Source organism: Bisbaumannia pacifica (genome assembly GCF_007989625.1).
Taxonomy (GTDB): Bacteria; Pseudomonadota; Gammaproteobacteria; order Pseudomonadales; family Halomonadaceae; genus Bisbaumannia; species Bisbaumannia pacifica.
This window is the reverse complement of record NZ_BJUK01000017.1, coordinates 1-56,617: the sequence shown is the minus strand read 5'-3', so window position 1 is coordinate 56,617 and position 56,617 is coordinate 1. Positions and strand designations below refer to the sequence as shown.

General features: G+C 66.9%; 51 protein-coding genes. 17 read left to right on the top strand and 34 right to left on the bottom strand.

All coding sequences use genetic code 11. The features are described 5' to 3' along the window. Positions 1 to 30: 30 nt before the first annotated feature. The 4 genes from HPA02_RS09150 to HPA02_RS09135 all read right to left on the bottom strand — a co-directional run bounded on the left by HPA02_RS09150 (position 31) and on the right by HPA02_RS09135 (position 4,797). Complete coding sequence (locus HPA02_RS09150; RefSeq protein WP_146802876.1) at positions 31 to 534, bottom strand: AAA family ATPase; 504 nt, start codon at positions 532 to 534, stop codon at positions 31 to 33. A 185-nt stretch (positions 535 to 719) separates the two neighbouring features. Next, complete coding sequence (locus HPA02_RS09145; RefSeq protein ID WP_146802875.1) at positions 720 to 2,888, bottom strand: AAA family ATPase; 2,169 nt, start codon at positions 2,886 to 2,888, stop codon at positions 720 to 722. Positions 2,889 to 3,324: 436 nt separating this feature from the next. Further along, entirely contained in the window at positions 3,325 to 3,720 is a 396-nt protein-coding gene (locus HPA02_RS09140) for a GFA family protein (protein WP_146802874.1), read from the bottom strand. A gap of 78 nt (positions 3,721 to 3,798) precedes the next feature. Continuing rightward, entirely contained in the window at positions 3,799 to 4,797 is a 999-nt protein-coding gene (locus tag HPA02_RS09135; RefSeq protein WP_146802873.1) for a GlxA family transcriptional regulator, read from the bottom strand. 123 nt (positions 4,798 to 4,920) lie between these two features. Here HPA02_RS09135 and HPA02_RS09130 point away from each other — a divergent pair, with 123 nt between their 5' ends. After that, positions 4,921 to 5,715 (top strand): HD domain-containing protein, encoded by a 795-nt coding sequence (locus HPA02_RS09130; protein ID WP_186809960.1) that lies wholly within the window; start codon positions 4,921 to 4,923, stop codon positions 5,713 to 5,715. Between the two features lie 53 nt (positions 5,716 to 5,768). Here HPA02_RS09130 and HPA02_RS09125 read toward each other — a convergent pair whose 3' ends face one another. From HPA02_RS09125 to HPA02_RS09060, 14 genes are all read right to left on the bottom strand, one after another. Then, positions 5,769 to 6,902, bottom strand: a complete 1,134-nt coding sequence (locus HPA02_RS09125; protein WP_146802871.1) for a DUF418 domain-containing protein — start codon at positions 6,900 to 6,902, stop codon at positions 5,769 to 5,771. Positions 6,903 to 6,989: 87 nt separating this feature from the next. After that, on the bottom strand, positions 6,990 to 7,343 hold the full coding sequence (locus HPA02_RS09120) for a VOC family protein (RefSeq protein WP_146802870.1): 354 nt from the start codon (positions 7,341 to 7,343) through the stop codon (positions 6,990 to 6,992). A gap of 98 nt (positions 7,344 to 7,441) precedes the next feature. Then, on the bottom strand, positions 7,442 to 7,747 hold the full coding sequence (locus HPA02_RS09115) for a cupin domain-containing protein (RefSeq protein WP_146802869.1): 306 nt from the start codon (positions 7,745 to 7,747) through the stop codon (positions 7,442 to 7,444). A 411-nt stretch (positions 7,748 to 8,158) separates the two neighbouring features. Beyond that, positions 8,159 to 9,514 (bottom strand): NAD-dependent succinate-semialdehyde dehydrogenase, encoded by a 1,356-nt coding sequence (locus HPA02_RS09110; RefSeq protein ID WP_146802868.1) that lies wholly within the window; start codon positions 9,512 to 9,514, stop codon positions 8,159 to 8,161. Positions 9,515 to 9,790: 276 nt separating this feature from the next. Then, complete coding sequence (locus HPA02_RS09105) at positions 9,791 to 10,495, bottom strand: type 1 glutamine amidotransferase (RefSeq protein WP_146802867.1); 705 nt, start codon at positions 10,493 to 10,495, stop codon at positions 9,791 to 9,793. A gap of 61 nt (positions 10,496 to 10,556) precedes the next feature. Then, on the bottom strand, positions 10,557 to 11,264 hold the full coding sequence (locus HPA02_RS09100) for a substrate-binding periplasmic protein (RefSeq protein ID WP_222593987.1): 708 nt from the start codon (positions 11,262 to 11,264) through the stop codon (positions 10,557 to 10,559). Next, on the bottom strand, positions 11,261 to 12,703 hold the full coding sequence (locus HPA02_RS09095) for a glutamine synthetase family protein (RefSeq protein ID WP_146802865.1): 1,443 nt from the start codon (positions 12,701 to 12,703) through the stop codon (positions 11,261 to 11,263). Before HPA02_RS09095 ends, HPA02_RS09100 begins: the two co-directional genes overlap by 4 nt. A gap of 107 nt (positions 12,704 to 12,810) precedes the next feature. Continuing rightward, positions 12,811 to 13,575, bottom strand: a complete 765-nt coding sequence (locus HPA02_RS09090) for a type 1 glutamine amidotransferase (RefSeq protein ID WP_222593986.1) — start codon at positions 13,573 to 13,575, stop codon at positions 12,811 to 12,813. Beyond that, positions 13,572 to 14,057 (bottom strand): flavodoxin domain-containing protein, encoded by a 486-nt coding sequence (locus HPA02_RS09085; protein ID WP_146802864.1) that lies wholly within the window; start codon positions 14,055 to 14,057, stop codon positions 13,572 to 13,574. The genes HPA02_RS09090 and HPA02_RS09085 overlap by 4 nt, the downstream gene beginning before the upstream one ends. Before the next feature lies 1 nt (position 14,058). Further along, complete coding sequence (locus HPA02_RS09080; protein WP_146802863.1) at positions 14,059 to 15,357, bottom strand: FAD-dependent oxidoreductase; 1,299 nt, start codon at positions 15,355 to 15,357, stop codon at positions 14,059 to 14,061. Then, positions 15,354 to 16,574, bottom strand: coding sequence for a cytochrome P450 (locus HPA02_RS09075; RefSeq protein WP_222593985.1), 1,221 nt, complete (start codon positions 16,572 to 16,574; stop codon positions 15,354 to 15,356). Before HPA02_RS09075 ends, HPA02_RS09080 begins: the two co-directional genes overlap by 4 nt. Positions 16,575 to 16,805: 231 nt before the next feature. After that, positions 16,806 to 18,014, bottom strand: a complete 1,209-nt coding sequence (locus HPA02_RS09070; protein ID WP_146802862.1) for an MFS transporter — start codon at positions 18,012 to 18,014, stop codon at positions 16,806 to 16,808. Positions 18,015 to 18,383: 369 nt separating this feature from the next. Next, positions 18,384 to 19,142 (bottom strand): cache domain-containing protein, encoded by a 759-nt coding sequence (locus HPA02_RS09065; RefSeq protein WP_146802861.1) that lies wholly within the window; start codon positions 19,140 to 19,142, stop codon positions 18,384 to 18,386. After that, positions 19,132 to 19,896: a FadR/GntR family transcriptional regulator gene (locus tag HPA02_RS09060; protein ID WP_146802860.1), complete on the bottom strand. Its 765-nt coding sequence runs from the start codon at positions 19,894 to 19,896 to the stop codon at positions 19,132 to 19,134. Before HPA02_RS09060 ends, HPA02_RS09065 begins: the two co-directional genes overlap by 11 nt. Before the next feature lie 306 nt (positions 19,897 to 20,202). On the opposite strand from HPA02_RS09060, the gene HPA02_RS09055 reads away from it, so the two are divergent. The 3 genes from HPA02_RS09055 to HPA02_RS09045 all read left to right on the top strand — a co-directional run bounded on the left by HPA02_RS09055 (position 20,203) and on the right by HPA02_RS09045 (position 23,224). Continuing rightward, on the top strand, positions 20,203 to 21,570 hold the full coding sequence (locus tag HPA02_RS09055) for a GGDEF domain-containing protein (RefSeq protein ID WP_146802859.1): 1,368 nt from the start codon (positions 20,203 to 20,205) through the stop codon (positions 21,568 to 21,570). 18 nt (positions 21,571 to 21,588) lie between these two features. Further along, positions 21,589 to 22,053 carry a flavodoxin family protein gene (locus HPA02_RS09050; RefSeq protein ID WP_146802858.1) on the top strand — a complete coding sequence of 155 codons (465 nt, stop codon included), beginning with the start codon at positions 21,589 to 21,591 and terminating at the stop codon, positions 22,051 to 22,053. Positions 22,054 to 22,246: 193 nt separating this feature from the next. Continuing rightward, entirely contained in the window at positions 22,247 to 23,224 is a 978-nt protein-coding gene (locus HPA02_RS09045) for a TAXI family TRAP transporter solute-binding subunit (RefSeq protein ID WP_146802857.1), read from the top strand. 4 nt (positions 23,225 to 23,228) lie between these two features. Here HPA02_RS09045 and HPA02_RS09040 read toward each other — a convergent pair whose 3' ends face one another. Continuing rightward, entirely contained in the window at positions 23,229 to 25,196 is a 1,968-nt protein-coding gene (locus HPA02_RS09040) for a sigma-54-dependent Fis family transcriptional regulator (RefSeq protein WP_146802856.1), read from the bottom strand. A gap of 224 nt (positions 25,197 to 25,420) precedes the next feature. Here HPA02_RS09040 and HPA02_RS09035 point away from each other — a divergent pair, with 224 nt between their 5' ends. The 3 genes from HPA02_RS09035 to qhpG are packed head-to-tail and all read left to right on the top strand — an operon-like array spanning position 25,421 to position 29,651. Next, on the top strand, positions 25,421 to 26,905 hold the full coding sequence (locus HPA02_RS09035; RefSeq protein ID WP_146802855.1) for an aldehyde dehydrogenase family protein: 1,485 nt from the start codon (positions 25,421 to 25,423) through the stop codon (positions 26,903 to 26,905). 53 nt (positions 26,906 to 26,958) lie between these two features. Further along, complete coding sequence (locus tag HPA02_RS09030) at positions 26,959 to 28,266, top strand: hypothetical protein (RefSeq protein WP_222593984.1); 1,308 nt, start codon at positions 26,959 to 26,961, stop codon at positions 28,264 to 28,266. Further along, on the top strand, positions 28,266 to 29,651 hold the full coding sequence (gene qhpG / locus HPA02_RS09025; protein WP_146802854.1) for a flavin-dependent monooxygenase QhpG: 1,386 nt from the start codon (positions 28,266 to 28,268) through the stop codon (positions 29,649 to 29,651). Before HPA02_RS09030 ends, qhpG begins: the two co-directional genes overlap by 1 nt. Here qhpG and HPA02_RS09020 read toward each other — a convergent pair. The 8 genes from HPA02_RS09020 to fadB all read right to left on the bottom strand — a co-directional run bounded on the left by HPA02_RS09020 (position 29,646) and on the right by fadB (position 40,365). Next, the gene (locus HPA02_RS09020) at positions 29,646 to 30,395 is read right to left on the bottom strand and encodes a S8/S53 family peptidase (protein ID WP_146802853.1); all 750 of its coding nucleotides are present in this window, start codon (positions 30,393 to 30,395) and stop codon (positions 29,646 to 29,648) included. The two genes, qhpG and HPA02_RS09020, sit on opposite strands and share 6 nt — an antisense overlap. Beyond that, complete coding sequence (locus HPA02_RS09015) at positions 30,386 to 32,095, bottom strand: ATP-binding cassette domain-containing protein (RefSeq protein ID WP_186809959.1); 1,710 nt, start codon at positions 32,093 to 32,095, stop codon at positions 30,386 to 30,388. Before HPA02_RS09015 ends, HPA02_RS09020 begins: the two co-directional genes overlap by 10 nt. A gap of 117 nt (positions 32,096 to 32,212) precedes the next feature. Beyond that, positions 32,213 to 33,313, bottom strand: coding sequence for a quinohemoprotein amine dehydrogenase subunit beta (gene peaD / locus HPA02_RS09010; RefSeq protein ID WP_244945896.1), 1,101 nt, complete (start codon positions 33,311 to 33,313; stop codon positions 32,213 to 32,215). A gap of 14 nt (positions 33,314 to 33,327) precedes the next feature. Next, positions 33,328 to 33,690, bottom strand: a complete 363-nt coding sequence (gene qhpC / locus HPA02_RS09005; RefSeq protein ID WP_222593983.1) for a quinohemoprotein amine dehydrogenase subunit gamma — start codon at positions 33,688 to 33,690, stop codon at positions 33,328 to 33,330. Continuing rightward, the gene (gene peaB / locus HPA02_RS09000; RefSeq protein ID WP_146802851.1) at positions 33,687 to 35,114 is read right to left on the bottom strand and encodes a quinohemoprotein amine dehydrogenase maturation protein; all 1,428 of its coding nucleotides are present in this window, start codon (positions 35,112 to 35,114) and stop codon (positions 33,687 to 33,689) included. Before peaB ends, qhpC begins: the two co-directional genes overlap by 4 nt. A 21-nt stretch (positions 35,115 to 35,135) precedes the next feature. Further along, a complete protein-coding gene (gene peaA, locus HPA02_RS08995; RefSeq protein WP_146802850.1) occupies positions 35,136 to 36,701 on the bottom strand; it encodes a quinohemoprotein amine dehydrogenase subunit alpha in 1,566 nt (521 codons plus the stop codon). A 289-nt stretch (positions 36,702 to 36,990) separates the two neighbouring features. Further along, a complete protein-coding gene (gene fadA, locus HPA02_RS08990) occupies positions 36,991 to 38,169 on the bottom strand; it encodes an acetyl-CoA C-acyltransferase FadA (RefSeq protein WP_146802849.1) in 1,179 nt (392 codons plus the stop codon). A gap of 24 nt (positions 38,170 to 38,193) precedes the next feature. Next, positions 38,194 to 40,365 carry a fatty acid oxidation complex subunit alpha FadB gene (gene fadB / locus HPA02_RS08985; RefSeq protein WP_146802848.1) on the bottom strand — a complete coding sequence of 724 codons (2,172 nt, stop codon included), beginning with the start codon at positions 40,363 to 40,365 and terminating at the stop codon, positions 38,194 to 38,196. A gap of 228 nt (positions 40,366 to 40,593) precedes the next feature. Between fadB and HPA02_RS08980 the strand changes: the two genes are divergently transcribed. Next, a complete protein-coding gene (locus HPA02_RS08980; protein ID WP_146802847.1) occupies positions 40,594 to 41,742 on the top strand; it encodes a DUF5924 family protein in 1,149 nt (382 codons plus the stop codon). 111 nt (positions 41,743 to 41,853) lie between these two features. Next, positions 41,854 to 42,297: a transcriptional regulator SlyA gene (slyA, locus tag HPA02_RS08975; RefSeq protein ID WP_146802846.1), complete on the top strand. Its 444-nt coding sequence runs from the start codon at positions 41,854 to 41,856 to the stop codon at positions 42,295 to 42,297. A 70-nt stretch (positions 42,298 to 42,367) separates the two neighbouring features. Here the strand turns inward: slyA and HPA02_RS08970 are convergent, their stop codons facing one another. Next, complete coding sequence (locus HPA02_RS08970; RefSeq protein WP_146802845.1) at positions 42,368 to 42,883, bottom strand: preprotein translocase subunit YajC; 516 nt, start codon at positions 42,881 to 42,883, stop codon at positions 42,368 to 42,370. Between the two features lie 106 nt (positions 42,884 to 42,989). On the opposite strand from HPA02_RS08970, the gene HPA02_RS08965 reads away from it, so the two are divergent. Continuing rightward, positions 42,990 to 43,448, top strand: coding sequence for a universal stress protein (locus HPA02_RS08965; protein WP_146802844.1), 459 nt, complete (start codon positions 42,990 to 42,992; stop codon positions 43,446 to 43,448). A 146-nt stretch (positions 43,449 to 43,594) separates the two neighbouring features. Here HPA02_RS08965 and HPA02_RS08960 read toward each other — a convergent pair whose 3' ends face one another. Continuing rightward, positions 43,595 to 45,523 carry an ATP-binding cassette domain-containing protein gene (locus tag HPA02_RS08960; protein WP_146802843.1) on the bottom strand — a complete coding sequence of 643 codons (1,929 nt, stop codon included), beginning with the start codon at positions 45,521 to 45,523 and terminating at the stop codon, positions 43,595 to 43,597. Between the two features lie 96 nt (positions 45,524 to 45,619). Here HPA02_RS08960 and HPA02_RS08955 point away from each other — a divergent pair, with 96 nt between their 5' ends. Then, a complete protein-coding gene (locus HPA02_RS08955) occupies positions 45,620 to 46,480 on the top strand; it encodes a TatD family hydrolase (RefSeq protein ID WP_146802842.1) in 861 nt (286 codons plus the stop codon). A gap of 2 nt (positions 46,481 to 46,482) precedes the next feature. Then, on the top strand, positions 46,483 to 46,962 hold the full coding sequence (locus HPA02_RS08950) for a hypothetical protein (RefSeq protein WP_146802841.1): 480 nt from the start codon (positions 46,483 to 46,485) through the stop codon (positions 46,960 to 46,962). Positions 46,963 to 47,007: 45 nt separating this feature from the next. Here HPA02_RS08950 and HPA02_RS08945 read toward each other — a convergent pair whose 3' ends face one another. Then, complete coding sequence (locus tag HPA02_RS08945) at positions 47,008 to 47,568, bottom strand: elongation factor P hydroxylase (protein ID WP_146802840.1); 561 nt, start codon at positions 47,566 to 47,568, stop codon at positions 47,008 to 47,010. Between the two features lie 195 nt (positions 47,569 to 47,763). Between HPA02_RS08945 and HPA02_RS08940 the strand changes: the two genes are divergently transcribed. The 3 genes from HPA02_RS08940 (at position 47,764) to HPA02_RS08930 (ending at position 50,971) form a co-directional block, all read left to right on the top strand. Then, positions 47,764 to 49,158: an MATE family efflux transporter gene (locus tag HPA02_RS08940; RefSeq protein ID WP_232341194.1), complete on the top strand. Its 1,395-nt coding sequence runs from the start codon at positions 47,764 to 47,766 to the stop codon at positions 49,156 to 49,158. Next, positions 49,139 to 50,182 carry a DUF3080 family protein gene (locus tag HPA02_RS08935; protein WP_146802838.1) on the top strand — a complete coding sequence of 348 codons (1,044 nt, stop codon included), beginning with the start codon at positions 49,139 to 49,141 and terminating at the stop codon, positions 50,180 to 50,182. Before HPA02_RS08940 ends, HPA02_RS08935 begins: the two co-directional genes overlap by 20 nt. 99 nt (positions 50,183 to 50,281) lie before the next feature. Further along, positions 50,282 to 50,971, top strand: a complete 690-nt coding sequence (locus HPA02_RS08930) for a hypothetical protein (protein ID WP_146802837.1) — start codon at positions 50,282 to 50,284, stop codon at positions 50,969 to 50,971. Positions 50,972 to 51,008: 37 nt separating this feature from the next. Here the strand turns inward: HPA02_RS08930 and tusA are convergent, their stop codons facing one another. Then, a complete protein-coding gene (tusA, locus tag HPA02_RS08925) occupies positions 51,009 to 51,260 on the bottom strand; it encodes a sulfurtransferase TusA (protein ID WP_146802836.1) in 252 nt (83 codons plus the stop codon). Positions 51,261 to 51,313: 53 nt separating this feature from the next. On the opposite strand from tusA, the gene HPA02_RS08920 reads away from it, so the two are divergent. Further along, positions 51,314 to 51,598 carry an antibiotic biosynthesis monooxygenase family protein gene (locus HPA02_RS08920; RefSeq protein WP_146802835.1) on the top strand — a complete coding sequence of 95 codons (285 nt, stop codon included), beginning with the start codon at positions 51,314 to 51,316 and terminating at the stop codon, positions 51,596 to 51,598. A gap of 24 nt (positions 51,599 to 51,622) precedes the next feature. On the opposite strand, the gene rlmM is transcribed toward HPA02_RS08920, so the two are convergent. Then, positions 51,623 to 52,696, bottom strand: a complete 1,074-nt coding sequence (rlmM, locus tag HPA02_RS08915; protein WP_371832423.1) for a 23S rRNA (cytidine(2498)-2'-O)-methyltransferase RlmM — start codon at positions 52,694 to 52,696, stop codon at positions 51,623 to 51,625. Between the two features lie 51 nt (positions 52,697 to 52,747). Beyond that, a complete protein-coding gene (locus HPA02_RS08910) occupies positions 52,748 to 53,158 on the bottom strand; it encodes a DUF2721 domain-containing protein (protein ID WP_146802833.1) in 411 nt (136 codons plus the stop codon). 293 nt (positions 53,159 to 53,451) lie between these two features. On the opposite strand from HPA02_RS08910, the gene gdhA reads away from it, so the two are divergent. Beyond that, the gene (gene gdhA / locus HPA02_RS08905) at positions 53,452 to 54,804 is read left to right on the top strand and encodes an NADP-specific glutamate dehydrogenase (protein WP_146802832.1); all 1,353 of its coding nucleotides are present in this window, start codon (positions 53,452 to 53,454) and stop codon (positions 54,802 to 54,804) included. A 71-nt stretch (positions 54,805 to 54,875) separates the two neighbouring features. Here gdhA and HPA02_RS08900 read toward each other — a convergent pair whose 3' ends face one another. Further along, complete coding sequence (locus HPA02_RS08900) at positions 54,876 to 56,447, bottom strand: BCCT family transporter (protein WP_146802831.1); 1,572 nt, start codon at positions 56,445 to 56,447, stop codon at positions 54,876 to 54,878. Between the last annotated feature and the right edge of the window lie 170 nt (positions 56,448 to 56,617).

Here is a 56,617-nt window from a genome sequence, read left to right as displayed (position 1 = left end):
GCCGAGCGAGTCCCTGCCGGTACTTGGATACTATTGCCAGTCCATCCCCAGCATCGAGGTATACTGACTCGGATCATCAAGCTCCATTTTCCTGCCCGGAAAGCCATCGAACAACGCCCGATGACGGCGCAATCCATACTCATCATCACGAGTTTCATAGGCGCAGACCCAGGCAATCAGGGCTTCCAGGTGGGCATCCTGCGCCTCGCGGGTCGCGAACTTCTCCGGTTCCCAGGGCCGCGACCGACAGTGGGCCACACAGGCCTCGACGCCGGGATTGAGGAAGATCAGCTCCTCACAGGCCGGCAGGATCGGCTCGATAATATCCGCGTAGCACCCCTCGATAATCCAGTGCCCATGGGCATCGATAAAGCGCCATACCTCCGCCACGCTCTCCGCCAGCGGCCGCCGCTCCATCCCCTCTCGAAACGCCACCCGATCCAGCGACAACCGAGCCGCCGGCTGCCTGTCGAGCAGCCGCTTGGCGAGGGTACTTTTCCCTGACCCGGCGTTACCGAGAAGGATGATTTTCATGGAATGGTTTCTCCATCAGCCCTTCAGTTGAGGCTGCTTTTGGCCAAGAGCGGTCATTCAGGCTGCCCTCATATAACGTCCCGCTTGAGCCACAGCTTGCCTTGGAGAGCAGCAGAAGGGAAAGTCGTCGGACTCGAAGCGGTTATTGTGTGCGCCCTTCATCGTGGCTGCGCTCCAGTGGGGCCCTACACCTTGGCCATCTCTTTATAGTGATCGGAATACCCGGTTTTTTCGAAGACTAATCTCAAGCCTTCTTTGAAGGTGTCGTAATTAAACTCCTTCATGTCGATGACATTCTGCCCTAGCGAATGCGATTCACGATTGATGTAGCGGCAGAATGCTTGAAATTTGGCATCCCGTAGCTCTGGCATGAGAAATACATTGTTTAAGTCTTTCTTTCTAACAAAGTTAAAAAAGTATTCAACAATATTGCGCATGCAGTTGGCAATGAGCGCCGGCGGCTGCGCCGAGTCATTGACTACCGACCAATATGCCTGGTAGTCATTCTGAACCTCTTCGTATTTCATTTCCTGAACACTGCTATTGGCCGCAGACTTAGAGACTCGGAAGAGTTTCTGAGTCTCCTTTCTACGGCCGTGATTGGGATCGGTAAGCTCATAAAAGAAATATAAACTATGCGTCAGCACGAACACTTGAATAAAACGATCATTCTTAAAGAATACAGACCGTATGAGCTGCCCCACATTAAAAACAAATACATGAGAAAGGCTTGATATTGGGTCATCTATAACAGCTATGCGCTGTGCATGTGTATCCTCTGGGCTAGACTTCCCCTTGCATAGCTCACAGAAGTATAAGAAACTGATCATCATTTTCTCGCCTTCGCTCAGCGTATGAAAAGCGTGTTCCGACTCCCCGGAGCGAACGACTCGATATAGCCCCTCTGCGTGCTTAGAAATCTTGAAGCCATCAATGCCGATGTCCACCAAGCCGGCATTAATCGCGTCCACTGCTTCATCCGTATTCACTGTTTCCTTTTGAGCCCTCGTAACCTCCCTCTTAGCTTCGGCAATATCGGCTTCGATCTTTTCAATTTCCTCATCTACTTCTTTCAATTTCTGTCTCGCACTCTCGTGATCGACCTCATACCGAGTCATGGTCTGATCATATTTCCACCGCATAAGCCCCCAGAACTCGCCCTTGATAGCATCGAGCACAGCCTCACGATTCTTTAGGCGCTGATTATAGTCGTCAACAGCCCCATTTATCGCATCGACCTCACAATTGAAGTCTGCAATAAAACCGCTGGAGTCTTCGAGGGTTTCGAGCACTTTGGGGTTTTTTATCTTTTCCTCAATCTTTCCTAGATTGGTGTGCAGGATGTCAGTAACCGCCTGATATTTGATAGATAGGGGCGCGACGTGTTCACGTGAGAGCGGATGTTCCGTATAGATTTTTACATCTGGCAACTTCCCAACTGCGGAAACATATCTTGATTTTAAAGTTTCCAGCTGTTCCATCTGCCTTTGATACGTGTCGTCGAAGTATCCCTGCATGCCCTTAACAAATTTCGATGTAATCGTCCTCTCTTGGCAAAAAGGGCATGCCTCACCGCTTTCCTGAATTTCCTTCGAGAGGAAGCCAAGTCCCTGCTTTACCCAGTCCGAATTTCCAAGCTCCTCTATCAGTGTGGCCACTTCACTGTCCGAGTTACCAAGGATTGTCCTGCCAAAAATGGCGTCTGATTCGATTTCACCAGCTATGAATGCAAGGTTCGGAACCTGTTGCTGAAACTGAGCCACATCCCCCTTAAGGACGTCCACTTCTTCCCGAAGCGCCTTAACATCCCTTTTCGGCTCGCTGCTTGGCTTTGGAATCGTTAGGAGATGGGAAAAGAGCTTTTCTTTTTGGCCTTTTAGACCATCAAGACAATACTCAAGCACTCGATCGCCGCCAGAGTATTGAGCTTTAATCTTCCAAATCTCATCTACGGCCTGTTGCTTTTGTGTCGCGAACATTTGGGTGACCTGCTCCCTGGCAGCCTGCTTTTCTTCTAATGATTTCGCTAGATCGCCACAGCGCTTGGTCTCCTTGGCAATCTTTTCCTCAGCATCCTTATTCTCTTTTGATAGACTAAAAATCCCCTTGAGACTATTGGCAACAAAGAAATTGTCTTGAATGAATCTTTGGTTGTAGACCAATACGGGGTCTGTTTGATCAGGCACCTTCCGGCATTGAGCGAAGCGCGCGTCTTCTGGGGCATAGAGAAAGTTTGAGATTGTTGACTTTCCAACACCGTTCAGGCCGTAGACCAAGTTGATCTTCTTGTCTGTCACGAGAGATGCAGGTTTCTTGAAGCTCGCAACTGAATCCATGTGAATCTCGGTAATCACGCGCCCCCCTTCTAGTGAAAAATCACAACATATGAAATATCAATGAATTAAATGCATGTAACACAAACCTCCGCTCATGCTGCATAAAACTGGTGAACGTGCTTACTGCCTATGACATCATAGCCGCTTTGGGTCGATAGCCGCCGCCTCATTTGGTGGCTTTACCAGCCAGCTCGCTGCCACCATGCTACCTCCCCGCCCCATCCACTAATCGAATATTGCTTTCCATCTTAGCCATGGCGGGATGGTCGTGCATAGCCGTAATTGGACGCCTTTCACACGGGTAAGCGGTAACTTCGTCTATGGGGCACGGTGGCTGGGGAAATAAGGCTCTTGTGAATTTGGCACGGCAACTGGGCGCCTTTCGGCGCCGATCGCTCGGCAAAGCCGAGTTCCCACCAAGCCGGGGCCAGGTCTTGATGGCTGTCCTCGGTGCTTAACGGCCGGGCGGCCACTGGGGATGGCGTGGCAGGCCCTCGCCGCTCAGCCAGGGCTGGTCGTGACCGGTCCAGATATGCGCCTCGGGCATCACGCTGGGGTCTTCGTCCAGGGTGGCCAGGCGCAGGACGAAGTGCGCCTGACCTTCCCGCTCGGCGATCAGGTGGCAGCCGCAGCGCGAGCAGAAATGGCGCCACTTACCGGGGCTGGATTCGTAGCGGTTGAGTAGCGCCTCGCCCTGGAGCCAGCGAAACGCCGAGCGGGCCACTCCCGCCGTGACCACGGCGGGGGCAGCATGGGCCTTGCGACAGGTCCGGCAGTGGCAGATCTGCGGGGCCGTGCTCAGCGCCTCGATGGCGTAGCGCACCCCACCGCATAGACAGCTTCCTTGCATATTGCCCTCCTTGTGGGCCGAGTCGTTTTCCAGTGTCAGATCGTCCATGGCCAGGCGGATGTGGCCTGGCTGGCGTATTTACCGCCCCCGAGTGTCTCCAGGCCCGTCACCGGCGAACTGCCGACGATACGCGGCGGGCGAGAGTCGGACCAGGCGGCCGAATAGCGCGCAGAAGGTGGCCACGTCCCGATAGCCCACCCGCTCGGTGATCTCCGCCACGGTCAGCGAGGAGGAGCGCAGCAGGCCCTTGGCCACCTCCACACGATGGCGCTGTAGGCAGGCCAGCGGCGTGGTGCCGACTTCGCGGTTGAAGCGGCGCAACAGCGTTCGCGTGCTGCAGTGAAAGGCAGCGGCCAGGCGCGGGAGGTCGTAGGGCTCGTCGTAGCGATGGATCAGCCACTGCTCGACCCGCGCCGAGAAGCGCACCTCGCGCTCTCGGACAGGCGGCGCCTCCACGTAGGGTGCCTGACTCTCCCGCGAGGGTGCGAGCAGGGCCAGGCCGGCGACGCGCTGAGCCAGGGGCGCGCCACCCCGCCGGCGCACCAGGTGCACGGCCAGGTCGGCCGCGGCACTGAAGGCCCCCACGGTGGTGACACCGCCGTCCTCGACCATCAGGGCTTCCGAGTCTACCCGCACATCGGGGTACAAGCGGGCGAGCTGGGGGGCAAAGAGCCAGGCGGTCGTGGCGCGGCGTCCATGCAGCAAGCCCGCCTCGGCAAGCAGGAAGGCCCCGGCGCAGACGGAGGCCACCGGGACCCCGGCGGCAAAGCAGCGACGAATAAAGCGGATCTCCTGGTCGAAAACGGCGATATCGCCCTGCCTCACCTCGAGCCGCGCAAAATCCACGCCGGGCACGATCAGCAGATCGATCTCAGGCGTCGCTGGCGATGCCTTCAACTCGACGCCTCCGGCAGCGGTGATCCGCCGACGCCCCACGCTCACCATCTCGACCCGGAACGGCGCCTCGGCATGGCTCGAGCCGGCCAGCGCGACGCGATTCGCCATCAGCAGCAGGTCACTGATCGTGCAGGCTTCCATGCTCAGGCAACGGTCGAAGACCAGGATCGCGACGCGCATCTGCGGACTACCCCCGGGAGTGGCGAGATCGCCATATTATATGGCGGACTCGCCACTCCCTACCATGACGACGCCGGGCGACACTGGGGCCGACCCGAATCGCCAACTACGCAGGAGAGCCCGATGGCCAAACTGGGATCGATGGAGTGGGGAGAACGCAGCGATGGCATCCTGTCGCCGACGGAGCGCATGCAGATGCTCGGCGGCATCCTACGGGCGCAGCTGGGCGAGACCCTGTCACGCCTGGCACGGCACCTGGGCGGTTATCGGCGACAGCGCCTGCGCATCGACCCGGAACGCATCCCCGTCCCGGAGTCGGCCGTCACCCGCCTGGCCGACGAGCTGGCGTCGCAACATTACGACGAGCCACTGCGCCTGCACTGCCTACGCACCTACTTCTTCGGCCAGCTCTGGGCCCAGTTCCACGGCCTAGGCATCGACGCCGAAACCCTCTACGTGGCCAGCCTGCTTCACGACCTGGGCCTGACGCCCGGATTCCACCAGCAGACGGCCTGCTGCGGCTTCGCCATCGTCGGGGCACGCACCGCCAGGCAAGTCGTGGCGGAACGGCAGTGGCCCCCGGAACGTCAACGCGCGGTATACGAGGCCATCAGCTACCACCTCAACCCCTACCTCTCCCTGGCTCACCACGAGCCGGAAGCCGCTTGCCTGCAACGCGGCGCCCACCTCGATGTCATCGGTGCCGGCCATCACCTGCTACCGGATACCGCCATCGCCCATATCCACGGCGCCTACCCGCGAACCGGCTTTCGTGAAGCGATCCTCGCCAGCCTGTCCGACGTGGAACACGCGCGCGGATCGCATGCTTCGGTACTGGCGTCCTTCGGGTTCGCGCGCCTCGCCAGCCGCAACCCCCTGGATCGTCGACACGGGGATCACCGGCCGGCCAGTGAATAAATCACCGCACGCCCGGCAGGCTTCCCCGCCAGGATCCATGCCGCGCTATTGTGTCAGGCATTTCCGCTTATTCTGCGCAAGACGGGCTCCAGTGGCCCTCGCCCCGTTATCGCGGCGAAGGCCCCCACCGAGAGCATGGCGACGAGCGCGATCACCAGCGAGAGCGGAATCAAACCGACCTGGCCGATCGAATCAAACCACCCCAGGCCATAGGCCCCGAATACGCCACCCGCGATCACCCCTTGAGCGACATAGGAGGAGAGCGAATTCTGCCCGGCAAGCACCAGGAGCCGGGGAAGCTCGATGGCCCGGGAAAGGCGCACCAGCAGGTACAGGTAGATCGACGAAAGCGCCGGCGCGCCTATGGCCACTAACACCATCCCCAACAGGGAGATGACTTCATAGGATTCCGGCAGGAGGCCACCGATGACGGCGGCATAGAGCACATTCAAGGGCAAGGCGATACCGACCAGCAGCGGCAAGCGGCTCTCGAGCAGTGCAAACCCTCGACTGCCTTCGACAAAGAAGTCCGCCTTGGCCGCGGCCAGTCCGGCGGCGAAGGCCCCGAAGGCCAAGGGCCCCTGCAGGAGCAGCAGAAACGCGAAGGTGGCGGGCCACTCCATGGCTCGCGCCTGGGTCGCCTCGAAAAATCCGCCGCCGAGACTGGCGCTGCCCATCGCGGCAAACGAAGCGCCGTCGGCGGCCATCATCATCTCCACGACCACGGCAAGCACGGTGAGGCATAGCATGCTCAATGGCAGCATCCAGGCGGCCACCCTGAGCAAGGTGCGTGGCGGATGATCCTTGATCCACCACAGCAGTGACCCCAGCACCGCATACAACACCAGGATATCGCCGCTGAATACCAGGGTGGCATGAGCCATGCCCAGGATGGCCAACCCCAGCATCCTTCGAAAGTAGCGCCTCGCGAAAGACTGCCCTTTCGAGCGGGCCGACGTCGATTGGATGGCCATCCCCCAGCCGAAGACAAACGAGAAAAGGAGAAAGAACTTCAGCTGAAAGAAGCATTCGACGACGAATGCCGCCGTTCTCTCATCGGCCCCCTGCGGGGCGACGAAGGCGGACTCTATGGGTAAGGCCATAAAGGGCACATTGACCACGCAGATACCGATCAGTGCGGCCATCCTGATCACGTCCACCTCATGACTACGCCTGATGCGATTCATGACTCTCCTTAGTCATCACGAGCACACCGCGAGTGGGTGCACTAGCCTTCCACTACGACATCGGTGGTGATGGATCCATGCGAACGGTTATTGCTCGGACCAGACGGCATATTCGTTGCCACTGGGGTCGGTAAAGTGAAATCGCCGGCCCCCCGGGAAGTCGAAGATCTCCTGAACCACCGTCCCGCCCGCCAGCTCGACCTTATCGACCGTCGCCTCGAGGTTGGTACTGTAGATGACCACCAACACGCTGCCCCGCTCGGTAGATACCGCCTTGTCGGACTGGAAAAACCCACCATCCAGTCCGGCATTCTCGATGGCCGAGTACTCCGGTCCATAATCGACGAATGACCACCCGAACACAGAGGAGAAGAACGCCTTTGCCCTCTCAATGTCACGGGTGGGGATCTCGACATAATTGATTTTTCCATCTTCTTTCATGACGTCACCACCCCATTGGATATTTCAGTTCACCCCGCCTTCGATTCCGGAGAGCTCATCATTCATCAGGTGCCCCGTGACCGGCTCAATCAACTGGATCACTCAAACCAGAACTCGATCTCATCCGTCTCTTCCTTGAACTCGGCCGCATGCACCACCCCCGCCGGGACGTGATACCAGTCTCCGACGCCGTAACGCTCGACGCGTCCCTCGATGGTCAGGAGCAGCTCCCCACGGATAATCACGCCATGATTGTCCGTGGCATGTGAGTGCGGGGGGATACGGGTTCCAGACGGGTAGGACGCAAAGAGGACGTCCGCGCCTTCGGCAGCGAGCTTGTAAGCATCGAACCGCCCATCGAAAAGCGGTAGTTCACGAATTTTATCCGGATATTTCCCTGGCATCGCAACCTCCTTTGCTGCGCCTTGTGAACATGCCGCTGGGCGCGTCCTCGACACTCTCGACTCAAGGCGGATCGCGGCTTCGCCGGCCGGCCCTCGGCCAACAGCGCCCATCGCGGCATCATCGACTCTCCATCTTAGTCATGGCGGGACCCCGTGCACAGCCGATAGGCTTCGACGCCGGGCGGGTAAGCGGTGGCGTCGCCCATGGGACTCGGTGGCTGGGCCACTACCCACAGGGTTGGTGGGACGATCTCCAAAAAAAGGGACCATGCCCCTGTGAGGCATGGCCCAATCCCATGAAGCAAGTGGCTTAGCTCCGGGTCGCCTTGAGCGCGGTGGACTTGCCAAGGGCGGGGAGCGGCTTGTCGTTGCCGTCGGACAGAATCGTTGTCACCTCGGGCTGTGCGGTAATTAGCCAGCGAAGCGGAATAGCTTCTTGTTCGCGAACTCCATCATGCCGCCCTTGCCGAGTTCGCGGCCGTAGCCCGACTTCTTGACGCCGCCGAAGGGGATGTCTGCCCCCTCCAGGCCCGACGCGCCGATGAAGACCATGCCGACATCCAGCTGGTTGCCAACTTTCTCGGCGCGTTCGAGATCGTCGCAGATGACGATCGATCCAAGGCCATAGGGCGAGGCATTGGCGAGCTCGATCGCCTCTTCGTCGCTCGAGACCTTGTAGATCTGCGCGACCGGACCGAAGAGCTCCTGGCTGTACACGTCCATTGCTGGGGTGATTTCGGCGAGGATCGAGGGGGTGTAAACGTTGCCTTTCGGGTCGTTGTCACCGACGAGCAGCTTGGCCCCCTGAGCGAGTGCCCCCTGCACCTGTGCAGAGAGCCCTCGGGTCGCCCCCGCGGAGGAGAGCGGACCGAAGTCGCCGTTTTCGTACGACAGGCCGGCGATGGCCGCCTTGAACTTCTCGGTGAACTCGTCGAAGTACTTGTCCATGACGACGATTCGCTTCGAACCGTTACAGGCCTGGCCGGTGTTCTCCATGCGGCCAGCGACGGCGTGCTTCACGGCGTGGTCGATGTTATCCGTCTCCAGGACCAGGAACACATCGGACCCGCCGAGCTCGAGCACGCACTTCTTGAGATACTTGCCGGCCTGCTCGGCGACGATCGCGCCAGCGCGCTCTGATCCGGTCAGAGAGACGCCCTGAATGCGATCATCCGCGATGATCGTCGAAACCTGCTCGTGCGAGGCGAACACGTTCACATAGGCGCCCTCGGGGAACCCCGCGTCGCGGTAGATCTGCTCGATGGCCAGTGCTGACTCCGGACAACTCTCGGCGTGCTTCAGCACGATGGTGTTGCCGAGAATCAGGTTGGGTGAGGCGAAGCGTGCCACCTGATAGTACGGGTAGTTCCACGGCATGATGCCGAGGATGACCCCGAGCCCCTGGTGGCGGATAAAGGTACGCAGACCGTCCTCGACATCGAGCACTTCGTCGGCGAGCCACTCCTCGGCGTTCTTGGCGAACACCTCCGTGATATCGCCGGAGAACTCGGCCTCACCGATCGACTGGACGAGTGGCTTGCCCATCTCGCGATTGATGATGGCGCCGAGCGTTTCCTTACGCTCACGGAAGAGATCCGCTGCCTTCTGAGCCAGGGCCGCGCGTTCGGCAAGGGTGGTCTTGCGCGACCACTCCGTGTACGCCTTCTGCGCGGCGGCAATGGCGTCCTGGATCCCGGCATCGGTCGCGGTGGGGTATTCCTTGATGGTCTCACCGGTTGCCGGATTGATGACCGCATACTTACCCATGTGACTTATCTCCTTGAGTGATTGTCCCGGCAACGCCAACCTGTTGCGTATGCCGCGAACCCTCAACTTATGGGGTCTGAGGGCGCCTTGCAGCAACCCCGTTCGCTTGCCGATTGACTCGCCACCCGCGCCAGCAGGCGGCCAGCCTCGGGGCGGATCTTCTCACGGGTCTCGCCGGAACGAGACGGCGTATCGGCCCCGCGATATCAGCCTCGCCGACGATCGCCAGGCCCTCGGCCCGATTCCGCCGGTCATTGGCCGTCGATGGTGGTCATCTCAGCTTATCTCCTTTTCCGGCGCCGCGATGGCGGCCAGGAAATCGCCCATCAGGCGGCGAAAGTTGGCGGTGTTATCGGGCTGACGCCGGGCGATCTCGTCGCGCAGGCGCCGTGGCAGGTCGCCGGCCTCGGCGAGAAAGCGCCGCCCCTCCTCGCTCTTTTGCCAGTCGCTAAGCCAGGTATCGAACATCGCCACCGTGATCTCGGGGTGGAACTGCACACCCCAGGCCGAACCGTGGCGAAAGGCCTGGGGGGCCAGGGCGGTATCGGCCAGCAGGGTGACATGATCGGGCAGGCGGAAGGTATCGAAGTGGAAGTTGAGCCAGGGGCCGGGGTGGTGCCAGTCGGGATGGCGGTCACGCAGCGGCGTCCAGCCGATCTCGGCCTCCCCGGCGGCCAGAGCGGTACCGCCCAGGGCCCGGGCCAGCAGCTGGCTGCCGAAGCAGATGCCCAGGGTCGGCACGCCGGCGTCGATGACCGTTTTCAGCCAGCGCAGTTCGGCCGCAAGCCACGGCAGGCGCGGGTCGTAGGCGGATTCGGGGCTGCCCATCACCACCACCATCTCCAGCGTCTCCGGGGGCGGCAGGGGGTCGCTCACTAGGTGCGTCTGTAGTGCGATGCCGTGTTCGGCGAGCACCTCGGGCAGGGTGCCCGGCACGTCGCTGGGCGAGTGCAGCACCGCGAGGGCGCGTCTCGGTTTCATGGCGTCACCAGGGTGTCGTGAATAGAGGAAGGAGCGCCGGGTCGGCGCTCCCCGTGGCGGTTCAGAAGGGGTAGTCGAGGGTCGGCATCCAGCGCTCCCACAGGGCCCGGAGCTCACCGTTGGCCTTGACCTCGGCCAGGGCTGCCTCGACCCGGGCCAGGCGCTCGGGCTCGCCCTTCTTCACGGCGATGCCCCAGGCGTTGCGGCTGGCCACGGTAAAGGCGATGGCCAGGTCCTGCTCCTCGGCCAGGGGCACCAGGGCCACGTCGTCATCGACGAAGGCGTCGATCTCGCCGCGGCGCAGGGCCGCCACCATGTCCCCCATCACGTCCTCGGACTCCCCCGAGAAGGGCACCCGGATGGCGCCCTCGAAGGTCTCGGCCAAGGCCATGTTGAGGCTCTTGTCGATGGCCCCGACCCGGCGCCCCGCCAGGTCCTCGGCGCGGCGGATGGACGAGCCGCGCCGCACCATCACCGACTCGTCGAAGACCGCATAGGGGGCGGTGAAGTCGGCCAGGGTCTGGCGGTACTCGGAGATGCCCTGCCCGCAGAGCAGGATGTCCCCCTCCCCCGCCTCCAGGGCGGGGTAGAAGTCGGCCCACTGGCGGTAGACGAAGGCGGTATCCCCGGCCAGCTTGCTGCCCAGCAGCCGTGCCACGTCGGCCTCGTAGCCGTGACGCTGGCCCTGGTCGTCGCGCCAGAACAGCGGCGGCGCAGGCAGGTCGGCACAGATGACCTTGAGCTTGAGATCGGTCGCGGTCTGGTTCACGGCAGGTAGTCCTCGTACATGGATTTTTCCCAGTCGGTCACGGCGGCGCAGTAGCGCGCCCACTCGTCCGCCTTGAGGTCGCGGTAGAGGCTGGCCATCTCCGCCGGCATGGCGCCCTGGATCACGGCGTCCTGGTCGAAGGCGGCGATGGCGTCGCCCAGGGTGCGCGGCAGGTAGCGAATCTCGCCGGCCGCCCCCGGAATGCTGTCGCTGTTGTCCGGGGCGCCCGGATCCAGCTCGTTCTTCAGGCCGTCGCGCATGGCGGCCAGCAGCATCACATGGGAGAGGTAGGGGTTGACGCTGGCGTCCGGCACCTTGAACTCCAGGCGACCGTTGGCGGAGAGCCTCACGGTGCAGGTCTTGTTGTCCATGCCCCAGTTGATGCAGTTGGGGGCGAACAGCCCGGTGTCCCAGTAGCGCTTATAGGAGTTGACGGTGGAGGCCATGATCATCATGGCGCCGGGGGCGTGGGCCAGGAGCCCGCCAAGGGCATGTTGGCCGGTCTCGGTGAGGTGCAGCTCGCGGCGGCCCGGCTCGGCGAGGACGTTCTCGTCGCCGCGCCACAGGCTGAAGTTGTGGTGACAGCCGTTGCCCATGCTGCCGGTGGTGGGCTTGGGCATAAAGCTGGCCTTGACCCCGAACTCCTGGGCCACCTGACGGCAGATCAGGCGATAGGTCATCATGCGGTCGGCGGTCAGGTGGCAGTCGTCGAACATCCAGTTGAGCTCGAGCTGGCCCGGGTCCTCGTAGTCGCCCTCGATCATGTCCAGGCCCATGGCGCCGGCGTACTCCATGACCCGCTTGAAGATGGGCCGCATCAGCTCCAGGTTGCCCAGGTGGTAGGCGGGGCTGGCCCCGGGGCGCACCTTGACGTCGAGCTTCTCGCCCAGCCAGGACATCTCCGGCTCCAGGCCGGTGCGCAGGGTCAGGCCGGTCTCGTCGACGAAGCGGCGGTGGGTGTCCAGCAGCAGGCCGCGGGGGTCGGTGGCGAGGATGCTGCCGCCGTTCTCGGTGCGGTGCTCCGGTTCGTAGAGGCGGCAGAAGAAGGAGCCGATGGAGCGGTCCCAGGGCAGCACCTGGAAGCTGTCGGCGTCCGGCATGCCGGTGAACTCGGCGGCCTGGGCGCCGCCGCCCAGCAGCTCGCCGGCGCGGTTGCACTGCAAATCGGAGATGGCGGTACGGTGGAACTGGATGCCCTTGTCCAGGTTGCGCAGCAGGTGCTTGGCCGGCACCACCTTGGCCACCACCCGCCCGGTGAGGGTCACTACCTGGTAGTAGAGGTACTCGACCCCGGAGTCGCGGATGCGCGCGCTCAGTTCCTGCGTCACCGCGGCGCTGTTGTTGGTCTCGCGATGACGATCGAGGGCCGTGGTGGGGGCCGCCTGGAGGGCGGTATCGAGGGCCGACGTGGCTTGGGCGGTGCTTGTCAGAGACGTCATGTCATTCTCCTTTGCCAAACGCTCCCTGAGGAGGCGAAGGCGGTTCTGTTGTGGTTGTTGTGCCTGGCGAAGCCAGGGGAAAACGCGCAGTGCTCGGTCGATTCGTGCTAGGGGTCGATGGGGCTAGGGGTGGCCCGCCCGGTGGCGGGAGAGGCGCTGACGCCGGCCTCCCGGAAGAAGCGCGCCACCCAGGCGGCGACCTCGGCGTTGGCCAGATCGGTCTGCGACAGGCTGGCCCGGGCCGCCTGGGCCTCGGCCTGGTCGAAGAGGTGGCCGCCGTAGCGATCCAGCAGCGCCTCCACGTAGGCCGGGGTGAACTCGGGGTGGTACTGCACCGATAGCGCCGGGAAGGCGTAACTCAGCACGCCGTGGGGACAGTGGTCGCTGCCGGCCAGCACCCGGGCCTGGGGCGGCAGCTCCACGACCTGATCCTGGTGGAAGGCCAGCACCCGGCCGGCGCCTCGCTCAGCCTCGGCGCCCTCGTCGCGACGATAGTCCTGCCCCCCCAGGCCCCAGCCTGCCCCGGCCTTGGCGGTGCGGCCGCCGAAAGCGTCGGCCATCAGCTGGTGGCCGAAGCAGATGCCGAAGATCGGCCGGCCCAGGTCCCGGGCGCGGCGCAGGAAGTCGATCTCGGCGCGCATCCAGTCGGCGCCCTCGTAGACGCTGTGCTTGGAGCCGGTCAGCAGGTAGCCATCGAAGGCGGCGGGGTCCGGCAGCGCCTCCCCGGAGACCGGCGAAACCGCCTCGAAGCTCGCCTCCGGGAGCGCCGGGCCCAGCCAGGCCTCGATCATCGCCGGGTAGCCGGCGAAGCGCTCATCGAGCGGCTCCGGCACCAGGCCGTTCTCGAGGATGCACAGGCGCAGGGCACTCATGAGGCGGCCTCCGCGGTGGCCTCGCCGGCCATGATCCGCGCACCGTGGGCGCCGAGCAGGCCCTTCAACCATTCCACCGCCACCTCACCGGGCAGCTCGCCGCTGGAGGCGTCATGCACGCCGCGCTCGCCCAGCTCGATGGCGCCCAGCTCGCGCAGCTTGTCGGCGAGGGTCCGACTGCCGTGGTTGAAGGTCTCGTAGAAGCTGTCGCCCAGGCCGAAGGTGGCGAAGGTCAGGCCGCTGAGGTCGGGGGCCTGGGCCTCCAGCCTGGCGAAGAAGGGCTGGGCCGAGTTGGGCAGTTCGCCCTCGCCATAGGTGGAGCTGACCAGGATCACGAAGTCCCGCTCGGCCACCTCGGCCGGGTCGAAATCGGCCAGGTCCCGGGCCGTGACGGTGGCGTCCCCCTCCAGGGCCTCCACCAGGTCGTCGGCGACCATTTCTGCGTTGCCGGTCTCGGTGCCGTAAATCACATGTATCGTCATCTCAGGGTCCTCCCACGGGGGTCGCTTGGGCGATCTCGAGCAGCCTCGCCAGATCGGGAATGCGCCGGCAGAGTCGGCCGGCCGGCGCCTCGGCGGCTTCCACCGCCTGGATGCGTTTCCAGCCAGCGAAGTCGGTGGCCCGGGCGATCGCCGCCGCGGGCAGGGCCGCGGCACCGGGCCGCCCGAGTGGACGCTCGGCCCGGTCGGCGACAAGGTCGGCGGCGATGGTGGCGGCCACGGCGCGGGCATCCTGGCGGTTCTCGGGAATGGTTCCGCGGGGACCGCGCCGCAGCCAGCCGGTGCAGTAGAGGCCCGGGGCCAGGCGCCCTTGATCATCGGGCCGGGGCGCGTCGGGGGCGCCGGGCAGGTCGGGGTCGTGCTGGGCGAAGCCGATGGCGGTAATCAGGCTGTCGGCGGCAAGCTCCAGGGTCTCCCGGCCGCTCTCGCCGCCATGAAAGCGCACCGCCTCGACCCGGGCCTCGCCGAGCACCGCCTCCGGGGTCCAGCCGAAGTGGAAATGGATCTGGCAGCCATTGCTCTCGGTATGGCTCTCGGTATGACGCTCGGCCAGCTCGTGGAAGGCGGCTAGGCGCAGGCTCACGGCCTGGTCTTCGACGCTCTCAGGAGCCGGCAGCGTCGCGTGGAAGTGAAAGGAGAGCCCCGCCAGGCGCCCCAGCTCACGGAGCATGGCGGCGTCACACTTGGCCTCGGCGGCGGAAGAGCGGCCGACGATATCGAGCCGTGCCAGCGGCGTGGCCCGGCAGGCGGCCAGTGCCTCCGGCGACAGCTCGGAACCCTCGAAGGCGGCCTCGGGCTTGCTCAGTAGGCGCAGCACGTCGATGCCCACGTTGCCCTGGCCGATGATCACCGCTCGCCGGCCCAGGTCGGGACGCATCCCCTGCTCGTCCGGATGATCGTTGAGGCGGCGAGTCAGGGCGCCGGCGCCATAGACCCCGGGCAGGTCGTCGCCGGGGATGCCCAGGCGGCGATCGGCGGCCAGGCCGGTGGCCAGGGCCACCACGTCATAGGCCTCGCGCAGCTCGTCCAGGGTGAAGTCACGGCCCAACGTCAGGTTGCCGTGGAAGCCGATACCATCGCGCTCGAAGAGCCGTTCGAACTGGCGGGTCACCGCCTTGGTGCCGGGATGATCCGGGGCCACCCCGTAGCGCACCAAGCCGAAGGGCACCGGCAGGCGGTCGAAGATATCGATCCGCGCCTCGGCCCACTGCTTGCGCAGGGCCTGGGCCAGGTAGCAGCCGGAGGGGCCGGCGCCGACGATGGCGATGCTCGGGGCCGTCATGCCGCCCTCCCCGCCCGGAAGCGAATCGGCAGCCTGACCGGGCCGGTGTTGCCGCTGTCCGGCAGCCACTCGGGGGTACCGGCATACTCGGGATCGAGCAGCCGTTGGGCCAGCTTGGCCAGGGCCACGGTCATGTCGCCCCGGGCGATGAAGTGGCCGATGCAGTGGTGGGCGCCGGCGCCGAAGCCGAAGTGCGGGCAGCGCTTGGCGGTGATATCGAAACCGGGGTCGTCGAAGGCGCGAGGGTCGGTGCCCGCCGACTGGCTGAACAGGTGCACCGTGGTGCCCTGGGTGATCTCCAGGCCCTGGAAGGTGAAGTCCTCCAGGGCCTCCCGGGTTACCCAGGTGACGGTGGGACGCACCCGCATCACCTCCTCCACCGCGGCCCGGGCCAGTTCGGGCTGCTCGCCGAGCAGCTTCCACTGCGCCGGATGCTGGATAAAGGTGTCCAGGGCCAGGGCGATCTGGTTACGGGTGGTATCGATGCCGCCGAAGATCGCCAACACGATCATGTCGTAGAGTTCCTGATCGCTGAGCGCCTGGTCGTCGTCCTGGTTGGCGCGCACCAGGCTGCTCAGGAAGTCATCCCCCAGCCCCTCCCGCTTGATGTTCTCCACCACCGCCTTGGCGTAGGCGAAGAGCTTGTCGGTGGCGGCGTTGATACGGGCCTCGTCGCGCTTGAAGGTGACCCCCAATGCCAGGCCCATTTCCGAGGCTAATTCCGCCAGGTTCCTCCACTCGCTGCGCGGCAGGCCCAGCAGTAAGCAGATCACCTGGGTGGCATAGGGCTCGGAAAATGCCGCGACGAAATCGCACTCGCCGGCATCGATGAAGTCGTCGATCAGCTCGTCGGCGATCCGCTGGAAATCCGGGGTCATCTTCTTGACCAGCTTGGGCGCGAAGGCCGGATTGGCCAGGCGCCGCAGCCGGGAATGATCGGCGCCCTCCTTGCTCAGCAGCATGCGCATCCACCAGTCGGAGAAGCTGCCATGGGCGTTGTTATGGGCCGGCCAGGCGTAGCTTCCCTGGCGCAGGCGGCGGTCGCGGACCAGCGTATTGACCTCGTCATAGCGCAACACGGCGATACCATAGGGGGTGCGGGCATACCAGCTCTGCTCCCGCGCCTGCTCGACGACCTGGGAGCGAATCGAGAATCCCGGGTCGGCCACATCCAGGTAGGGAGCCTGGTCGGTGGGCTCTTCGATCATGGTGGACATAGGCACCTCTTGTTATCGGTTATCGTCCTGGCATCCGGGCAAGAGTGACTGTGGTTATCGTGCTGCTGCCTGGGGCGATGCCATGTAAAAAATATAAGATATGGTTTTATATGTTTCAAAGGGTTTTTGCTGGAATCCCATCAATCGTTCGTCGTAGATGGCGTGTCTTACGGGACTGTTTCCGTGCGACTCGCCGGGGGCCATCACGGCCCCACGGCGAGTCGTAATGGCTCAGGAAGCGGTGACGGCGCTCTCGGCGGCCAGCTGCTCCGCCTGGCGGCGCTGGCGGGCCTTGGCCAGGGGCACCGAGACCGCCAGCAGGGTCAGGCCCACGGTGATGGCGATGGCCCAACCGGTCAGCGCATAGCCACCGATGGCGATCAGGGTGCCGGAGACGGCGGGGCCGATGGCGATGCCCAGGGTCAGGAAGCTGCCGCAGGCGGCCACCACACGCCCCTCGCGATCCAGGGAGGCGGCCAGGGAGGTGAGGTAGGCCAGGGTGTAGAAGTAGGTGAAGGCGATCATCATCACGCCGGTGGTGTACATGACGATGGAGGCCTCGCCCAGCACATAACCCAGGCTGGAGCCACCACACAGCAGGATACCGATGATCACCGGCTTGCTAAGCCCGAAGCGGCTGCCGATCAACGCCACCAGCAGCGGCCCCGCCAGGCCGACGAAGGCCTGCAGGGAGAACAGCAGGCCCAGGCTCTCGCCGTCATAGCCGACGCGGATGCCCACCTGCTCGACGAAGGCCCAGCCCATGGTGTCACGCATGGAGAAGAGGAAGGTGGCCAGCATCATGCACACCGCCGCCGCCGAGAGCATCTTGCTGTTGGGCAGCGCCGCCTGCTTCATGGCCTGGGTGATGGCGGCCCGCTGGGGCATCTTGAGCATAAAGAGCAGCATCACCGCCTGGGTCGCCGCCAGGGAGAAATAGAGCCCCGAGAGGCCGCTGCTGGCCATGGTGCGAGCGAACACCAGCATCACCACGATCATCAGCGCCACGAAGAGCACGTTCATGTAGCCGGCGATGGTGTCGGGGTCCCGGGCGCTGGAGACGCAGGCGTTGCCGCAGGCCAGCGCCAGGCCGGCCCCGGCGCCGGCCACGCAGCGCAGGATGGCCAGGGTGGTCACCTCGGTCGCCATGGCTGAGCCGAGGTTGGCCAGGATGGCGACCAGGGCCCCCACCAGGGCCAGGGTGCGCCGCGGCGCCTGCCCCATCAGGGGCGCGATGATCAGCGAGGCCACCATGGTCAGCAGGAACTCGGCGGACATCAGGTAGCCGGCCTGGGCCTCGTTCAGCCCCAGGTCGGTGATGATGGCGCTGATCAGGAATGGCAGGGCCAGCAGCGCCAGCAGGCCGACGCCGTAGGCGGCGGCGAAGGCCGAGAAGACCAGTGACCAGCTCTCCGGCAGGGAGTCGCGCAGTAGTTTCATGTCATATCCTCGTGGTTGTTATTGGCGTAACGATGGATCCAGCGGCTTGGGTCATCCCCCCTCGCATCACGGGGAGGCCGTCACGAAATGGGCTGCAAGGCCTATGCCATATAACATATGTTTTTATATTTTTTATGCAGAGAGCGTACTCCTCCCTCGAGGCGCCCAGGCGTAGCGCCTTGTTTTCTCACCAACTTGGGGCGAGGCGGTAGGTCGATGCACGCCCATGAGGCAACCGGGCCCCGCCCTCTCCCAATGGGAGGGCGAGGCCCGAGGCGGCATCGTTTTGCTACTGGAGGTAACAGCTGGGGCGGCGAAAATGAGAAGACCGGGAACACCGATGAGTAGCAGTGCCCCGGCCCGCCGGGCTTAGCCGTCGTCCCGGACCAGTGCCGAATCGAGGGACTCCACCAGTTGCCAATGGGCGTGCTGGCCGGCCAGGGGAGTCACCCGGCACCCCGGCGGCGAGCCCTTATCCGGCATGCGAAACCGCTCGCCGGATAACCAGCCAGGGGTATTGGAGGCGATCACCCGCCCCGAGGCGTTGACCAGCAGGGCGTCGTGCTCCAGCTGCAGCAGGCCGGGCACGAGGATGCGCTCGAAGCGCCCCAGGTGCACGTCGGCCCCGGCGATGCCCAGGAAGTCGCCGCGGCATTGCAGCGGTCGGGCGAAGGTGAGGATATAGGCGTCCTGGCCGTAGAGGTCGATATAGGGCCCCTCTACCACGCGCTGGCTGGTCTCCCGCGGCTGGGTGAACCAGGGCATGTCCCGGTAGTTGTAGTAGCTGTCGCTGCTGCGGTTGAAGTTGAGATCGAGCTGGGCCGGCTTGCCCTCCCCCACCAGGTGGCGCCATTCGCAGAACATATCGCAATCCGCCAGCACCCCAGGCTCCAGCACCACACCGGTGCCCAGCACCCAGCGATTGTCCCGGGTCAGCCGGTCATCGGCCAGGGTACGTAGCGACTTGAGGTCGGCGGACGCCGGGGCCTTGCCCAGGCCCACCTGGCCCTCCCAGAGCCGCTCGAGCTCGGCGGCGATGCGTTCGATATCGTCGAAGACCCCATCGAGGGCGGCCTCGATACGCCACAGACACGCCTGGCGGCGCTCGGCCATCGGCTCAGTGCTCATCATCGCCCCCCGATCGCGTCTCCATTAGCGCCATCTTCATGCTGATCAGGCGGCGAATGCCCGCCTGGATATGCGCCTCGGCGAGGCGTCCGGCCGATGCCGCCTCCCCCTGCCGGATGGCGTCCAGGATGGCCTGGTGTTCCCGCTGGATGGTCGCCACCTCGGGGGGCTCCTTGCCGGGCAGCCAGAGCAGCTCGCCCAACTGCGACTGCAGGCGGATCTCGGCATGGGTCAGGCGCACGGACTGGGAGTGGGCGGCGATTTCCATATGGAAGCGGGCATCGGCGCGACGCCGCTCGCGGCGATTGCCGGCCTCGCCCAGGGCCTCGATATGGAAGGCCATATGACGGTAGCTATCGGGGGTGGCACGCTCGGCGGCGAGACGCGCGGCCATGCCGGAAATGGCCCGATGCTCATCGCCCAGGTCGCGCAGCTCGATCAGGCTCCACTCGTCGAGGCGCTCCAGCATCAGCTCGGCGGACAGCTCCTCGGTGGCACACACGAAGCTGCCGCCATTGCGTCCGCGACGGGTCTCGATCACCCCGACCTGACGCAGGTAGCCCAGTGCCTCGCGCAGGGTCACCGTGGCCACCCCGAACTGCATGGCGAGCTCGGTTTCGCTGGGTAACTGTTGCCCTTCTACATAGAGGCCGAGGTCGATGGCCTCCATCATGCGGCGTATCACCTGTTCGGTACGGCCTTCCTGGCGTAACCGAATAAAGGAGCCATTATTGGCGGGACTCTTCATCATCATCTGCGTCACGCGCCCAAAGATTCTCTGTCCATATCGATTCGAGGCGATAGTGCCTCGCCCTCTCCCATCGGCATAGCGCCAACGGTCAATAACCTGACGGCACTCTATCATCACTGGGTCACAGTATCCCTTGCCACCGATCGCGATGCGAGCCTTTCCCGGCAGGCACCACGACACCAACGGCCGCCATGCCGGCAAGGCAAGACGCCTGGCGCCGTTGGACGAGCGTCCATCCCTTTCGACTCATGGCCGAGTGGCTCGACTACGCTTTGAGCATTGTGCCCGCCTACCTGAAGGGAAAGAGCGGTGAGAGACCACCCGGCCAGGCCCGTACAGCGCCTCGTTCCGCCACTGCACAGCGCCTGGCCCGGCCTGCTGGTGCTGACGCTGGCCATCGCCCAGGCCCTCCTGCCCCCTGGCGCCTGGGCCACTGCCCTGCCGGTGGCCGGCGGCGCCTTCGCCGCCCTCGCCCTGACCCTGGCCGTGGTATCGCGGCAGCGCCTGGCGCATCGCCTGGCCTGGGCCCTGCTGGCCATCGCCACGGTCCTGGCGACCCTCGGCCAGGCCATCGGCACCTGGCTGGCCTCGGCGGGCCAAGCCGCCTGGGCGGCCGAGGCCATCACCCTCGCCAGCTACCTCCCCCTCGCCGTGGCGGCCTGGTGGCTGGCTTATGGCGGCGGCCCTGGGGCCTGGATCGATGCGCTGCTCCTCAGTCTCGTCCTGGCCCTGCTGGCCTGGCTCCTGCCGACGGCTAGTGGGGACGCCGGCTGGGCACTCGCCCGGTCGGCCAGCGCCTGGCTGATATGGCTGCTGGCCCTGCGCCTGGCGTTCTCCGGCCCCGGACCATCCCTGGCCCGCCACCTGCTGCTGCCGGCGCTGCTGCTCTATCCCCTGGCGGACCTCTTGCCCGAGCTCACCGCCCCCCTGCGACTGCTGGCCCATGCCCTCTTGCTCGTCGCCGCCTGGCACCCCCTGGCGGCCGAGGCGCCACCGCCGGCCCGCGATGCCCTCTCCCGCGGCCGCCTCGGCCTGCTGGCCCTGGCGGCCAGCGTGCCGCCGAGCCTCATCCTGATCCTCGCCGCCCGGGAGGAAGTTCAACCGCTGCGTCTGGCCGCCCTGGTCGCCCTGCTGGTGGTACTGCTGGTGATGCTGCGCCTCTATGGGCTGCGTGAGCGGGCTCGGCATCAGACGCGGGCGCTGACGCGGCTGGCGCGCCGCGACCCGCTGACCGGGGCCGCCAATCGACGCCGCCTGGAGGAGTTCCTGACCCGGGAGATGGCCCTCGCGACTCGCCACGCCACGCCCCTGAGCCTGGCGCTGCTCGACCTGGATCACTTCAGGCGGTTCAATGAGTGCCAGGGACGCGCGGGAGGCGATGCCCTGCTACGGACCCTGGTCGAGGCCTGGCAGGCGGCGCTGCGCCCCAGCGACCTGCTGGTCCGCTTCGGCGGCGAGGAGTTCGTGGTGGTGCTGCCCGATACCGATGACGAGGCCTGCCTGGCGGTGCTGGAGCGGCTGCGCCAGCGCGTCCCCTATGGTCAGACCTGTTCGGCGGGCTTCGCCCGCTACCGCCCCGGCGAGAGCCCCGACGCCCTGATTCAGCGCGCCGACCAGGCCCTCTATCAGGCCAAGCAACTGGGCCGCGACCGCGTCGAGGGCGCCCTTACCTACTGATCCCAGCGAGGAGTCCCCATGGTCAAGCGCCTGCTGATCGTCGCCCATGCGCCCTCCCCCAATACCCTCAGGCTGCGCGAGGCCGCCGAGCGCGGCGCCCGCCACCCGGACATCGAAGGCGTAGAGGTGGTGGTCAAGGCGCCACTGGAGGCGGGGCCCGAGGATATCCGCGGCTGCGACGCCATCCTGCTCGGCACCACCGAGAACCTGGGCTATATGAGCGGGGCCCTGAAGGACTTCTTCGATCGCAGCTACTACCCGGTGCTGGAGGCGACCCAGGGCCTGCCCTGCGCCCTCTATGTGCGCGCCGGCCACGACGGCACCGGCACCCGGCGGGCGGTGGAGGGCATCGTCACCGGGCTGCGCTGGCGCTGGGCGCAGGAACCTCTGGTCCTGCGCGGCGACTGGCAGGAGGCCTTCGTCGACCAAGTGGAGGAGCTGGGCCTCACTCTGGCCGCCGGGCTGGAGGCCGGGGTGCTCTGACGCTTTTCCTGGCGGCCCCGGTGCCAGCCGCCATAATTGAGTCAGGACACCCGATGCCAGGCGACTGCCTGACCATCACATAACCAAAAAAACTTGATGCGTTACTGGTTGCCGACCAGGACCCCCGGGCATCGCACCGCGTCGACGCCCTGCCGAAGCAGCGCCTGGCCGACTCACCGGCAAGGAGTGAGTCATGAGAACCCTAGTCTCCTGCCTGGGCCTCGCCTTAGGCAGTCTGCTGTTTCACGCCGAATCCCGTGCCCAGGACACCGCCCTGGTGGTGGGTACCGCCAGTCCCGCCGGGGTCTACCACCTCGCCGGCCGCGCCCTGTGCCGGCTCTCCACCCAGCCCTGCCGGGCCGAGGCCAGCGCCGGCTCCCAGGCCAACCTGGAGGCGATTCGCCGCGGCGAGCTGGAGTTCGCCTTCGCACAGTCGGACCTCCACTACTATGCCGTGCATGGCCAGGCGGCCTTCCAGGCGGCGGGCCCCGACCCGGCGCTGCGCTCGCTCTTCTCGCTGCATAGCGAGCCCTTCACCCTGGTGGTGCGCCGCGACGCCGGTATCCATGGTCTCGACGACCTGCCGGGCCGGGCGGTGAATATCGGCAACCCCGGCTCGGGCCAGCGCGGCACCATGCAGCGGCTGATGGCCATGCAGGCCTGGCACAACGGCGATTTCCGGCTGATCAACGACCTACCGGCGGAGCAGCAGTCCCTGGAGCTGTGTCACGGCAATATCGACGCTATGGTCTATACGGTGGGCCACCCCAACGCCTCGGTGGCCCAGGCGATTCGCCTGTGTAACGCGGCCCTGGTGGATGTCCAGGGCGAGGCGGTAGAGCGACTGATCGCCGATTACCCCTTCTTTTCGCCGGCCTGGATCGCCGGCGGCCTCTATGGCAGTGACCAGCCGGCGGTACGCACCTTCGGCGTCCGCGCGACCCTGGTCACCTCGGCCTCCGCCGACCCGGAACGCGTCTATCGCCTGGTCGCCGACCTCTTCGACAACCTGACCCGCTTCAAGGCCTTCCACCCCGCCTTCGGCACCCTGACGCCGCAAGGCATGATCCATGACGGCCTGAGCGCTCCCCTCCATGAGGGGGCGCTCCGCTATTACCGGGAACGGGGCTGGCTGGAGGCGCCAGAAGAGGCCACGGCCGACGCCGACTGATCCGTCAGGGCTCGGCCCCCAGGCGCCGATAGAGGGTCGAGCGACTGACCCCCAGGGCCCGGGCGGCGGCGGTGACGTTGCCGTCGTGGGCCTCGAGGGTACGCCGCATATGCGCCTGCTCGAGGTCCCGCAGGGCCTGGTCACCGCCCGCGTCGCTCGCCGGCGTCGCGGCCACTCGCTCGGCCGATGCGGGGCCCGCCAGCTTGCGCTGCCAGCGCGGCGAGAGCACCTCCAGGGTCAGGCAACCCAGCTCCGGCTCGGCCCCCACCAGGGCCACCTCCAGGCAGTGCTCCAGCTCCCGCCAGTTGCCCGGCCAGTCGTAGGCGGCCAGGCGCTCGCAGAGCGCCTCGTCGAGGGCCAGCTCGCGGCGATGGCGGCGACATAGCGCCGCCCAGCGCCGGCGAATGGTCTCCGCCAGCTGGTGCTGCTGGCTGAGCGCCGGCAGTTCCACCACCACCCCGGCCAGGCGGTAGAAGAGGTCCTCGCGGAAGTCGCCTGCCGCGACCCGGGCCTCCAGGTCCCGGTGGCTGGCGGCGATCACCCGGCAGTCGATGGGCACCTCACGGTGATCGCCCAGCGGCGTCACCACCCGCTCTTGGAGCACTCGCAGCAGCCGCGCCTGCAGGGCCAATGGCATGTCGCCGATCTCGTCGAGCAGCAGGGTGCCGCCGTTGGCCTGCACCAGGCGCCCGCCGTAGCCACCCTTGCGGGCGCCGGTGAAGGCGCCCTCGCCGTAACCGAACAACTCCGCCTCGATCAGGCTCTCGGGCAGGGCCGCGCAGTTGAGCGCGACGAAGGGGCCAGCCTTGCCGTGAACGCCGCCGAGGCCGGCATGCAGCGCCCGGGCCAGTTGCTCCTTGCCGGTGCCGGTCTCGCCCTGCAGCAGCACGGGTAAGCCCGCCGCCAGGGCCCGCGACGCCCGCCGCGCCTCCCGAGCCAGGGCCTCGGGCCAAGCCACCACCAGGGCCTCCAGTGGCTGTTCCGGGGCCGAACGAGGCTTCGTCGCGACCGATACCGAGGTGCCTTCCCTCGCCTCGCCCTCCAGGGTCGCCGGCTGCCAGGCTTCCGGGGGATTGAGACGCCCCACCAGCTGGCCACCGGCCAGGTCCAGCCCCAGCAGCGCCGAGCGCCCCTCGCACTGACGACGCATCTCGCCCCAGGCACTCCCCAGCAGCGCCTCGATCGACTGGCCGATCAGGGTCGCGGCCTCGCGCCCCAGCCACTGGGCGGCCTGGGGATCCACCGCCAGGATCAGGCCGGCGTCATTGATCGCCACCAGGCCACAGGCCACGCCGTCCAGCTCGGCCAGGGAGGCATGCACCTGGAGCACCCAGCGCTGCTGGTAGTGGGCCCGGAACAGCTGCTGCTCCAGGGCCCCGGTGAGCTGCTGCACCCGGCGCAGGAAGATCTCCGGGCGCGGGTGGTCGGCGGCGAAGGTGAGATCGATCAGTCCCAGGCAGTCGCCGCCCACATCGAACAGCGGCGCCGCCACGCAGGAGACCGGGTTGTCGGGAAACAGCAGATGCTCGCTGGACTTGACCAGCACCGGAGCGCGCTCGATCACCGCCAGGGCCGGGGCATTGGTACCGAACCAGCGCTCGTCGAGATTGATGCCCGGGGCGATGCAGAAGCGGTCGTTGATCACGAAGCGCCTGCCGTAGCTCTTGAGCACGGTGGCATCGGGCCCCGCCAGCAACAGCTGGCAGCCGCGCAGGTCGTCGGCGACCCGCCTGACCAGGGGATCGGCCAGCTCGATCAGGCGACGATGTGCATCGCGTCGGTCGCGCAGCTCGCCGCCACTCAGCCGGGGCAGCTCGGGGCGACTACCGGGGGTCAGGCCGTGCTCCAGGCAGCGCTGCCAGGAGCGGCCGATGGTGGCGTCGAGCAGGTCCACCGGCAACTGGCCGCGGCGCAGCCGGGCATGGGCCTGGCGCATCACATCGGAGGTCCGCAGGGCGGCCTTGGTCGGCATAGGTCTCTCCCGGTGGGTCGCGGTGTCCCAGGATGCGACAGCCGTCCTGTCCGGCGACGCGACACCCGGGGATCGCCTCCGAGGCGATCATTCAACCCACTGTTTTCATTGTGATTATTTTTTATCCCAAGGCTGGCATGGGACTTGCTATTCGAGTGCTAGGCACCCTTGGCGCCTGCAATGGCCTGCCAACAATCATAAATCAGCCCCACAGGAGCACAACCATGACGCAGCCCTCCGCCGCCATTCAGTCCTGGCTCGACAAGAGTCACGCCCTCTTTATCGGCGGCCGGTGGCGCCCCGCCGCCGGCGGCCAGACCCTGGACGTCTACAACCCGGCCACCGCCGAGGTGATCAGCCGGGTCCCGGCGGGGGACGCCGCCGATATCGATGCCGCGGTGAACGCCGCCCGGGAGGCCTTTCGCAGCTGGCGCCGGTCGCGCCCGTCCCAACGCGAAAAACTGCTGCTGGATCTCGCCGACGCCCTGGAGGCCCGCGCCGACGACTTCGCCCTGCTCGAGACCCTGGACAACGGCAAGCCGGTGACCTTCTCGCGGCATATGGACGTGGCCCTGGCCATCGACTTTATCCGCTACACCGCCGGCTGGGCCACCAAGATCGAGGGGCGCAGCATGACCCCCTCGATGCCCTTCGTGCCCGACGACAAGCAGATCGTCGCCTATACCCGCCGCGAACCCATCGGCGTAGTGGGGGCCATTATCCCCTGGAACTTCCCGCTGCTGATGGCGGTATGGAAGGTCGCCCCGGCGCTGGCCGCCGGCTGCAGCATCGTGCTCAAGCCCGCCGAGGACACCCCGCTCACCGCCCTGCTGCTGGCGGAGCTGGCCGAGCAGGTGGGCCTGCCCGCCGGCACCCTCAATGTGGTCACCGGCCTGGGGCACACCGCCGGGGCGGCACTGGCCGGCCATCCGGGCATCAACAAGGTGGCCTTCACCGGCTCGACCCCGGTGGGCAAGCTGATCGGCCACGCCGCCATGGAGAACATGACCCGCACCACCCTGGAGCTGGGCGGCAAGTCGCCGGTGATGGTGCTGGCCGACGCCGATATCGAGGCCGCCGCCGCCGGCGCCGCCCAGGCGATCTTCTTCAACCAGGGCCAGGTGTGCACCGCCGGCTCGCGGATCTATGTCCACGCGTCGATTCATGACGCCTTCGTCGCCAGGCTCGCCGACCAGGCCCGGGGCCTGACCCTGGCACCGGGCTGGGAGCCCACCACCACCCTGGGGCCACTGGTCTCCGCCAAGCAGCAGCACCGGGTCCTGGAGTACATCGACCAGGCCCGCAGCGACGGCGGCACCATCGTCACCGGCGGCGGCAAGGGTAGCGACAGCGGTTACTTCGTCGAGCCCACGGTGATCACCGGCCTGGCCCAGCAGAGCCGCTGCGTGCAGGAGGAGATCTTCGGCCCGGTGGTGGTGGTGCAGGCCTTCCGCGAACTCGACGAGCTGATCGAGCTGGCCAACGACTCCCCCTATGGCCTGGCCGCCAGCCTCTGGTCCAACGACCTCGCCGCGGTCAATCGCCTGGTGCCGGAGATCGAGGCCGGCAGCGTCTGGGTCAACGGCCATAACCTGCTGGACGCCAGCATGCCCTTCGGCGGCTTCAAGCAGTCGGGCATCGGCCGCGAGCTCAGCGACTCCCTGATCGAGCATTACACGGAGCAGAAGTCGGTCGTGATGATCGTCTGATTTGACTCGGCCCCGGCTTCGGTCGGGGCCCTTCCACCCCCGAGGAATCCCCCATGCATAACAATAAGAGCATCCGGCGTCTGCCGATGACGCTGGGCGGTCTGCTGCTGGCCGCCGCCCTGCCCACCCAGGCCTATGAGATGGCCGATCTCGGCCATTCCACCGTGGATATCGACCTCCAGGCGCTGCTGGGCGCCTTCCATAGCGACCGGGGCTATGCCACCGGCGCCGCCGAGCCGGGCCGCTACCGCTGGCAGGAGGGCGTGGTCACCCTGGGCGCCGAGCTCACCCCCAAGGAAGGCGGCGTCTATGGTCGGGTCAGCACCGTGGGCACCGCCACCTGGGGCGACGGCGATGCCGCCGGCTTCACCTCCGGCCACGAGCGCGAGCTGGACCTGGAGGACGCCGTGATCGGCTACCGCGGTGAGGCCCTGGGCGGCTCGTCCTGGTCTATCGACGTCTCCGCCGGCCGCCAGCCGATCACCCTGGGCGAGGGCTTCCTGGTGGCCGGCGATGCACTGAGCCTGGGCGATGCCCTGGGCGAGGAACTCGACCGCGGCGGCGCCTACTACCTGGCCGGGCGCAAGGCCTTCGACCGCACCGCCGTGGTGGCACTGGGCCGCGACGGCTGGCGAGGCCAGCTGGCCTGGTTCGAATCGGACAACCCGGCCCAGGCCAGCACCGAGATGGCGGCCTTCACCCTGACCCGCGAGCATGCCCATGGCCTGGTGGAGGCCAGCTACCTGCGCGGCCTGGGAGTCGACGAGACCGAGGCCGATGCCTTCCTGGCCGAGCGCGATGGCATGGACGTCTACGACCTGCGCGTCGAGCAGCGGCTGCTCGACGAGGCCCTGACCCTGCGCGGCGAGCTCGCCCATCAACGCAAGGACACCCGCGAGACCGCCTGGGCCCTGGAGCCGGCCTGGACCTTCGCCGAACTGCCCGGCCGGCCGACCCTGTCGCTGCGCTACAGTCGCTTCTCCGAGGACTGGGACGCGCTCTTCTACGGCTTTACCCGCGGCTACGGCACCTGGTTCCAGGGCGAGGTGGCGGGCAACTACGCCGGCCCCTTCAATAGCAACGCCGAGGCGTGGCGGCTGGGCCTCACCGGCTCGGTGAGCGACAGCCTGCACCTGGGGCTGCTGGCCTACGACTTCGAGAGCCTGGATACCGCCGACCGGCCCGATATGGGCGGGCGCGAGCTCAATCTCTACGCGGAGTGGCTGCCCAGCGACTGGCTCTATGTCTCGCCACTGCTGGGCTGGTACGCTCCCGACAGGAGCGCGGCCGAGGGCGGCATCCAGCTCGGCGACGATGACACGGCTTTCTATGCCCAGCTACTGGTGGGGGTCTTCTTCTGATGCATGACAAGGCGGCCGACGAGGTGCTGATCGCCGGCGGCGGCCCCGCCGGGGCCGCCCTGGCCATGCTGCTGCATCGCGCCGGCCGACGGGTCACCCTGGTGGGTCGCGCCCGGGACTACCGGGCCATCGAGGGCATTTCCCGGCGTAGCCTCCAGGCCCTGACCGGCCTGGGGCTGCAGCGTGCCGCCGCCTGCGCGGTGGGCCCGCTGCCGCGGCGGGTCTCCTGGGGCGGTGAGGCGCGGGCGCCCAATGCCGAGTGGCTGTTGCCGCGCCCGGCCTTCGATGCCGCCCTGCTGGCGGACCTGCGCGGGGCCGGTATCCCGGTGATCGAGGCACGCATCCGGGCCCTGGCGAGTGATGGCGACCGGGCCCGGCTGAGCCTGGCGGATGGCCGCGTCCTGACCGCCCCCTGGGCGGTGGAGGCCCGGGGCCGGGCGGCGGCGCGGCACCAATTCCGCGATGCCGCCCCCTGGTCGACCCCGGCCTGGATCCTGCGCGGCGAGGCCCCGAATTTGACACCAGGCTCGACGCCAGCCAGCGCCGCCCTGTCGCTGCCCGGCGGCGGCTGGGCCTGGTGGTCGCGGCTCGGCGGCCAGCAGTACCTGCAGCTGGCCCTGCCGGAGGCCACGCTGCGCCAGGCACGGCAGAATCCCGACGCCTGGCTGGCCGCCCGGCCCGAGCTGGCCGAGCTTTGGGGCGAGGGTCCCATCCAGCATCACTACCAGCGCCCCAGCCTGGTGGGGCGCACCCGCGTGCGGGAGGGGCGAGTGTGGCGCCTGGGAGATGCCGCCATGGCCATCGATCCCCTCTCCGGCCAGGGCATCTTCAATGCCCTCTCCTCGGCCCATGGCCTAGCCCCGGTGGTGAATAGCCTGCTCGAAGGCCAGCCCATCGCCCCCCTGGAGCGTTTCCATCAGCGCCGCCAGGATGCCCAGTACTGGCGCTTCGCCCGGGCCGGCCGCGACTTCTATCGCCAGGCCGCCTATCACGCCGCGATGTCGGCCGAGCCGCCCTCCTACTGGGCGGCGCGCTGCCACTGGCCCGACCATCGACCGCTGCATCTGCCGGAACCCTGGGAGCATGTCCGCGTAGCGCGGGGACTGGCCATCGTCGGCCCGCGCCTGGCCGAGCGGGAGCTGGTCGTGACGCCGGACCAGCCCCTGGGCATCCAGGCGGTGGCGGGCATCCCCCTGGCGCCCCTGGTCAGCGCCATGCAGGCCGAAGATCCTGCCCGGGCGGCGGCGCTGCTGGCCGAAGCCGGCCCCGCCGCCCCGGCGCTCGCCCACTGGTGGGCCGATCACCCCGACTGGCCGACGCTGCCACAGGCCAATCGGGGCATTGGCGAGAGCGATCCCGGGGCAACCCTCGCGAAGACGCTATGAACCCTTCCCTGGGCGCTCGGCATTCTCGTCCCTGATAATGACGCTTCGCTCAGGCAGCCCCCGGCGCTCCTCGCCGGAAGAGGCTGACCCAAGCGCCACCGATTCCGCCAGCCAGTAGCCCAGGGCATGGGCCGCGGCGAAGCTGGCCCCGCCCAGGGGCGGCGGCGTGCCCGGCGGCGGCGGCCCCATCTGCCAGGGCTGCCAGGCGCCCCCCTCCTCCGGCCCCCCTCGGGTCGCCCAGACGCAGGCGTACCAGCGTCCGTCGCGGCTCTTCCGCGGCGGGCCCGGCAGCAGGCCAGCGGCACCGCTGACCGCGATCACCCCGGGCCAGGCCGCCGGATAGACCGGCGCTCCGAAGCGCGGGCTCGACGCCACGATGCGGGTGCCGGCTTGCCGCAAGCGCGCCACCGCCGCCCCCAGTCGGGCATCGGCCCGGGGCAGGCCCAGGCTGCACAGCAGCCAGGCCGGCGGCGCCTCGGCGTGCCACTCGAAGGCCGCCGCCAGGGCGGCGGCATCGGCGGTCAGGCGATCCTCGAAGAGCTTATAGAGGGCGATCTCCCGCGGCGGGAGCGGCAGATAGTGCCTCAGGGTGGCGAGGATGGCGCGGCCATGGCCCAGCCGATCCTCGGGGTCGGCGCCCACCGGCGAATGGAAACGTGCCAGCCGGGGTCGGGGGGCGACGCCGGGCGGTACGCCGCTATCGATTAGCCCCAGGGTCGGAGGCCACCTTGGCATCACGGGCATGGCGCCGCCTCCTTCGCGACCAGCCGCCCACTCTCGAGGCGATAGCGGGCGTCCAGGTTGCCGAAGTGGCCCCCCTGGTGGCTGATGATCAGCCGGGTGGTATCGCCCAGCACCTCGTCGAGCAGGCCATCGAAGGCCCGGGCAGCATCGGGATCCAGCGCCGCGGTGGGCTCGTCGAGCAGCACCAGGCGCGGCCGCTTGAGCAGCGCCCGGGCCAGGGCCAGGCGCGCCCGCTGGCCGCCGGAGACCTTGCCGCCCAGATCGCCCAGCTCGGTGGCCAGGCCCTGGGGCAAGGCATCGAACCACTCCGCGAGTCCCACTCGCGCCAGCGCCTCGATCAGCTCGGACTCCTTGGCCTCCGGGGCCAGGGCACGCAGGGTCTCGGCCAGGCTGCCGCGCAGCAGGCTGGGGTGCTGCTCCACCCAGGCCACTCGCTTGAGCCAATGGCGGCGGGCGAGCGTCTCGAGCGGCACGCCGTCGACGCGGATCTCCCCCGCCTCGGGGGCCTCCAGGCCCAGCAGCAGGCGGATCAGGCTGCTCTTGCCGGCGCCGGAGGGGCCGTCGATCAGCACCTTGTGGCCCGGCGGGAGTACGAGGTCGATACCCTCCAGCAGCCCGTCGGCCTGGCCGGGATGGCGAAAGCGCAGCCCCTCGAGGCGCAGCTCGCCGGGGCCCGAGGGGCGCTCGCCCCGGTAGGGATCGCGCATGGCGGGCTCATCGAAGAGTTCGGCGAGGCGCGAGGCGCTGACCCGGGCCCGCTGCCAGCCACCATAGAGCCCCAGCAGCCCGCCGATGGGCGCCATCACCATGCCCAGATAAGCCAGCAGGGCCACCAGCTCGCCGAGCTGCAGGCGTCCCTGGATCACCAGGTAGCCGCCCAGCAGCAGTACCCCGGCCCGGGCCAGGGCGAGGATCAACTGGGGCCCCATATCGCTGAGGAAGCCCACCCAACGCACCGCCAACAGGCGCCGCAGTTGCTCGTGGCCGAGCCCCTGGAGGCGGTTGAGCCGCGAGGCCTCGAGCGCCTGACCCTGGAACCAGGGCCCATGGGCCAGGGTGTCCTGCCAGAAGCCAGAGATGTCCCCGCTCTGCTCTCTGAGCGCCTGCTGGCGGCGGGTCAGGGCCGGGCGCCAGGCGCGCAGCCACAGCCACTGGATGGGCACCAGCACCGCCACCAGGAGCATCAGCAGGGGGCTGAACAGGCCGATCATGGCCAGGGCCCCGACCAGCCCCAGCAGGTTGGAGAGCCCGCCGAGCAGGCCATCCAGGGCGAAGCCCTGGAGGATCGACAGGTCGCCATCGAGGCGGCTCATCAGGTCGCCCCGGCCGCGGGCCTGCCAGCGCCCCGGGGCGAGGCGCAGCAGATGGCGCAGCAGGGAGCGACGCAGCGACAGCAGCAGCCGGGCGGAGAGCGCCACATGCTGCAACCGCGTCAGCCCCTGTAGGCCCAGGGCGGCGAGCCCCACCGCCACCAGAGCCGCAACGTAGGCGATCACGGTGGTGAAGTCGCCACGCATCAGGCCCTGGTCGATCAGCCGCTGGGTGAGCAGCGGCGGCAGCAGCGCCAGCAGGGTCGCCACCAGGCTCAGCGCCAGCAGCCGCGCCAGGGCCAGGCGCCGCGCCTTGAGTGGCCGATAGAGCCAGCCCCAGGGCAGGCTTCCCGGGGCACGGTCGGGAGGGGCGAGATCAGGCTCGGGCATGGGCAGGTCTCCGGCAAAAAGGGCCGGCGACTCCATGGAGTCCCGGCCAAACGGACCACGCAATCGCGCAAGGTGCTGTCTGAAACGTCGGCGAGCGCAGACCGTTTCAGGCAGTGCCTAGAAGCGGGCGACCTTCAACGTCGCCGTACTCATATCGCCGGGCAGCTCGATGCGCCCCAGGTCATTGAAGTCGTCATCATAGATGGCGATATCGCTGGAGGCGCCGCCCAGATAGATCCGCGAGCCGTCGTAGGAGGTATTGATGACGTAGTAGGTGTGGTCGAGATCGATCACCTCGACGATCTCCCGGGTCTCGGCGTCCAGCTTGCTGAGCTGGGTATAGACGCCGTAGAAGGTGTCGCGATCGCGGGGATCGGAGACCATCGAGAAGATGATGAACTCGAAGGGGGCGATCTCCTTGTTCTCGGTCTCGCCGCTGGCCAGGTCGACCCGGCTGATGCCCCAGTGCCAGGCCTCGTTCGCCTCGCCGGGGTCCGCCGCCACCGTATAGGGACGCAGGAACTCGCCCGCCACCTCGCCGGTGGACCACATGGCCAGGGAGTCCGGGGGGCTGAAACCGGGACGCTCCCAGTGGCGGTTGGCGATGGCGACCTCGGTGTCGCCGGTCTCGGGGTCGACCCGATAGATATCCGCCCCGGCGAGATACAGGGCGCCGTCCTCGGCGGCGGCCATGGTGGTCACCTGGCGCGGCGCCGGGAAGGTGGCGATGGGCTCGGCATCGAGTCCCGCCGCGGTGTCATAGACCGCCAACTGCGGCGCCAGCACCTCGTAGCGATCGCGGTGCAGGCGCACCCGATCCTGCACGGTATAGAGGCGGCTGCCGTCGGGGCTGACCGCCAGCGACGCGAGCGCCTTGGCGCGCACGTCCCCCGTGGACTGGCGAGCGCGGAACACCTCCTCGCAGTTGGTCAGATCGATGCCCACCACGTCTTCCCAGCGGTTATGCAGCACATAGGCGGTGCGCTCGTCCGGGGAGAGCTGCAGGGTGCCGGAGCCGAAGTCGCCCTCCACGTCGCAACTGCGCACGATCTCCCGGGCCTCGGGATCGATCACATGCAGTTGGTTGGGGCGGGCCATGGTCACCAGGTACTCGCGCACCTCGTCGGCGCCGGCCGCCTCGGCCTCGGCGGTATCGACCAGCAGGGGCTGGGCGGCGAGGGCCAGCAGGCCCGCCAGGGTCAGGTTGAGTCGCTTCATCACAGGGCTCTCCATCACTGCTCGCCTCCCGGATAGACGCTGTCGAGCTTGCGCCAGTCGTCTTCGGCGCGATCGGCCCCCTGCCCCCAGTCGGGGTAGGTGTTCATGGTGTCCGGCACCTGGGCCGGCCACCAGCAGGGATCGGCGCAGCCGTAGAGGTCCGCCTCCATGGGCTGGCACAGGGAAGCCACGCCGCCGAAGGGGTCGACCTCCCAGCCCGGGTCGAAGCTGGAGGTACAGCCGGCGATGGTCTGCATGGCCTGGACCTCCTCCAGGGCCTCCGGAGTCGCCGCCCGCTCCATCTCGCGCGCCTTGCGGTTGAGGGGCGCCAGCCCCAGCTGGGTCATGCTCTTGTTGTTATCGCTGTGATGGTTCATGCGCTCTGCCTCCCGGCCAGGGGACCGTCGAGAAACTCCGGGTTATGACGCAGGATGCGCGCGTAGGCCTGGATGCCGAAATCGACCCAGTCGCGCATCAGGTCGCAGTAGTGGTAGGTGGGGGTCATGGGGTCGCCGTAGCGGGCATAGCTCTCGTGATAGCAGCCGCCGGAGCAGAGATTGCGGATCCGGCAGTCGCTGCAGCCGCGCTCGGAACGATCGCTCCTGGCCTCGATAAACTGCTTGAGGCCGGCGTGGTCGAGTCCCGCATCGACGTTGCCGAAGGTGGGCATCTCCGAACCGGTGAAGCGGTGGCAGAGATGCACGTCGCCTTGATGATCCACCGACACCAGCCCCAGGCCGGCGCCGCAGGGCACCGCCTTGCTGCGCCCTTCCCAGAGGTCGGTGAGCAACTGGTTGAAGTTGCCGAAGCCGATATCGCGGCCCTCGATGGCGGCGGCCACGGCGCGCTCGCCGAGCTCGACCATGCCGTCGAAGACCGTCTTGAGCTCCTCGCCGGTGAGGTTGTAGGCGGCCATGTCGCCGGAGGTGACCGGGGCGAAGCCCGCCTCGGCGAAGCCTAGCTCGTTGACCAGGTGATCGTGGATGCCGATCACGTCGGTGATGCCCCGGGTCAGGGTGACCCGGGCCCCCACCGGCCGCGAGCGGTAACCGGCCAGCAGCGGCTTGATGCGCTTGGCCACCAGGTCGTAGGTGCCCTGGCCGTTGACGGCGATGCGGTTCTTGTCATGGATCGCCTTGGGCCCGTCCATGCTCACCGTCAGGCCAAAGCGGTGAGCATCGAAGAAGGCGATCTTCTCCTCGTTGAGCAGGGTGGCGTTGGTGGTCAGGGTGAAGTCCACCGCCTTGCCGAGGCCGTGGATGCGTTGCTCGGCCCAGGCCACCACCTCGCGGATCAGCGGCATATTGCTGAGCGGCTCGCCGCCGAAGAAGACGATATTGTAGCGGTCGCGTTGCGGCGCCTCGCGCAGCATCATCTCGATGGAGGCCTGGGCGGTGGCCAGGTCCATCTTCTTGCCGTCCCGGGGGTTGTCCAGGTCTTCCTTGTAGCAGTAGCTACAGCTCAGGTTGCAGCCGGTGTTGACGTTGAGCACCACGGTGGAGAGCGGGAACTGCTCCACCTCGACGCTGGGGTTGTAGGCCTGCACCGCGCCGTCGGTGATCAGCTTCAGCGCCTTGAGCTGGGCCAGGCGCGCCTCGATGTCATCGCCGTCGGCGCGCCGGGTCAGTCGCGCCGGCAGGGCCCGACTATCGAGCCCCTCCCCGCGCCCGGCCAGCGCCAGCAGCTCCTCGCTCAGGGCGTCCGGGGCGAACAGGCTGGTGGTGGGGATATGAAACCACAGCGGCTGGCCTTCCACCTCCACCCGATGCAGGTTCTGGGGTATCGCTTGCAAGATTCCCATGATGATCTCCTGGTCCTGGTGTTAGCGCAGCGGCGGGTTGTTCCAGCGTTGCACGGTGACGATCAGTTGCGCCTCGTCCTGGACGGCTTCCTGTCCCTCGACGCTGGCGGTGACCCGCAGGTTGCCCACGCTATTGGCATTGAAGCGGCGCATGGGATTGGGACCGGCGCCGGCGGGGGTGAAGATGCCGGTGGCGGCGTCCATCACCCCGGCGTACTTGGCGTCCTCGTCGTGCTCGGCGATCTCGTCCCAGGGGGCGACGCTCCAGCGCACCGGCACCCGGCCCAGGGGAATGGCGGCCTCGCCCTCGCCCAGGTAGCCCAGGGCGCTGAACACGCCGCTGACCGGCGGGGTGGCCTGGTTGCCGACCCGCGCCACGCCGAGCGCCGGGCTGACCTCGAGACGATCCACGGCCTGATAGCCGGCCAGCAGGGTATCGGCGCCGACGTCGCCCACGGCCAGCGGCAGCCAGCCAGGCGTCAGGTCGGCGGCCGCCTCCACGTCGAGCACCAGGCGGTGGTCGCGGCGCTCGATCACCTCGCGCACACTGACGCCCTCGCCCAGGTCGATCTCGCCGTCGGCGAGGCCCTGGCCGAGCAGCACCAGGCGGCTTCGCGTGCCGGCCTTGAGGGATGCCGGCAGGCTGGCCGTCAGGCCAGGCGTGGCGGCCTCACGGGGCGCCATCTCGACCCGCATGCCGAAGGCGTCGTCGTGATCGTCGAAGATGCGCCCGGCGGGGCGCGCGTCGGAGAGGTCCAGCACCTGCCTGAAGTCGCGGCCATTGAGGCTGAGGTTGGCGCGCCATTCGTAGCCGGTATAGACGATGGCCTGCCCCTCGCCGTCGAGCTCCCGGCCATCGATAAAGGCGCCGTCCAGGGTCAGGGCATAGGCGTCCTCGCCCTCGGCGGCGGTGATGGTGACATCGGCATAGAAGTCGCCCTCGCCGGGCCAGTGGCCCCAGAGCTGCCAGTCCCCCGCCGGCTCCACGGCGTCCTGCGCCTGCCAGGCGTCCCAGGCCGCACTCTCCAGGCCCTGGGTCTCGGCCAGCCAGGGGGCGATCTCGTCCAGGGCGAGCTCGAACCAGTCGCGGTCCCGGGCCATGGCCTGGTACTCGATGGTCTGGAACTGGCCCACATGGAAGTGCACCAGGCGTTCCCACTCCTCCAGGGGACGGCGCTGCAGCTGGGCGCGGCCACCGGTATGGCAGCGAGCACACATCTCCTGGTAGCTGGGGTGGTCGAAGGACTCGATGCGGTTGAGGCGGCGTTCGATCAACGCACGCTGGGGGGCGCTCTCCTCGGGGGCCAGGCCCCGGGTATCGGCGAGAAACTTGACGATATCGCGGCGCGCCTCCAGGGGCAGCTCCAGGCCGTGCATGGTCTGCATCCGCGCGACGGTCATGTCCCAGCCTTCCGGGGTCTTGCGCTGGGCACTGATGCGGCTCCAGCCATTGTCGTCGCCACCCGCCTGGTGGCAACCGGAACAGTAGCGATCGATGGCCTGCTCGCCGGGGTCGGCGCCGGCCATCAGCGGGGTCGAGGCGATGGCCACCAGACAGAGGCCTCGCAGGGGGGACAGCGTTCTCAAGGCAATCTCTCCTCGTTGTTATTGTCAGGCACTGGGGGCCAGGGCCCGCCATATCAGGAGCTATGGAAGTTCCGGGCCATCGCCGATTTTTTATTGTTATATCAAGAAAATAGACTCTCTCTCAGGGAGGCAGTGATAGGCCACCTCCGGTCCCGGTGTCGCAGCCTGGGACAGTGTGAGCGTGCCGACTTGCGACGCCGGGGGCGAGCCACCTAGTAACGCACAACGCCGCCCCCGTGGCGACACGGGGGCGGCGTTGCGGAACCAGGATTCGCTGGCGAGGTGAGGCTTACTTCAGGCGTTCGAACACCGTGGCCACGCCCTGGCCCATGCCGATGCACATGGTCGCCAGGCCCAGGGTGGTGTCCTGCTGCTGCATCACGTTGAGCAGGGTGGTGCAGATGCGCGTGCCGGAGCAGCCCAGGGGGTGGCCGAGGGCGATGGCGCCGCCGTTGAGGTTGACCTTGTCGTCCATGGCGTCGCGCAGGCCCAGGTCCTTGAGTACCGGCAAGCCCTGGGCGGCGAAGGCCTCGTTGAGCTCCACGGTCTGGATGTCGTCGATGGTCAGGCCGGCGGCCTTGAGCGCCTGCTTGGAGGCGGGCACCGGGCCATAGCCCATGATGGAGGCATCGCAGCCGGCCACCCCGGTGGAGAGCACCCGGGCGATGGGTTCCAGGCCCAGGGCCTGGGCGCGCTCGTAGCTCATCACCGCCATGCCGGAGGCGCCCACGGAGAGCGCCGAGGAGGTGCCGGCGGTGACGGTGCCGCCACGCGGGTCGAAGACCGGCTTGAGCGCGGCCATCTTCTCCAGGCTGGCATCGGCGCGGATCACCTCGTCGCGTTCGACCAGGATCTTGAAGCCCCGCTCGTCGTGGCCCTCGACGCCGATGATCTCGTTGTCGAAGCGGCCCGCCTCGGCGGCGGCCTGGGCGCGCTGGTGGGAGCGCACGCCGAAGGCGTCCTGCTCCTCGCGGCCGATGCCATGCATCTTGCCCAGCAGCTCGGCGGTCAGGCCCATCATCATGGCGGCCTTGGCGGCGTGCTTGCTGACCGCCGGGTTGACGTCGACGCCATGCATCATGGAGACGTGCTCCATATGCTCGACGCCGCCCACCAGGTAGACGTCGCCCATGCCGGCGCGGATATTGGCGGCGGCGATATGCAGGGCGCTCATCGAGGAGCCACACAGGCGGTTGACGGTCTGCCCCGGCACGCTGCGCGGGATGCCGGTCAGGATGGCGGCGTTACGGGCGATGTTGTAGCCCTGCTCCAGGGTCTGGTTGACGCAGCCCCAGATGACGTCGTCGATCTCGGCGGGGTCGAGGCCCGGGGAGCGCGTCAGCAGCGCCTCCATGACGGCGGCGGAGAGGTTCTCGGCGCGCACGTGGCGGAAGGCGCCGTTCTTGGCCTTGGCCATGGCGGTACGCACGCCATCCACCACCACGACATCTCTCGGATTCAAGCTCATCTTCATTCTCCTTTCGGTGGTGGATCAGGCGTAGAAACGGCTGCCGTCGGCGGCCATCCGACGCAGGGTCTCGGTGGGGGCGTAGAGGGGCCCCAGTTCCTCGGCCAGGCGCTCGGCCTGGGCCACGAACTCGGCCACGCCCAGGGCGTCGATGTAGCGCAGGGCGCCGCCGCGGAACGGCGGGAAGCCGATGCCGTAGATCAGCGCCATATCGGCTTCCGCCGCACTGCCGACGATGCCGTCCTCCAGGCAGCGCACCGTCTCCAGGCACAGCGGCACCATCATGCGGGCGATGATCTCCTCGTCGGAGAGCTCACGGTGCTCCTTGGCCACTTCCTTGACCAGGGCGATGGCGGCTTCGTCCACCACCTTCTTCGGCTTGCCCTTCTTGTCCTCCTCGTAGGCGTAGAAGCCCTTGGCGTTCTTCTGGCCCAGGCGGTCATTCTCGAACATCAGCTGGATGGCGCTCTGGCTCTCCCCCTTAGCGCCACCGCCCAGGCTACCCATGCGCTCCGGGAAGCCCTCGGCCATCACCTCGCCGGCGTGTACGGCGGTGTCCATGCCCACCACGTCGAGCAGGTAGGCGGGGCCCATGGGCCAGCCGAACTTCTCCATCAGCTTGTCGACGCGCTGGAAGTCGGCGCCCTGCTTCATCAGCAGGCTGAAGCCACCGAAGTAGGGGAAGAGCACCCGGTTGACCAGGAAACCCGGGCAGTCGTTGACCACGATGGGGGTCTTGCCCATGGCCCGGGCATAGGCCACGGTGGCCGCCACGGCGGTACCCGAGGTCTTCTCGCCGCGGATCACCTCGACCAGGGGCATGCGGTGCACCGGGTTGAAGAAGTGCATGCCGCAGAAATTCTCGGGACGCTTGAGGTTCTGGGCCAGGCGATCGATGGAGATGGTCGAGGTGTTGGAGGTGAGGATGGTCGCCTCGTCCACCTGGTCCTCCAGCTCGGTGAGTACCGCCTCCTTGACCTTGGGGTTCTCGACCACCGCCTCGACCACCAGGTCGATGTGGCCGAAATCGCCGTAGGAGAGGGTCGGGCGAATATGGCTGAGCTTCTCGGCCATCTGCTCGGTGGTCAGCTTGCCGCGCTCCGCCTGCTTGGCGAACAGCTTGCGGGCCTCCTTGAGGCCCAGCTCCAGCGCCTCCTCCTTGATGTCCTTCATCAGGATGGGGGTGCCCTTGGAGGCGCTCTGGTAGGCGATGCCGCCGCCCATGATGCCGGCGCCCAGCACCGCGGCCTGGCGGATCGGCGCGACCTGCTGCGCGTACTTGCCGGCCTTCTTCTTGACCAACTGATCGTTGAGGAAGAGGCCCACCAGGTTGAAGCAGACGTCGGTCTTGGCCAGCTTGGCGAAGGCCTTGGCCTCGATGGCCTGGGCCCGCTCCCGGGACTCCCCGGCGCCCTTCTGGATCACCTTGATCGACTCCACCGGCGCCGGGTAGTGGGGCCCGGCCTTGCCGGCCACATAGCCCTTGGCGGTCTCGAAGGCCATCATCTGCTCGATGGGCCCGAGCTTGAGCGGCGAGGTCTTCTCGGCGCGGCGGGCCCGGTAGTCCAGCTCACCGCGGGCGGCACGCGTCAGCAGGTCCAGGGCCGCATCCTCGAGTTGATCCCCCGGCACCACCGCGTCCACGGCCCCCATCTTCAGGGCCGCCGCGGCCTTGTTCTCGGTGCCGCCGGCGATCCACTCGATGGCATTGTCGGCGCCGATCAGCCGCGGCAGGCGCACGCAGCCGCCCCAGCCCGGCAGGATGCCCAGCTTGGTCTCGGGCAGGCCCAGCCTGGCGGAGTCGGCCATCACCCGGTAATCGGTGGTCAGGGCCACCTCGCAGCCGCCGCCGAGGGCGATGCCGTTGATGGCGGTGACGGTGGGAAAGGGAAGATCCTCGATGGCATTGAAGATGGCATGGACCCGCTGGTTCATCTCCACCAGGAAGGCCTCATCCTTCTCGAAGACGCCGTGGAACTCGGTGATATCGGCGCCGACGATAAACACCTCCTTGGCGCTATCGATCACCAGCCCCTGGAGGTCGCTCTCGCCCTGCAGGGCCTTGACGGCCTCGCCCAGCTCCTCGATCACGGCAGCGGAGAGCTTATTGACGGACTCGTCCTTGAGGTCGAAGGTGAGTCGGGCGATCCCCTCGCCGTTCTTCGCCACCGTGATGGCATTGCCTTGATAAATCATCCACGTATCTCCACACAGGGTTGGATGCCGGAAGACGGTACGCATTCATACGACCGTTTGATTTTGCATTAGCTTGGGTCAGCTCGGGCGTCACGTCAAGCCCCCCTCTCTCGGCAGATGGTCGATACTGACTACGCCATCATTGCACCGGCTGTCGCCCGGCGGCGACTCCCTAACCCCGGCCGACCCTGCTAGCCTGCGCCGAGCGTTATTGCCACGAGGCCCGTGATGCCCGAACTCCCCGTCTCCCCAGCCCTCGGCACTCATCCACGCCTGCGGCGGCTGCAAGCCGGTATCGAAGCCTTGCTGATCCGGCTGCGGCCCTACCTCTGGGTCTGGCCGCCCATCGCCTTCGGCGCCGGGGTGCTGAGCTTTTTCCTGGTGGATCGCCAGCAGTGGCTGGGCGGGGTACTGGCCCTGGGCATGCTGCTGGCCTGGGGTCTGCTGCTCGGCGAGGGGCTGATCGGCCGCTGGCTGGCTCGCCGCGGCTACCCGACCCTGCCCCGGGGCGTCACCGCCTTCATCGCCCAGTTGATCCATCAGGAGACGCTATTCTTCTGCCTGCCCTTCCTGTTGGTCACTACCGTTTGGACTAGTGGCCAGGCGCTGTTCACCCTGCTGCTGATCGGCCTGGGGCTGCTGTCGATCATCGACCCCCTCTATTATCGGCTAGCCGGACGCCTGCGCTGGCTCTATTTCGCCTTCCACGCCCAGTGCGTCTTCGTGGTGGTGTTGGTGACTCTGCCGCTGCTGCTCTCCCTGACCACCGCCGAGAGCCTGGGCTATGCCCTGCTGGCCATGGTGGTCTTCGCCCTGCCGAGCCTCACCCATCTGCTGCAACCCAAGGGCTGGCGCAGTTGGCTGGCCCTGCTCGGGGTAGCGCTGGTGCTGGCCGGCGTCGCCTGGTCGGGGCGTGCCTGGGTGCCCACCGCCCACCTCTGGCTGACCGACAGCGCCCTGACCCCGGCGCTGGATCGCGACAGTCGCACCCCGGTGGGCGAGCTCGACCTGACCCCCGGGGCCCTGGCCCGCACCGGCCTCTACGCCTATACGGCGATTCGCGCGCCCCGCGGCCTGGAGGAGACCATCTACCACGAATGGCGCCACCGGGGCGAACTGCTCGACCGCATCCCCCTGACGGTGCGTGGCGGTCGCGAGGCGGGCTATCGGGCCTGGAGTCATAAGCTCAATTTTCCCGAGTCCTCCGACGGCGACTGGCGCATCGATATCGTCACCGGCTCCGGTCAGCGCCTGGGCAGCCTGCGCTTCAGGGTGGACGAGACGGGTGGCGAGCGAGCCGATGACGAGATCCGGCTGACCACGGACATTCCCGGGCTGGAATGGCGGCGCATGCTGCCGGGCGGGGCCCGCGACTAGCCCCGACAACGCACTTTCCACGCTGGCGGGCGCCGATAGCGGTGGCCGAGGCTTGCAAAGGGGGCGATGCCTCCGGACAATGCAACTATTAGCCTGCAAACACGACGTCTCATGCACCAGAATATCGGTTTCCGACTCTCTCGCCTGCCGCGCCTGTGGCGGGCCATCCTCGACCAGCGCCTGGCGCCCCTGGGCCTGACCCAGACCCGCTGGGTCACCCTCTATCATCTGTGGCGTCTCGGTGATGGCCAGCCCCAGTGCGACCTGGCCCGGGCCATCGGCGTGGAGGCCCCCTCGCTGGTGCGCACCCTGGATCAGCTCGCCGAGCAGGGCCTGGTGGAGCGTTGCCCCTGCGACCAGGATCGCCGCACCAAGCGTATCTACCTCACCGAGGCGGCCACGCCCCTGCTGCAGCAGATCGATGCGGTGGTGGCCGAGGCGCGCCAGGAGATGCTGGCGGGCCTCAGCGACGACGAGGTTTCTCAGCTCGATGGCCTGCTGGCGCGCATCGAGGAGAATGGCCTGCGGTTGCAGGGACGCGACGGCGACGCCTGACCCGGCCGATGGCCACAGATACGAAGGCGGCACCCCTGGGGTGCCGCCTTCGTCGTGTATGGCTAAGGCATCACGCCCGGGGCGTGGGCCGGGGGCGATCCGGGCGTCCCGCCAGTTGGTCGCGCAGGAAGAGGAAATCCTCCCGGTAGCTCAGGAAGCGTTCGGCGGTCTGGGACTCGTACCACCAGAGGGTTAGGGTATGCTCGTTGGACTCCAGCACCAGGGCGTCCTGGGGTAACCGCTCCAACAGGGCGAAGAGGCGCTCCCTAGCCGCCTCCGGCAAGGGCCGCAACGGCTCGGTGCGCCAGCGCCAGCCGGCGTGACAGGGCTTGAGCGACTCCCCCGACTCGCTGTCGCGCACCAGCACGAAGGTCGGGCCGGGACGCTCCTGGGGGTAGCGCCAGCGATAGGCGGGCATCGCCTTGTCGGTATCATGCAGCGGCGGCACCTCCAGCTTCACCTCCACCCCCGCCTTGATCACGGCATTGCGCAGGCCGGCCACCCGCTTCTGGCGGGGACTGGGCTTGAGCCACATCACCGGCGATACCACCAGCGCCAGCGCCAAGAGAATGATTAGCCAGGTCATCGACTGCCTCACTGAATGTCACGAAACGTTGATATAAGTCGTTGTTCCCGATGCGCTACAGCGCCTAGAGTAGGGGTATCAGCCCCTGTTGCCCGCGAGGAATCCCATGAGCAACGAATATCGTCATATCCTGGTCGCCGTCGATCTGACCAAGGATTCGCACAAGGTCCTGGAGCGCGCCCTGCCCATCGCCGAGCGCAACCAGGCCAAGCTCTCCATCATGCACACCCTGGAGCCGCTGGGCTTCGCCTATGGCGGCGATATCCCCATGGATCTCACCAGCATCCAGGACCAGCTCGACGAGCATGCCAAGCAGCGCCTGGCGGAAATCGCCGACCCCCACCAGGTGCCCAAGGAGAACCAGCACGTGGTGGTGGGCATGCCCGATACCGAGATCCACCGCTTCGCCGAGGAGCATGACGTGGACCTGATCGTGGTGGGCTCCCATGGACGCCACGGCTTCGCCCTGCTGCTGGGTTCTACCTCTACCGGGGTGTTGCACGGCGCCCGCTGCGATGTGCTGGCGGTGCGGGTTGGTAAGAAGGGGGAAGAGAGCGACGAGTAACGGAAGCACTGATTGACTGCTGCGCTCGATATCCTGGCCGCCGGCGGTGCTCGGAATCCTCATGTAGCGAGCTACACTCCGGTTCCTGCGCTCCGGCGGCGACCAGCCTCTCTTCGCTCGCGACGCCAATCAGCACTTCCTCGTCTTTATTGTGATTCCCCGGCGGCGAGCGCCTCCAACTCCATCCACCGCTCCATGGCCTCGTCCAGTTCCGCCTGCTTGGCGCCCATCGCCTCCAGGGTCGCGGTGACCCGGGTGGCCTCCTGCTGGTAGAAGTCGGGATCGCCCACCTTGGCCTCGAACTCGGCCACCTCGGCTTCCAATTGCTCGATACGCGCCGGCAGGCCGTCGAGTTCCCGCTGCAGCTTGTAGGAAAGCTTGGCGGGCTTCTTGGCGGCGGGCTTGGCCGCCTTCTGGGGCGCCGCCGCCTCGACGCTATCGGCCACCGGCTCGGCCCGCTGACGCGCCGCCCCCTCCCAGGGCGCCGGCGGCAGCTTGCCACCCTGGCGCACCCAGTCGCTATAGCCGCCCACGTACTCGCGTACCCGGCCGTCGCCCTCGAAGGCCAACACCCCGGTCACCACGTTGTCCATAAAGGTTCGGTCGTGGGAGACCAGCAGCAGGGTCCCGTCGAAATCGAGCAGCAGCTCCTCGAGCAGCTCCAGGGTCTCCACGTCCAGGTCGTTGGTGGGCTCGTCCAGCACCAGCACATTGGCCGGCTGGGTAAACAGCTTGGCCAGCAGCAGGCGATTGGACTCGCCGCCGGAGAGCACCTTGACCGGCTGGCGAGCCCGGTCCGGGGTGAACAGGAAGTCCTGGAGGTAGCTGATCACATGGCGATCCTTGCCCCCCACCGTGACCCGGTCGCTGCCCTGGGCCACGTTGTCGTAGACGCTCTTGTCCATCTCCAGGCCGGCACGCAACTGATCGAAGTAGGCCACCTTGAGGTTGGTGCCAAGGCGCACCTGCCCCTCGCTGGGCGCAAGCTCGCCGAGCAGGATCTTCAGCAGGGTGGTCTTGCCGGCGCCGTTGCGACCGATAAAGCCGATGCGATCGCCGCGCTGGATCTCCAGGGAGAGGTCATGGATCACCGTCTCGTCGCCGAAGCGCTGGGTGACATTGACCAGCTCCACCACCCGCTTGCCGGTGCGCTCGCCGCTGTCCACCGAGAGGTTGGCGGTGCCCTGGCGCTCGCGGCGCTGGCCGCGCTCGCGACGCATCTGCTCCAGCGCCCGGACCCGCCCCTCGTTACGGGTCCGCCGGGCCTTGATGCCCTGACGAATCCACGCCTCTTCCTGGGCCAGCTTCTTGTCGAACTCGGCGTTCTCCTTGGCCTCCACCTCCAGCTCATGGGCCTTCTGGGCCTGATACTTGGCATAGTCCCCGGGGTAACGGCCAAGGCGCCCGCGGTCGAGCTCGAGGATGCCGGTGGCCAGCCGCGACAGGAAGGCGCGGTCGTGGGTGATAAAGAGCACGGCGCCATTGAAGGCCAGCAGTTGCTCCTCCAGCCAGGCGATGGTGTCCAGGTCCAGGTGGTTGGTGGGCTCGTCGAGCAGCAGCAGGTCGGGGTCGGCCACTAGGGCCCGGGCCAGGGCCACGCGGCGCCGCCAGCCCCCGGAAAGCGAGGTCATCGGGTCGTCCGCCGGCAGGCCCAGGCGGGTGAGGATCACATCGATACGCTGGTTGAAGGACCAGCCATCGATGGCCTCCAGTTGGGTCTGCAGGGTCGCCATGCGCTTCATGTCCGGGTCGTCCTGCTGCACCAGGTGGTGATACTCGGCGAGCAGGCTACCGGCCTCGGGCAGGCCCTGGGCCACCACGTCGAAGATGGTCTCCCCGGAGGCCACCGGCAGGTCCTGGGCCAGCACCCCCACCTTGAGGCCCGGCGCCCGCCAGAGGGTGCCGCCGTCGGGGAGGATCTCCCCGGAGACCAGCCTAAGCAGGGTCGACTTACCGGTGCCGTTGCGGCCCACCAGGGCCAGGCGCTCGCCCTTCTCCAGCACCAGCTCGGCGCCGTCGAGCAACACCTGGGGGCCATAGGCGAGCTGCAGCTGTTCCAGACGTAACAGGGTCACACGCAATCCTCATCGAATCGGCAAAGGCGCTAGTGTAACGCATGGCCGAGGTCGGGTGGGCTTGGTTACACTAGGCGCCCGCTCAGCAAGGAGACTCTGGCCTTGGCCGACTTCGATGACGTTCTGCCCGAGGCGCTGCGCCGGCGCGCGCCGACGCCGCTGGTGGACATTGGCGCCAACCTGACCCATGAGAGCTTCGCCCGCGACCGGGAGGCGGTGATTGCGCGTGCCCGGGCGGCCAATGTCACCACCCTGATCCTCACCGGCACCGACCGGGAGCATGCCGAGCAGGCGGTGGCCCTGGCTCGCGAGATCCCCGGCTGCTATGCCACCGCGGGGGTCCACCCTCACGATGCCAGCCGCTGGAATGGCGAGCTGGCGGCCGCCATGGCGGCACTCCATGCTCAGCCCGAGGTGGTGGCGGTGGGCGAGTGTGGCCTCGACTTCAACCGCAACTTCTCCACCCCCGCCGAACAGGAGCGCGCCTTCGAGGCGCAGCTGCAACAAGCCGCCGAGGGCCGCCTGCCGCTGTTTATCCACGAGCGGGATGCCGGGCGGCGCATGACCGAGATGCTGACCCACTGGCGGGACGATATCCCCCAGGCGGTGGTGCACTGTTTCACCGGCGAGCGGGCCACCCTGCACGGCTACCTGGACCTCGACCTGCATATCGGCCTGACCGGCTGGATCTGCGACGAGCGGCGCGGCCACCACCTGCGCGAGCTGGTGCGAGACATCCCCGCCAGCCGCCTGATGCTGGAGACCGACTGCCCTTACCTGCTGCCGCGCAACCTGCCCGCCAAGCTCAAGGGCCGGCGCCACGAACCGGCGCTGCTACCCTTTATCCTGGACGAAATCGCCCACTGGCGCGGCGAGACGCCAAGAGCCCTGGCCGAGGCCACCAGCGCCACGGCCCGCGCCTTCTTTGCCCTGCCCCAGCCCGAAGAGGAATCCTGAAGATGGCCGATTTTCCTGGCTTTATCGCCGTCGAGACCGGAGAGGAAGGCGGCCTGCCCCTGGCCATCGCCTGGAGCCTGCCCGATGGGCAGGTCAAGCACACCCTGATCCAGCCCGACGACAGCTGGCTGCATGACGAACTCGTCGCCCTGGGAGATTACAGCCTGGAGGAGCTGGAGGGACTCGGCGTCAGCCCCCTCGACGTGATCCGCGAGCTGGAGAATGACCACTTCAGCGAGACCCTGCTGACCGCCGGGGTCAGCGACGACGAATCGGCCCTGGCCCGGCTCTTCGATGCCTTCGGCCTCGACCCCTTCGTGGAGCTGGCCCCGGCGGAGTCGCTCTACCCCGACCTGCCCAGCGGCGAGTGGTTTCGCCTGCGCAATGAGCTGTTCGGCGAGCTGGGCCTGGAGCCACTGCGCGCCGACCAGGAGGTGCAGGTGATGCTGGCCCTGCATCAGCGCCTGTGTGAGGAGGACTGAGGGACCGACAAGGCGGTGGCGCTGCAAAACCGCGGCACCCCGCCGCTAGGCGGGTAGCGCCGCGGGAGCCAGCATCGCTCGCCCACGGGCGATCGCCGCCCCGAGTGACTGGCCCTGGCGATAATAGGCCGTCAGGGCCTCCCGGAAGGCCGCGGCGCGACGCGGCAGCCCCTCCTCGAGATAGCGTGCGGCCCGCGCCGCCACCCGCGCCTGAAAGGCCTCGCGATCCACCGCCACCTCCCCCAGGTTGTCGACGCTGACATGGAAGTCGCGGCCGGCCGCCGCGGCGAACAGCGACTCCAGCGCCTGGGGCGCCACCTCCACCGCCTCGAAGGCGCGCTGCTGCTCGGCATCGCGGCCATCGGGCAGGTACCAATAGCCGTAGTCCTCCTGCTGGCGCCGCCTGGCCCCGGCGATGCACCAGTGGCTGATCTCGTGCAGGGCGCTGGCATAGAAGCCCCGGGCGAAGATCACCCGGTGGTACGGACAGTCCGCATCCGCGGGGCGATAGAGGGGCTCGTCGCCGCCGCGCACCAAGCGGGTCGCATAGGTGTCGGCGAAGAGCCCATCGAACAGGGCGATCACGTCGTCGAGGCGGTGCTCCACGGTCTCTCCTCGGCTGGCAAATGGGCCCCATTATAGGGATCGGAGGCGGCGACGAATATCCTCGGCTATTGCTAGACTAGGGGCCTTGCCCGAATGGACAGGCGTCCCAGCAGACGCCTCGCTGAAAGGAGTACGCCCTTGGCACCTCATGCCTCATCCCTGCTGGCCACCAGCCGGCGGGAGACTTCGCTATTGATGCGTCTCGCCCTGCCGATCTGCGGCGCCCAGCTGGCCCAGGCCGGCATGGGGGTCACCGACGTGATGATGACCGGGCGCCAGAGCGCCACCGACCTGGCCGCGGTGTCGGTGGGGTCGAGTCTGTGGATGCCGTTGATGCTGTTCATGACCGGCACCCTGATGGGGCTCACCCCCATCGTCGCCCAGTTGCTGGGGGGCGGGCGCCAGGCGCGCATTCGTCCCAATGTGCATCAGGCCCTGTGGGTGGCGCTCGCCCTGGGGCTGATCGCCGCGCTGCTGCTGTGGTTCACGGTGATGCCGATCTTCCGCCTGATGGGGGTTCCCGAGGGGGTAGCGGAACTCTCGGCGAGCTACCTCTCGGCGGTGGCCTTCGGCATGCCCGGGGTGGCGCTCTTCCAGGCCCTGCGCGCCTTCTCCGACGGCATGAACCATACCCGCCCCTCCCTGACCATCAGCCTGGTGGGCCTGGGGGTCAATATCCCCAGCAATTTCGTGCTGATCTACGGCGGGGCCGGCCTCACCGGGCTGTTCGGCGACTGGCTGCCGGCACCGATCCAGCAACTACCGGCACTCGGCGCCTGGGGCTGCGGCATCGCCACGGCGCTCTCCATGTGGACCATGGGGCTAGCCATGTGCCGTTACACTCGGCGCAGCCAGACCCTCGGCGCGATCGAGCTCTGGCGCACCCCCACCCCGCCGAGCTGGCACCTGATCCGCCAGCTGCTGGTGGTGGGGCTGCCCATCGGCGTGGCGATCTTCGTCGAGGTGACCCTCTTTACCCTGATCGCCCTCTTCGTGGCCAGCTTCGGCGAGGTCACGGTGGCGGCTCACCAGGTGGCCCTCAACTTCACCTCGATACTCTTTATGCTGCCCCTGTCGCTGGGCATGGCACTGACGGTGCGGGTCGGCAATACCCTGGGGACCGGCAACCTGCGGGGGGCACGCTTCGTGGCCTGGAACGGCATCGCCGTGTGCCTGGGGATCGCGCTGTTCAACAACCTGATCATCTGGTTCGGCGCGGAACCGGTGATCGCCCTTTACACTCACAATGTCGAGGTACAGCGCCTGGCCCTCTCGCTGGTGGTACTGGCCATGCTCTATCAGGTTTCGGACTCGCTGCAGGTGACCATGGCCGGCGCCCTGCGCGGCTACAAGGACACCCGCATCATCATGGTGATCACCCTGATCTCCTATTGGCTGGTGGGGCTAGCCGGCGGCCACTGGCTGGGCACCCGGGGCCTCGGCCAGTGGGTCGCACCTCTGGGGGTGCACGGCTACTGGATCGGCCTGGTGGCCGGCCTGAGTGTGGCGGCCCTGCTGCTGGGCTGGCGTCTTCAGGCGATCAGCCGGGCCGTCAGCGAGGGACGACGCCATGTGGCACAAAGCGACTAGACTCGTCACCCTGCTGGCCGGCCTGCTGTTGGCCGGCTGCGACCGTCAGGGTGCCAGCGACGCCCTACTGGTGGATTACCAGCGCCGGCTGGCCGAGGCGCTGGCCACGGCGCCCCCATCGCCGGCCTCTCCGGACAATATTCCGGCCTTCCCCGCCCCGGACGAGCGTCTCTTCGAGATCCCCGAGACACGCGAGGGCCTCCTCGCCGTGCATGCCCTACGGCGCTGCCATATCACCACTCTGGTGGCGCAGCGCAATAGCGCCCTGGGCCGCGTTGCCCCACCCAGCCAGCGCTGGCATTACGAACTGGAACTGTGGCGCCGACTGGCCGCCTGCCGGGACAGCGAGGTGGCCGAGGCCCTCGACGAACCCGACCGGGCACGCCTCGAACGCCTCGCCGCCATCAAGGGCGAGCAACTGGCCCGGGTCAGCTGGAATGCCCTGCTCGGCTCCAGCGAATGGGTGGGCAACTTCTCCCGTGCCAGCCGCCCCCTGACACCGCGGGGCGTCGATGACCTGGCCCCTTACCTGGCCGCCCTCGACTACCTAGAGACCGCGACCCGCAACCAGTTCAATCCCGATTGGCGGCTCGATACCGCCATCCTGGAGGGCCATCTCCAGACGCTGCAGGAGAGCCCGCTCAGTGCGCGGCTGCTGCGCACCCTGATGCTCGCTAACCAACGCCTGGCCGAAACCAATGCCCTGCTCGCCACCCGATTGCGCCAGGGCGCCGCCTGCGAGCGTCGCGAAACCCTGCGGCGGGTCGACGAGGAGCAGCTCACCGCTCGCGTTCGGCCCTTTCTCGCCACCCTGGCGACCCAGGCCGAGGCCTGGTTCGGCGCCCTAGGACGGCTCTATGACGCCCATGAGGTGGCCCGCGCCCCGATCCGCGACTATCACCGACGCTGGTTCTCCCTGGAGGCGCCCGCCACCCCCTGGGCCGAGTTCCAGGCGGCCCTTGCCCACCATCGGGCGCTCTGGGCACGGCTCCGCGAGGCCTGTGGACTGGATCAAGGGGCTTAACTTTCCACTGGCGACTGTGCTAATAGTGAACCGAGGCGCTTCGCGGGCGACCCGCTAGTCGACCCGATGCCGTGACCACGCCGTGCAAGGAGGGTAATCATGGGTATCCCACTGTCCCCCCGCTCCGCCCAGGTCATCGACCTGGAGACCATGCGACAACGGCAACTGGCCAAGCGCCGATTGCTACGCCTGTGCCCCGAGCTCGACGGCCTGGAGATGCTCTATCGCCTGGCCTCGGACCCCGACACCCTCTACGGCATGCCCTTGCTGGCCTGGGGCCTGCGCGAGGATGGCGAAATCGTGGGCCTGGTGCCCTGGATGGAGGCCCTGACGCCCTGCCATGCCCTCGACGACCCCGAGCATGGCCACTTCGTCGGCTATCGCGACCCGGAGACCGAGGAGATCTTCCACAGTCCCCCGGAACACAAGGTCTTCGAGCTCGAGCATGCCGCCGCCTATTTCGACTATGAAGAAACCGGCGAGACCACCCTGATCCAGCAGCTCCCCGACAACCAGGGCACCCACGCCCTGTGCATGGATGACGACGACAACCCCTGGCAGCTCAAGCAAGTGTTCGGCTGGCGGCTCTACAGCAACGGCGAGGTGGAGGCCCTACTGGTGGACGAGAACCGCGTCACCGCCACCCCAGTGCTGATGGGCGATGACTGTCTCTATCCGGGACATAGCCGTCACCGGGTGGTCTATTTCTTCCAGCGGGTGATCGCCAATCGCATCAAGGAGGAGGATCCGGCGACCCTCGAGGCGCTGGCATTGATGGTAGCCAAGTAACCGTGAGGCGGCGTTTACGCCGCCCCATGGCGCAGCCTCAACCCAGGCGGATAAGATAGGTGTAGGTATCGTCCTGCTCGGACTGGTGGATCAGCTCGTGGCCCAGGAAGCTACAAAACTTGGGGATATCCCGAGTGGTGGCGGGATCGGTCGCGGTCACCGCCAGTACCTCCCCGGGTTGCATGTCGCGAACCCGATTGTGCATCAACATGATCGGCTCGGGGCAGTAGAGCCCGCTGGTGTCCAGATGCGCATCCGCCTTGGGCAGGTCGTTGGCAGTATCGGCCATGAGTATCCTCGAACGTCGTCGCCGGCTCGGCCAGCCGGCTAGGGAGCAGTCACATGATCAAGATCATCATCGAGCGCCGGATCATGCCGGGGCTCGAAGAAGAATACGATGCCGCGGCCAGGGAAGCCATGCGCGCCGTCATCAATGCCCGCGGCTTCATCGCCGGTGAGAGCCTACGCGAACGCCGCCACCCGGAGCACCGCCTGCTGATCACCCAGTGGCGCGATCTGAGCGCCTGGCGCGACTGGCAGAACAGCACCGAACGTGAGCGCGTGATGCAGCATATCCTGCCGCTGCTCACCGAAGACGAGCATATTCGCATCTACGAGCATTACTGAGGGCGGCTCTCCGCGGCCACGCACTCAGTCCAGCAACTGGACATGTACCGTCACCTCTTCCCGGTCATGGTAGAGGTGACGGCAACGCAGCTCGGCCCTTACCCCGGCCTCGCCGAGGCTCGCCTCGAGATGCGCCAGGCAGCGTGCCACCTCCTGCCAGCGCCGTTTCATCGGCAGCTTGAGATTGAACACCGCCTCGCGACACCAGCGCCGCACCAGCCAGCGCTCGATCATCGCCATGACGCGGGCCGGCTTGTCGACGATATCGCAGACCAGCCAGTCCAGCCGCCCCGGCGGCTCCCAGACGAAGCCATCCTCACGCAGGTGCTCCACCTGGCCGCTGGCCATCAACGCCTTGTCCATGGGGCCGTTATCGATGGCATAGACATGCATGCCGCGGGCCACCAGCTGATAGGTCCAGCCGCCGGGGGCGGCGCCGAGATCCGCCGCCTGCATGCCCTCATGGAGCCGCGCCGGCCACTCTTCCCGGGGCACGAAACAGTGCCAGGCCTCTTCCAGCTTGAGGGTCGAGCGGCTCGGCGCCGCCTTGGGGAAACGCAACCGCACGATACCGCCAGGGTGCTCGCTGCGGTTGCCGGGAAAGCTGATCCCCAGTTGCACCGCATCCCCCGCCGTCCATAACAGGTGCAGGCGCCGCCCGCCGGCCTTGCGCCGCAGGGCGCCGCGCTTTCTGAGCAGCGACGTCAGGGGACGATCCAGCGCCTTGCTAAGCCCCACCAAGGCCTTGCCGTCGTTGGTGTCCGGCGTCTCATGCCAGATCGACTCGAAGCTCCAGACACTGGCCTGGACCTGTTCGAGAATCGGCGATAGACGATCCTCCCGCGAGAGTCCCACCAAAGGCGGCAACGCCACCAAGGACTGGCGGGCGAAGACCAGGCCGGCCAGGGGCAGGTCACGATGCAACCCATTGACCGGCGCCTCGCCGGCGACGCGAAAATCGACCACGCCACCATTGGCAACGAAGGCGGCCTCGCCGCCCCACCCCAGGGTGGCGGCCTTGTCGCTGACCTCGGCGGCCAGATCATGCTCGAAACCGGGACGACACAAGAGCAGCAGGTGCTGGGGAATCACGTTGATCTCCTGTTGTGGGGCCGCCAAGTCTAAGCGCCCATCGCCATCGCGTCGAGGTCATTCCCGCGAGGCGCGGGACTGCTTGAGCGCCTCGATGTCCTGCAGCTGCACGTTCAGGGCATTGGTCGAGATGGTGACCTCCCACAGGGAGTAGATCAGCGAGACCGAGAGGCTCAGCAAGCTGATGCCGAACAGCACCATGCCGAGCATCTCCAGGGAGAGAAAGAGCGCGAACATCGACAGGGTACAGAGCAGGAAGCTCAGCACCCCGGCCAGTTGCATGCGCTTGGTGAGGCTGATGCGCTGACGCAGCATCAGGATCTGACGTGCCGCCACCTCATGGTGCTGGTCTCGCTCCTCGTCGGCCAACTTGCGGATCAACTGCGCCAGGGTCAGGAAACGATTGGTATAGGCGAGCAGCAGCAGCGAAATGGCCGGAAACAGCAGGGCCGGGGTAGTCAGGGTCACGAGGGTCTCCAACGCCGACGAGTGACGCCGGTAGTCTATCAGAGACGGCTCACTCGAGGCACTTCGTTAAATAACCGTCTATGAATTATCATTAATGCCCCGAATTAGTGCAGATAAATTCGACAATTTGAAGTGATTTTGCCTCATATTCACGACCTTTTTCCGTATAACCCATGCAGTTGCTGCATAAGGGTGCATTGCATTATATTGGTGCGCGACGTGGAAGGATTTTTCATAACGATAGCGGCCCCCATGCGGTCGCATATTTTTAGCGCCATCAACAGGACACCCCCATGCCCTATGTACACGACACCCTGGAGCGCCTGAAACGCACCAGCCCCGCCCAGACCGAGTTCTACCAGGCCGCCGAGGAGGTTCTCGACAGCCTGCGCCCCCTGCTCGACCAGGACCCCCACTACCATGATCACAGCATCATCGAGCGCATCGTCGAGCCCGAGCGCCAGATCATGTTCCGGGTCTGCTGGCAGGACGACAGCGGCAAGGTGCGCGTGAACAAGGGCTATCGCATCCAGTTCAACTCCGCCCTGGGCCCCTACAAGGGCGGCCTGCGCTTCCACCCCAGCGTCAACGCCGGCATCATCAAGTTCCTGGGCTTCGAGCAGATCTTCAAGAATGCCCTGACCGGCCTACCCATCGGCGGCGGCAAGGGCGGCTCGGACTTCGACCCCAAGGGCAAGTCCGACGCCGAGATCATGCGCTTCTGCCAGGCATTCATGACCGAGTTGCACCGCCATATCGGCCCGACCACCGACGTGCCCGCCGGGGACATCGGCGTCGGCGGTCGCGAGATCGGCTACCTGTTCGGCCAGTACAAGCGCCTGACCGGCCGCTACGAGGGCGTACTGACCGGCAAGGGCCTCGACTGGGGCGGCTCCCTGGGACGCAAGGAAGCCACCGGCTATGGCGCGGTCTACTTCGCCCAGAACATGCTGGCGGCCCGCGGTGACACCCTGAGCGGCAAGACCTGCCTGGTATCGGGCGCCGGCAACGTGGCCATCTACACCATCGAGAAGCTCTATCAACTGGGCGCCCTGCCGGTGACCTGTTCCGATTCTCAGGGCAGCATCCATGACCCCGCCGGCATCAAGCTCGAGACCCTCAAGCTGCTCAAGGAGGTCAAGCGCACCTCCCTGCGCGAGTACGTCGAGCATCATCCGGATGCCACCTATATCGATGCCCGCGACTACCCGTCCGATGGTCACGCGGTATGGCGCATTCCGGGCGAGATCGCCTTCCCCTCGGCCACCCAGAACGAAGTGACCGAGGCGGATGCCGAGACGATGCTGGCCAATGGCGTTCGCGCCATCAGCGAAGGCTCCAACATGGCCTCCACCGCCGGCACCGTGGATCGCTTCCTCGACGCCCGCATCGACTACGGCCCCGGCAAGGCCGCCAATGCCGGCGGCGTGGCCACCAGTCAGTTGGAGATGGCCCAGAACAGCAGCATGCAGCAGTGGAGCCTCGAGAAGGTGGACGAGAAGCTGCAATCCATCATGGCGGATATCTATCAGCGTTGCGCCGACACCGCCAAGGAGTTCGGTCAGCCCCATAACCTGGTGCTGGGGGCGAACATTGCCGGTTTCCGCAAGGTGGCCGACGCCATGATCGACCAGGGCGTGGGCTAACCAAAACGCCCCTCCCAAACGCAAGACGCCCGGCCAATGGCCGGGCGTCTTGCGTTATCTCTTCGCTCACGTCAATGATCGCTCAGGATGCCCTGCTCGCGGGCCATGGCCAGGGCCGCCTGGGGCCCCGTCCAGAGTGACGGCAGTAGCACCAGGGAGACCGGGATGGCGGTGATCACGATAAACTGCTGCAGGGCACCGATCTGGCCGGCCCCCATGTAGAGCAGGATCGCCGCCATCAGCGCCATGGCGATGCCCCAGAAGGCGCGCACCAACGGGCTCGGTGCATCATGACCGGTGGCTACGACCGAGATCGAGTAGCTCATGGAATCGCCGGTGGTGGCCACGAAAATGGAGGTCAGCAGCAGGATCGCCAGGGCCATCCCGGTCCCCCCGGGCAGGGCCTGGGCCACGGTCAGGGTCGCCACGTCGAACTGGAAGTTATTCAAGGCCTCGGTAAGATCGATGGCGCCACTCAGCTGATAGTGAATGCCCGAGCCCCCCAGCAAGGTGAACCAGACGGTGGTGGCGATAGGGGCCAACACCGCCACGGCTAGGATCATCTGGCGAATGGTGCGCCCCCGGGAGATACGCGCCACGAAGATCGCCATCAGCGGCCCGTAACCGATGAACCAGGCGAAGAAAAACACCGTCCACCACTGCATCCACCAGGCCGGTGCCGTCTCCGCGGTCATGGTGGCCATGGTGAAGAAGGAGGTGACATAAGTCCCCATGCTCTGGGTATAGGTATTGATCAGGAACAGCGTCGGCCCGAACAGGAAGATCACCAGGGCAATCGCCAGGGCCAAGAGGACATTGAAGCGACTCAATAGCTGAATCCCGCGCTGAATGCCGCTCATCGCCGACGCCACATAAATACTGGCCAGCACGGCGAGGATAATCAACTGGGTGCCATACCCTTGGGAGATCCCCACCAGCTCATGCAAGCCGAAGCTGACTTGCGTTGCCAGGAAGCCGATCGGTCCCACGGTCCCCGCCACTACGGCGATCACGCAGCAGGCATCCACCACCCCGCCCAAGGGACCCCGCATCAGGCGCTCGCCGAGGATGGGCTCCAGCAGGGTGCGCGGTTGCAGCGGGAGCCCACGAACATAGTGGGCATGAGCCAGCACCACGGCGGTCAAGGATCCCAGCACCGCCCAGGCCAGGAAGCCCCAGTGCATAAAGGATTGTGCCAGGGCACCACTTACCGCTTCGGCACTGCCCGCCTCGGTCTCGAAGGCCGGCGGCGTGACCACCAAGTGATAGATGGGCTCACCGGCGGCGAAGAATACCCCTCCCCCGGCCAGCAGGGTACACATGATGATCGACAGCCACTTGAAGGTACTCAGCTCCGGGGTGTCGAGATTTCCCACCCGGGCGCGGGCCGCCGGCGAGAGAGCCACCCCGATCGCCACGAAGAAGGTCGCCAGCAGTAGCAGTTGGAAATAGGAGCCCAACACCTTCGCCGTCCAGGCAAAACCGGTCGCGATAGCGCCGGCCACACCCTCGATATCGTAGAGGGAAGCACCGACGAAGAGCACGATAAAGCCAATGCTCAGGCCGAGTACCAGGGGGTCTCCCAGGGACGGGCGTATGCCGGTCTCCGCGGAAGAGGAAGTCTCGATTTGTGAACGGGACATGCCGTCGGTTTTCTCCATCAGGTTGGGAAGCCATAAAAAAACCCAGCCTCGTTAGAGCTGGGTTGCTTTCGATAAAACGTGTCGACATAGGATCGGGCCAACGTGGACGACTGGCCGATATAAGGACGCCACCAAATGACGCCAATCTCGGTCGAGAGTTATTTAGCCCT

Coding starts and splice junctions, on each gene's coding strand:
- HPA02_RS09150 (WP_146802876.1), bottom strand. CDS start 534: ATGAAAATCATCCTTCTCGGTAACGCCGGGTCAGGGAAAAGTACCCTC.
- HPA02_RS09140 (WP_146802874.1), bottom strand. CDS start 3,720: ATGCAAGGAAGCTGTCTATGCGGTGGGGTGCGCTACGCCATCGAGGCG.
- HPA02_RS09135 (WP_146802873.1), bottom strand. CDS start 4,797: ATGCGCGTCGCGATCCTGGTCTTCGACCGTTGCCTGAGCATGGAAGCC.
- HPA02_RS09130 (WP_186809960.1), top strand. CDS start 4,921: ATGGCCAAACTGGGATCGATGGAGTGGGGAGAACGCAGCGATGGCATC.
- HPA02_RS09125 (WP_146802871.1), bottom strand. CDS start 6,902: ATGAATCGCATCAGGCGTAGTCATGAGGTGGACGTGATCAGGATGGCC.
- HPA02_RS09120 (WP_146802870.1), bottom strand. CDS start 7,343: ATGAAAGAAGATGGAAAAATCAATTATGTCGAGATCCCCACCCGTGAC.
- HPA02_RS09115 (WP_146802869.1), bottom strand. CDS start 7,747: ATGCCAGGGAAATATCCGGATAAAATTCGTGAACTACCGCTTTTCGAT.
- HPA02_RS09110 (WP_146802868.1), bottom strand. CDS start 9,514: ATGGGTAAGTATGCGGTCATCAATCCGGCAACCGGTGAGACCATCAAG.
- HPA02_RS09105 (WP_146802867.1), bottom strand. CDS start 10,495: ATGAAACCGAGACGCGCCCTCGCGGTGCTGCACTCGCCCAGCGACGTG.
- HPA02_RS09095 (WP_146802865.1), bottom strand. CDS start 12,703: ATGACGTCTCTGACAAGCACCGCCCAAGCCACGTCGGCCCTCGATACC.
- HPA02_RS09090 (WP_222593986.1), bottom strand. CDS start 13,575: ATGAGTGCCCTGCGCCTGTGCATCCTCGAGAACGGCCTGGTGCCGGAG.
- HPA02_RS09085 (WP_146802864.1), bottom strand. CDS start 14,057: ATGACGATACATGTGATTTACGGCACCGAGACCGGCAACGCAGAAATG.
- HPA02_RS09080 (WP_146802863.1), bottom strand. CDS start 15,357: ATGACGGCCCCGAGCATCGCCATCGTCGGCGCCGGCCCCTCCGGCTGC.
- HPA02_RS09075 (WP_222593985.1), bottom strand. CDS start 16,574: ATGTCCACCATGATCGAAGAGCCCACCGACCAGGCTCCCTACCTGGAT.
- HPA02_RS09070 (WP_146802862.1), bottom strand. CDS start 18,014: ATGAAACTACTGCGCGACTCCCTGCCGGAGAGCTGGTCACTGGTCTTC.
- HPA02_RS09065 (WP_146802861.1), bottom strand. CDS start 19,142: ATGAGCACTGAGCCGATGGCCGAGCGCCGCCAGGCGTGTCTGTGGCGT.
- HPA02_RS09060 (WP_146802860.1), bottom strand. CDS start 19,896: ATGATGATGAAGAGTCCCGCCAATAATGGCTCCTTTATTCGGTTACGC.
- HPA02_RS09050 (WP_146802858.1), top strand. CDS start 21,589: ATGGTCAAGCGCCTGCTGATCGTCGCCCATGCGCCCTCCCCCAATACC.
- HPA02_RS09045 (WP_146802857.1), top strand. CDS start 22,247: ATGAGAACCCTAGTCTCCTGCCTGGGCCTCGCCTTAGGCAGTCTGCTG.
- HPA02_RS09040 (WP_146802856.1), bottom strand. CDS start 25,196: ATGCCGACCAAGGCCGCCCTGCGGACCTCCGATGTGATGCGCCAGGCC.
- HPA02_RS09035 (WP_146802855.1), top strand. CDS start 25,421: ATGACGCAGCCCTCCGCCGCCATTCAGTCCTGGCTCGACAAGAGTCAC.
- HPA02_RS09030 (WP_222593984.1), top strand. CDS start 26,959: ATGCATAACAATAAGAGCATCCGGCGTCTGCCGATGACGCTGGGCGGT.
- qhpG (WP_146802854.1), top strand. CDS start 28,266: ATGCATGACAAGGCGGCCGACGAGGTGCTGATCGCCGGCGGCGGCCCC.
- HPA02_RS09020 (WP_146802853.1), bottom strand. CDS start 30,395: ATGCCCGTGATGCCAAGGTGGCCTCCGACCCTGGGGCTAATCGATAGC.
- HPA02_RS09015 (WP_186809959.1), bottom strand. CDS start 32,095: ATGCCCGAGCCTGATCTCGCCCCTCCCGACCGTGCCCCGGGAAGCCTG.
- peaD (WP_244945896.1), bottom strand. CDS start 33,313: ATGAAGCGACTCAACCTGACCCTGGCGGGCCTGCTGGCCCTCGCCGCC.
- qhpC (WP_222593983.1), bottom strand. CDS start 33,690: ATGAACCATCACAGCGATAACAACAAGAGCATGACCCAGCTGGGGCTG.
- peaB (WP_146802851.1), bottom strand. CDS start 35,114: ATGGGAATCTTGCAAGCGATACCCCAGAACCTGCATCGGGTGGAGGTG.
- fadA (WP_146802849.1), bottom strand. CDS start 38,169: ATGAGCTTGAATCCGAGAGATGTCGTGGTGGTGGATGGCGTGCGTACC.
- fadB (WP_146802848.1), bottom strand. CDS start 40,365: ATGATTTATCAAGGCAATGCCATCACGGTGGCGAAGAACGGCGAGGGG.
- HPA02_RS08980 (WP_146802847.1), top strand. CDS start 40,594: ATGCCCGAACTCCCCGTCTCCCCAGCCCTCGGCACTCATCCACGCCTG.
- slyA (WP_146802846.1), top strand. CDS start 41,854: ATGCACCAGAATATCGGTTTCCGACTCTCTCGCCTGCCGCGCCTGTGG.
- HPA02_RS08970 (WP_146802845.1), bottom strand. CDS start 42,883: ATGACCTGGCTAATCATTCTCTTGGCGCTGGCGCTGGTGGTATCGCCG.
- HPA02_RS08965 (WP_146802844.1), top strand. CDS start 42,990: ATGAGCAACGAATATCGTCATATCCTGGTCGCCGTCGATCTGACCAAG.
- HPA02_RS08950 (WP_146802841.1), top strand. CDS start 46,483: ATGGCCGATTTTCCTGGCTTTATCGCCGTCGAGACCGGAGAGGAAGGC.
- HPA02_RS08940 (WP_232341194.1), top strand. CDS start 47,764: ATGCGTCTCGCCCTGCCGATCTGCGGCGCCCAGCTGGCCCAGGCCGGC.
- HPA02_RS08935 (WP_146802838.1), top strand. CDS start 49,139: ATGTGGCACAAAGCGACTAGACTCGTCACCCTGCTGGCCGGCCTGCTG.
- HPA02_RS08930 (WP_146802837.1), top strand. CDS start 50,282: ATGGGTATCCCACTGTCCCCCCGCTCCGCCCAGGTCATCGACCTGGAG.
- tusA (WP_146802836.1), bottom strand. CDS start 51,260: ATGGCCGATACTGCCAACGACCTGCCCAAGGCGGATGCGCATCTGGAC.
- HPA02_RS08920 (WP_146802835.1), top strand. CDS start 51,314: ATGATCAAGATCATCATCGAGCGCCGGATCATGCCGGGGCTCGAAGAA.
- gdhA (WP_146802832.1), top strand. CDS start 53,452: ATGCCCTATGTACACGACACCCTGGAGCGCCTGAAACGCACCAGCCCC.
- HPA02_RS08900 (WP_146802831.1), bottom strand. CDS start 56,447: ATGTCCCGTTCACAAATCGAGACTTCCTCTTCCGCGGAGACCGGCATA.